This is a genomic window from Sphingobacterium prati (genome assembly GCF_013167215.1).
In the GTDB taxonomy this organism is placed as follows: Bacteria; Bacteroidota; Bacteroidia; order Sphingobacteriales; family Sphingobacteriaceae; genus Sphingobacterium; species Sphingobacterium prati.
In genome coordinates this window covers 915043-961627 of the sequence record NZ_JABJWY010000038.1, presented here as the reverse complement: position 1 = coordinate 961627, position 46585 = coordinate 915043, and the positions used below count along the sequence as shown (strand labels likewise).

At 39.7% G+C, this 46585-nt stretch carries 37 protein-coding genes (1 of these 37 cut by a window edge); 13 read left to right on the top strand and 24 right to left on the bottom strand.

Annotated features, from left to right (window positions below; genetic code table 11):
• Positions 1–228: 228 nt before the first annotated feature.
• The 5 genes from HPC41_RS23170 to spt are packed head-to-tail and all read right to left on the bottom strand — an operon-like array spanning position 229 to position 4652.
• Complete coding sequence (locus HPC41_RS23170) at positions 229–624, bottom strand: GtrA family protein (RefSeq protein ID WP_172396440.1); 396 nt, start codon at positions 622–624, stop codon at positions 229–231.
• A gap of 2 nt (positions 625–626) precedes the next feature.
• Positions 627–1319: a CDP-alcohol phosphatidyltransferase family protein gene (locus HPC41_RS23165; RefSeq protein ID WP_172396439.1), complete on the bottom strand. Its 693-nt coding sequence runs from the start codon at positions 1317–1319 to the stop codon at positions 627–629.
• 9 nt (positions 1320–1328) lie between these two features.
• Positions 1329–2321, bottom strand: coding sequence for an NAD-dependent epimerase/dehydratase family protein (locus HPC41_RS23160; RefSeq protein WP_172396438.1), 993 nt, complete (start codon positions 2319–2321; stop codon positions 1329–1331).
• On the bottom strand, positions 2318–3439 hold the full coding sequence (locus tag HPC41_RS23155) for a hypothetical protein (protein ID WP_172396437.1): 1122 nt from the start codon (positions 3437–3439) through the stop codon (positions 2318–2320). Before HPC41_RS23155 ends, HPC41_RS23160 begins: the two co-directional genes overlap by 4 nt.
• A gap of 13 nt (positions 3440–3452) precedes the next feature.
• Complete coding sequence (spt, locus tag HPC41_RS23150; protein ID WP_172396436.1) at positions 3453–4652, bottom strand: serine palmitoyltransferase; 1200 nt, start codon at positions 4650–4652, stop codon at positions 3453–3455.
• Positions 4653–5063: 411 nt separating this feature from the next.
• On the opposite strand from spt, the gene smpB reads away from it, so the two are divergent.
• Positions 5064–5519 (top strand): SsrA-binding protein SmpB, encoded by a 456-nt coding sequence (smpB, locus tag HPC41_RS23145; protein ID WP_172396435.1) that lies wholly within the window; start codon positions 5064–5066, stop codon positions 5517–5519.
• A gap of 5 nt (positions 5520–5524) precedes the next feature.
• Here the strand turns inward: smpB and HPC41_RS23140 are convergent, their stop codons facing one another.
• Positions 5525–6427: an AraC family transcriptional regulator gene (locus tag HPC41_RS23140; protein WP_172396434.1), complete on the bottom strand. Its 903-nt coding sequence runs from the start codon at positions 6425–6427 to the stop codon at positions 5525–5527.
• Between the two features lie 272 nt (positions 6428–6699).
• On the opposite strand from HPC41_RS23140, the gene HPC41_RS23135 reads away from it, so the two are divergent.
• Together HPC41_RS23135 and HPC41_RS23130 are read left to right on the top strand one after the other, a co-directional pair.
• Positions 6700–8202 carry an aldehyde dehydrogenase family protein gene (locus tag HPC41_RS23135; protein ID WP_172396433.1) on the top strand — a complete coding sequence of 501 codons (1503 nt, stop codon included), beginning with the start codon at positions 6700–6702 and terminating at the stop codon, positions 8200–8202.
• Positions 8203–8204: 2 nt separating this feature from the next.
• Positions 8205–8579, top strand: a complete 375-nt coding sequence (locus HPC41_RS23130; RefSeq protein WP_172396432.1) for a DUF779 domain-containing protein — start codon at positions 8205–8207, stop codon at positions 8577–8579.
• 86 nt (positions 8580–8665) lie between these two features.
• Here HPC41_RS23130 and HPC41_RS23125 read toward each other — a convergent pair whose 3' ends face one another.
• From HPC41_RS23125 to HPC41_RS23105, 5 genes are all read right to left on the bottom strand, one after another.
• Positions 8666–9067 (bottom strand): acyl-CoA thioesterase, encoded by a 402-nt coding sequence (locus HPC41_RS23125; RefSeq protein ID WP_172396431.1) that lies wholly within the window; start codon positions 9065–9067, stop codon positions 8666–8668.
• A gap of 68 nt (positions 9068–9135) precedes the next feature.
• On the bottom strand, positions 9136–10980 hold the full coding sequence (locus tag HPC41_RS23120) for a MutS-related protein (protein ID WP_246250981.1): 1845 nt from the start codon (positions 10978–10980) through the stop codon (positions 9136–9138).
• A 44-nt stretch (positions 10981–11024) separates the two neighbouring features.
• Positions 11025–11681 carry a protein-L-isoaspartate(D-aspartate) O-methyltransferase gene (locus HPC41_RS23115; protein WP_172396430.1) on the bottom strand — a complete coding sequence of 219 codons (657 nt, stop codon included), beginning with the start codon at positions 11679–11681 and terminating at the stop codon, positions 11025–11027.
• A gap of 220 nt (positions 11682–11901) precedes the next feature.
• The gene (priA, locus tag HPC41_RS23110; protein WP_172396429.1) at positions 11902–14385 is read right to left on the bottom strand and encodes a replication restart helicase PriA; all 2484 of its coding nucleotides are present in this window, start codon (positions 14383–14385) and stop codon (positions 11902–11904) included.
• Positions 14386–14534: 149 nt separating this feature from the next.
• Positions 14535–14924: a DUF423 domain-containing protein gene (locus tag HPC41_RS23105; RefSeq protein ID WP_172396428.1), complete on the bottom strand. Its 390-nt coding sequence runs from the start codon at positions 14922–14924 to the stop codon at positions 14535–14537.
• A gap of 271 nt (positions 14925–15195) precedes the next feature.
• Here HPC41_RS23105 and HPC41_RS23100 point away from each other — a divergent pair, with 271 nt between their 5' ends.
• The 5 genes from HPC41_RS23100 to HPC41_RS23080 all read left to right on the top strand — a co-directional run bounded on the left by HPC41_RS23100 (position 15196) and on the right by HPC41_RS23080 (position 22043).
• On the top strand, positions 15196–17835 hold the full coding sequence (locus HPC41_RS23100; protein WP_172396427.1) for a hypothetical protein: 2640 nt from the start codon (positions 15196–15198) through the stop codon (positions 17833–17835).
• Between the two features lie 117 nt (positions 17836–17952).
• A complete protein-coding gene (locus tag HPC41_RS23095; protein WP_172396478.1) occupies positions 17953–18963 on the top strand; it encodes a DHH family phosphoesterase in 1011 nt (336 codons plus the stop codon).
• Positions 18964–18986: 23 nt separating this feature from the next.
• Positions 18987–19991, top strand: coding sequence for an FKBP-type peptidyl-prolyl cis-trans isomerase (locus tag HPC41_RS23090; RefSeq protein ID WP_172396426.1), 1005 nt, complete (start codon positions 18987–18989; stop codon positions 19989–19991).
• A 251-nt stretch (positions 19992–20242) separates the two neighbouring features.
• Positions 20243–21010, top strand: coding sequence for a TatD family hydrolase (locus tag HPC41_RS23085; RefSeq protein WP_172396425.1), 768 nt, complete (start codon positions 20243–20245; stop codon positions 21008–21010).
• Positions 21011–21023: 13 nt separating this feature from the next.
• A complete protein-coding gene (locus HPC41_RS23080; protein ID WP_172396424.1) occupies positions 21024–22043 on the top strand; it encodes an asparaginase in 1020 nt (339 codons plus the stop codon).
• A 119-nt stretch (positions 22044–22162) separates the two neighbouring features.
• Here the strand turns inward: HPC41_RS23080 and HPC41_RS23075 are convergent, their stop codons facing one another.
• The 11 genes from HPC41_RS23075 to HPC41_RS23025 form a co-directional block, all read right to left on the bottom strand.
• Positions 22163–23470, bottom strand: a complete 1308-nt coding sequence (locus HPC41_RS23075; protein ID WP_172396423.1) for a bifunctional folylpolyglutamate synthase/dihydrofolate synthase — start codon at positions 23468–23470, stop codon at positions 22163–22165.
• A gap of 11 nt (positions 23471–23481) precedes the next feature.
• On the bottom strand, positions 23482–24309 hold the full coding sequence (locus HPC41_RS23070) for an energy transducer TonB (RefSeq protein WP_172396422.1): 828 nt from the start codon (positions 24307–24309) through the stop codon (positions 23482–23484).
• Positions 24310–24367: 58 nt separating this feature from the next.
• Complete coding sequence (locus tag HPC41_RS23065) at positions 24368–24778, bottom strand: ExbD/TolR family protein (protein WP_172396421.1); 411 nt, start codon at positions 24776–24778, stop codon at positions 24368–24370.
• Positions 24778–25485, bottom strand: a complete 708-nt coding sequence (locus HPC41_RS23060) for a MotA/TolQ/ExbB proton channel family protein (protein ID WP_172396420.1) — start codon at positions 25483–25485, stop codon at positions 24778–24780. The genes HPC41_RS23065 and HPC41_RS23060 overlap by 1 nt, the downstream gene beginning before the upstream one ends.
• Before the next feature lie 25 nt (positions 25486–25510).
• The gene (locus HPC41_RS23055; RefSeq protein ID WP_172396419.1) at positions 25511–26938 is read right to left on the bottom strand and encodes an HU domain-containing protein; all 1428 of its coding nucleotides are present in this window, start codon (positions 26936–26938) and stop codon (positions 25511–25513) included.
• 40 nt (positions 26939–26978) lie between these two features.
• Complete coding sequence (locus tag HPC41_RS23050) at positions 26979–28730, bottom strand: porin family protein (RefSeq protein WP_172396418.1); 1752 nt, start codon at positions 28728–28730, stop codon at positions 26979–26981.
• A 6-nt stretch (positions 28731–28736) separates the two neighbouring features.
• Positions 28737–31775 carry a tetratricopeptide repeat protein gene (locus HPC41_RS23045; RefSeq protein WP_172396417.1) on the bottom strand — a complete coding sequence of 1013 codons (3039 nt, stop codon included), beginning with the start codon at positions 31773–31775 and terminating at the stop codon, positions 28737–28739.
• A 380-nt stretch (positions 31776–32155) separates the two neighbouring features.
• Complete coding sequence (locus HPC41_RS23040) at positions 32156–33094, bottom strand: aspartate carbamoyltransferase catalytic subunit (RefSeq protein WP_172396416.1); 939 nt, start codon at positions 33092–33094, stop codon at positions 32156–32158.
• Positions 33095–33194: 100 nt separating this feature from the next.
• The gene (gene pyrR, locus HPC41_RS23035; RefSeq protein WP_172396415.1) at positions 33195–33758 is read right to left on the bottom strand and encodes a bifunctional pyr operon transcriptional regulator/uracil phosphoribosyltransferase PyrR; all 564 of its coding nucleotides are present in this window, start codon (positions 33756–33758) and stop codon (positions 33195–33197) included.
• A gap of 135 nt (positions 33759–33893) precedes the next feature.
• Positions 33894–35285, bottom strand: a complete 1392-nt coding sequence (locus HPC41_RS23030) for an APC family permease (protein ID WP_246250978.1) — start codon at positions 35283–35285, stop codon at positions 33894–33896.
• A 143-nt stretch (positions 35286–35428) separates the two neighbouring features.
• The gene (locus tag HPC41_RS23025) at positions 35429–38443 is read right to left on the bottom strand and encodes a glycosyltransferase family 117 protein (RefSeq protein ID WP_172396414.1); all 3015 of its coding nucleotides are present in this window, start codon (positions 38441–38443) and stop codon (positions 35429–35431) included.
• A gap of 803 nt (positions 38444–39246) precedes the next feature.
• Here HPC41_RS23025 and HPC41_RS23020 point away from each other — a divergent pair.
• The 3 genes from HPC41_RS23020 to pth all read left to right on the top strand — a co-directional run bounded on the left by HPC41_RS23020 (position 39247) and on the right by pth (position 41819).
• A complete protein-coding gene (locus HPC41_RS23020; protein ID WP_108635065.1) occupies positions 39247–40203 on the top strand; it encodes a ribose-phosphate pyrophosphokinase in 957 nt (318 codons plus the stop codon).
• A gap of 287 nt (positions 40204–40490) precedes the next feature.
• On the top strand, positions 40491–41087 hold the full coding sequence (locus HPC41_RS23015; protein WP_121120480.1) for a 50S ribosomal protein L25: 597 nt from the start codon (positions 40491–40493) through the stop codon (positions 41085–41087).
• A 168-nt stretch (positions 41088–41255) separates the two neighbouring features.
• Positions 41256–41819: an aminoacyl-tRNA hydrolase gene (gene pth, locus HPC41_RS23010; protein WP_172396413.1), complete on the top strand. Its 564-nt coding sequence runs from the start codon at positions 41256–41258 to the stop codon at positions 41817–41819.
• Positions 41820–41867: 48 nt separating this feature from the next.
• On the opposite strand, the gene HPC41_RS23005 is transcribed toward pth, so the two are convergent.
• Both HPC41_RS23005 and HPC41_RS23000 read right to left on the bottom strand, forming a co-directional pair.
• Positions 41868–43952, bottom strand: coding sequence for a M56 family metallopeptidase (locus HPC41_RS23005; RefSeq protein ID WP_172396412.1), 2085 nt, complete (start codon positions 43950–43952; stop codon positions 41868–41870).
• Between the two features lie 4 nt (positions 43953–43956).
• Positions 43957–44319 (bottom strand): BlaI/MecI/CopY family transcriptional regulator, encoded by a 363-nt coding sequence (locus HPC41_RS23000; protein ID WP_172396411.1) that lies wholly within the window; start codon positions 44317–44319, stop codon positions 43957–43959.
• A 347-nt stretch (positions 44320–44666) separates the two neighbouring features.
• Between HPC41_RS23000 and HPC41_RS22995 the strand changes: the two genes are divergently transcribed.
• Positions 44667–46037, top strand: a complete 1371-nt coding sequence (locus tag HPC41_RS22995; protein WP_172396410.1) for a hypothetical protein — start codon at positions 44667–44669, stop codon at positions 46035–46037.
• Positions 46038–46042: 5 nt separating this feature from the next.
• On the top strand, positions 46043–46585 hold the 5' portion of the coding sequence (locus tag HPC41_RS22990; RefSeq protein WP_172396409.1) for an SPFH domain-containing protein. Its footprint extends 465 nt past the window's final position; 543 of the gene's 1008 nt are visible here — the first part of the coding sequence; it begins with the start codon at positions 46043–46045; its stop codon lies off the right edge, out of view.

Here is a 46585-nt window from a genome sequence, read left to right as displayed (position 1 = left end):
GTTAATATATAGATGAAATTCTAAAAAGTGGTTCTTGGAAACTGGCATCGTAACAAGTAGGGCAAACGTTTTCCAAATAATTTGTAGCAAGCAGGGATAGAACCCTATTAGCTACGGCTTTTGATTCTGAAATTCTAAAATATAAAAAAATGTGCATGGTGGCTCTGAAAAAGTAATAGAAAAAAATTTACGGGGTAAAGCAGAGCCGTTCAATTGATATATCGCAAATTATCTCTCTTCGGTTCTAAAAACCCAAAAGCGTTGAAGCGTATAATTAAACCCTAAAGAGACAAGTAACTCGACAAGTAGCTTCGAAAACAAAAAATTAACATGATAAACATCCACCAAAAAGTGTATACCAGTAGATTTAAGCAGAATACTGCCGCTGACAACAATCACAAACTTCCATAACTGGCTACCAACAGAATTTTGAGTGCTGCCAAAAGACCAATACCGATTGATCAGAAAATTTACAACAGCGCCAAGGCTCCCGCTGATTGCATTGGAGAAAGGCGCGCTAATATGTAACAGTTTATAACAGGCAGAATATACACCAAAATCAAACAATCCGCCCAGAAAGGCGGACAGTTGTGCTTTTAGAAAAGTAACAATCTTTGAAGACATACTTACCCAGCTTCTTCTTGTTGTTTTTTCAATTTATCTTCCTTATCCTTCGCATCCCCCAATTTTAACAACAGACGTGTATCGTTTGCATTAATGATAAAAAGCAACAAGCAAATCACAAATACACACCAATTAATGGAACCGGGCATAAATACCTCCAATAACATCACCAGCGAAATAATCACACGAATTTCTGTTGGGCCCAATATACCAGCATCTATGGTGTATTTATCTGTAATTCTATACCGAAGCTGAGATATAATCATCGCCCATCCATATAAGGAGACCAACGTAAAGCCGAGATATTTAAAATCACCTGTCGTATAAAGGACATATCCCAATCCGATAAATACTGTACTAATCCAATCCATTACAATATCTAGTGCAAATCCATACCAACGACGTGATTTATTCCTATAAAACGCAATACGTCCATCCAATGAATCACCAAACCATTGTACAAAAAAACCAGGAATACCCAACAGTAAATAATGGATATCGACATATTCTGCTAGTAGAAAGCTCCCTAAAACCATCAGGGATCCAAAAAAACCGATCGCTGTAAGGCCATCAGAAGTAATCCAATTCGGAACCCGCGGCACTAGGTATGTAATCAACTTTTGTTCGGGTTCACTTAGGATATTCGTTCTTTTCCGATCTTGAAAAAGCTTTTTATTTATTTTAAACTCACTCATTATCTGTGATTATAACCATTTATTTTCTTTATACCAAGCCAATGCCTCCATTAAGCCCGCTCTCAAATTATATTTAGGTTGGTATTGTATCTGGCTTTGCGCCAATGAAATATCACAGCCCCAATTTTCTGCTGTAAGTTCATTCAATCGCTCTGGGTATAGTACAGGTATTGTTTTTGAATTTTTATATAGACGTTCAAAGATTACCGCCACTGCTTTCACAATTCCCAAGGGAATATGCATCCGGATCATTTTCTTCTGTGTGAACTCCCTGAAAATTTTGGCCATTTCATAACGATCATATATGTGCCCATCACTTAGATTATAGCTGTTTTTTCCGCCTTGATCAAAACGGCACGCATTCAAAATCGCTTGGACCAGGTCAGCCACATAAATAAAACTCAACTTTTGGGGCGATCTACCAACATAAGCATCCATTCCCCCGTTCATTGTCTTGAAAAGAATAAAAATATCTTTTTCTCTTGGACCATATACTGCGGTAGGCCTTAATATTGTTAATGGTTGATCATCAAAAGCCCGCAATGCGAGTTCCGCCTTCCTTTTGCTTCGACCATAGGTTGTCACTGGACAATAGGGATTACATTCCTTAATTAAATCCGAATGATAAGACACAGGACCTATGGCCGCCAAGCTACTAACAAAAACAAATCTACTGATTGGATTTTTCAGAGAAAAACAAGCGGACGCCAAATTCTTAGTATAGTCAACATTGACCTTTTCTAAATCTTCCTCACGCTTGGCACGCGTCATTGCTGCCGCATGTACGACGTAGGTATAATTTTCAGCCTCCAGCAACGCTTTGATAGACGCTTCATTAGTAAAATCAGGATAAACAAATTTATCCACAACAGAACGAATCTCCGAAACATCACTCGACTTCCTTACAGCAGCATGCACTTCCATCCCTGCTTCCTTAGCTGCTCTTGTCAAATGATAGCCTACAAAACCACTCGCTCCAGTGACCAATATTTTCTCTATCATAATGATTTTTGATACAAACGATAACGTTTGTACAATTCTCCATTCATTTGTTCAATAGCATGATTCATCATATAATTATGATCCAACATCCATGAACATTCAGCCCCCTTTATATTGGAACCTTTCGATTCTTTAATAATTCGGCCATACAAACAAGCTTCAATACCAAGCTTGCGATAATCCTCCAATACACCCAACATCAACACCCGTAGCAAATTGATTTTTTTCTTTCCGAACAACAGCTTAAAAATACCCGTAGGAAGTAAACGACCTTTCTTCACTTTGATAAGAATTTGGTTGATATCGGGAATACCTAAGCCAAAACCAACAAGTTCACCATCTTTCTCTGCGACAATGGCAAAACGTGGATCAAGGATCATTTTTAGATCTTTAGCCGTATAATTAAATTCTTCCTCCGTCATTGGAACAAATCCAGAGTTTTTATCCCAAGCTCTATTATAGATATCCCGAACCTTCGCAGCTTCGTTTTTAAAATCCTTTACATTAAATTGGCGAAGTGTGATCCCAGACCTCTTTAAGCGTTCCTCCAACCGATCCAATAGCATCACAGATCGCTTATCAGCAGTCTGCTCCATCACCAAATATGCCCGAAGATCTACCTTATGCCCATAACCGGCATTGGTAATCAAATCTATGTAATAAGGAAAATTGTAAGGCATCATCGCCACAGGAGGCCTATCGAATCCATCGACTAAAAGCCCAACTGTGTCATTGGTCGATAAGTTGATCGGCCCAACAATAGTATTTCCACCTTTTGCTTTTACCCATTTCTCAACAGTTTCAAACAATGTATTTGCGACCTCTTGATCGTCAATACAATCAAAAAAGCCCCATTGCCCTTCATTGACATGATTAAATGCATTATGATTGTTGTTCCAAATCGCGCAGATTCGGCCCACTATTTTTTCATCACGATAAGCTAGAAAAGGTTGTGCTTGAGAATGTTTATAGAAAGGATGCTTATTAGGAGAAAGCAGGTCTTCTTGTTCAAGAAATAAGGCTGGTACATAATTAGGATTTCCCGCATAGAGACTATGAGGGAAATCTATAAACAACCGTCTTTGTTTCTTTGTTTCAACGGGTACAATCTGAATCATATACGATTAGATTTTATATTAATGTTTCAACTTCAGCTTGTTTGAATACTTTAACCATCTTTTCGATTGCCTCGTCAATTTGGTCATAAGTATGTGTCGCCATCAATGAAAAACGAATTAGAGACTCCTCAGCAGGAACTGCCGGAGAAACAACTGGGTTAACAAATACGCCATCATCTTGCAGCATTTTAGTTACCCAGAAGGTTTTTTCATTGCTACGAATAAATATTGGCAAAATAGGACTTTCCGTAGCACCCAAATCAAAGCCATGATCTAATAATTGTGCTTTGGCATAATCGGTATTTTTCCATAGTTTTTCAATATGTTCTGGTTCATTCTGAATGATCTCCAATGCTTTCAATGTAGAAGCCACAGATGCTGGCGTCATCGAAGCGCTAAACATTACTGAACGTGCATTGTGTTTCAGAAAATCAATAACATCAGCATCACCTGCTACGAATCCACCTAAAGAAGCTAATGACTTACTGAACGTACCCATGATTAAATCTACATCGCTATTAAGGCCAAAATGTGATGCTGTACCAGCGCCCTTGTGCCCAATAACCCCCAAACTATGTGCATCATCCACCATTACAGCAGCATCAAACTCATTAGCAATTGCCGTAAGCTCCGGTAAGTTAACAATATCACCTTCCATACTAAAGATACCGTCTGTGCAAATTAGCTTCGCGCTTTCTTCTGGCAATCTAGCTAATTTGGCACGTAAATCTTCCATATTGTTGTGCGCGTATTTGATGACTTTTGCAAACGACAAACGACTTCCATCAATAATAGATGCATGATCACGCTCATCCAGCAAAATATAATCATTACGCCCCATCAGACAGGACAATGGTCCAAGATTTGATTGAAATCCGGTACTAAAAAGAATTGCAGCCTCTTTACCTACATAAGCAGATAATTTTTCTTCCAGTTCTACGTGAATATCCAACGTACCGTTTAAGAAACGCGATCCAGCACATCCAGTACCATACTTCTCCAAAGCATCTTGCGCTGCTTTTATAATACGTATATCAGTCGTTAACCCTAAATAAGAGTTAGAACCAAACATCAATACACGTCTACCATCGATTTTTACCTCGGTATCTTGCTTTGATTGAATCGGTCTAAAATAGGCATATAAGCCTTTAGCTTTTAACTCCTCTACAATCTTAAATTGCGATATTTTTTCGCCTAACTTTCCTTTACTCATGCGATAAAAAGGTATTTCTAAAACTATTTCTAACTTTTAGATGTTATTGTAACAAACAAAATTCTCGAATTGGACTTTTATATAAAAAACTCTGTCTTCGAATAAAAATCTGCTCTATCCACAATGTAAGTTGAAATTCTACGTTGTATATATTCACAATAATTCCAAAAAACGTTGCAAACATACGAAAACATAATCTGACTTTCACTTAAATTTAGTCATATTTTTAACACATCGCCCAAAACAGTTAATTTTATTTTAATACTCCGCTAACATCCTCCCCACACAATTCTACTATAAAATAAGACAATTTTAATAATTATATTTGCGAACTTTAAATTATCCTATAATTAGTTACATTTAGGTTCATTGCAATAGCAATGGTATAGACTTACTAATATACAACAATATATGGCTTTATCTTCAGATATCAATATAAAAAATAAAAAAGCTTCGTTTGAGTATCATCTACTAGACAAATACGTCGCCGGAATCCGGCTTTTAGGGACTGAAATAAAATCAATACGCGAGGGAAAAGCAAATATTAATGATAGTTTCTGCAGTTTCTTTGACGATGGACTTTACATTCGTAACATGCATATTGCGGAATATTCCATGGGTTCATTTTACAACCATGAAGCAAAACGCGACCGCCAGCTTCTGCTGACAAAGAGAGAATTGAAAAAACTAAAAGAAAAGGGCGAAGAGCGCGGGTTTACGATCGTTCCTTTGCGTATATTTATCAGTACTCGTGGTTTTGCAAAAGTTGAAATCGCTTTGGCACAGGGTAAAAAAGATTTCGATAAGCGCGAAAATATAAAGGAAAGGGATGTCAAACGCGAACTAGACCGCGTCATGAAATTTTAACTTTGCTATTGCGCCAGGACAAATGCTCCTGGCGTAACACCTACCCTATTTTTAAACAACCGAACAAAATAATTGACGTCATTGAACCCCGCGCCAAAGCAAGATTCCTTGACATTACGGGTTAAGAGTAACAACTGTTTTGCTTTATGTATACGCTGTTGTATCACATATTCCATTGGGCTTAGCCCCAATTCACGATTAAACATCCGAGTCAAACTTGCTTTGCTCATGTGAGCGGTCTTCTCAAGTAAATCTATGGATATTTTCTCGGTGATATTTCTACGAATAAACTCTTGTAGATGTATAAGCACTTTATTAGACGACTTCCCCACCTTCAATGCCATCAGCGATTGTGACTGCAACAATCGAATTGTAAGTTCCTTAAATGTCAAATCTGCCAAAGCATCTTTAAATGCATCCTCACTTATAATTATTTGAAATAATTTATTAACCAGTTCGGCCAGTTCGCTGGAATTGTAAAGATGAAAAAGCTCGGGATCAATATGCCAGCGGTCCAATTGTCCCTTTGGATAAAATTCATTTAAATAATCCAACACAGCATCTATCTTATCCTTGTGGATGGTTAAAGCTGTACACTGCGTAGGCTGTTCCCAAGTAGCTTCCGGAAAATCAATATGCATATCAACCATGGGCGGTAACACGATCATCTGTCCAGGTAGATAATCGAATGCTTTTATTTGTTCCAGATGCATAACTTTCTTTCCCTGAATCATATTGATCATCACTAAATCATCAAAACGCAAAGGCACATATTCAGAAACACGATAGGTTTCGAATATATTCAATTCTAGGCTATCCAATGTAAAAGCACGCCGGTTTTCTACCAACGTACTGAGTTCCCGTCCTTGAGAAAATGGTAATCTATGAATCAGTGTCCTATCCCTCATATTACATCAACTAATTATCCATTGGATATCAATCAAACTTAGATAAATTGCAGGTAAAAAGCAATTTATCGGCCTCTCCTCAGCCATTGCAAGTTTTATTGTTAAGGAAATATAACAAAAAAAAATCAAGTATTGTTTAGGATATCCTTCTATAATAATCCTATGCTTTATTGCAACAATGATACTATGCTTTGCTTCAATAATGCTACGGTATTGAATAATTACCGGCTAACTTTGATAAAAAGGGAGTAAAAATAACTAATATAAATCATATGAGCACAATTAAAAGACCATCGTTCAAGGAACGATATGACAATTACATTGGTGGTAAATTTGTAGCCCCAATCCGAGGAAAATATTTCGACAACATCTCGCCCGTAGATGGTAAAGTATATACACAGGTGGCCCATTCAACAAAAGAGGATCTAGATTTAGCCGTTGATACTGCGTCTAAGGCCTTTGAGACTTGGGGCAAGACATCCGCAACTGAACGGAGTATTATGCTCAACAAGATCGCCGACCGCATCGAGGCTAATCTGGAATATATTGCCGCAGTAGAAACGATAGATAACGGAAAAGCAGTACGCGAAACATTAAATGCTGATATCCCTCTCGCTATTGATCATTTTAGATACTTTGCAGGCGTAATCCGTGCGGAAGAGGGATCTATAACTGAACTGGACAGCAACACTGTTTCCTTGATTGTACACGAACCGATCGGCGTTATCGCCCAAATCATTCCCTGGAACTTCCCGATTCTAATGGCTGTCTGGAAGCTAGCTCCAGCTCTGGCTGCTGGTAATACAGTTGTTTTAAAGCCTGCAGAAAGCACACCGACATCCATCCTGATTCTGATGGAAATTATTGGTGACCTCATACCCGCTGGTGTGGTAAATATTGTCAACGGTTTCGGTTCCGAACTAGGCAGAGCCTTGATAACGAATCCTAAAGTCGCGAAGGCAGCCTTTACAGGATCCACCGCCACGGGTCGATTAGTCATGCAATACGCCACAGAAAATATCATACCCGTAACACTTGAATTGGGCGGCAAATCCCCAAACTTATTCTTCAGTTCTGTCATGGACGCTGATGATGCATTTCTAGACAAAGCGATCGAAGGAGCTGTTTTATTCGCCCTTAATCAAGGTGAAATATGCACCTGCCCGTCGCGGTTATTAGTGCAGGAGGACATCTACGATAAGTTTATTGCCCGAGTTATCGATCGGGTCAATCAGATCAAAGTTGGTGACCCACTGGATCCAACAACAATGATGGGAGCCCAAGCTTCCAAAATACAAAAGGACAAAATTATGTCTTATATTACACTGGGCAAACAAGAAGGAGCTGAAGTGTTAACTGGCGGAGACGAAAATAATGTAGGCGCAGGCTTTGAAGAAGGTTATTATATCAAACCAACGCTATTCAAGGGAAATAATAAAATGCGTATCTTTCAGGAAGAGATTTTTGGACCTGTCTTGGCGGTTACAACATTCAAAGATGAACAGGAAGCTATTGCTATCGCCAACGATACGATGTATGGTCTCGGAGCCGGTGTATGGACCAGAGATGCACATCAGCTTTATCAGGTTCCACGTGCCATTCAGGCCGGCCGCGTATGGGTCAATCAATATCACTCTTACCCAGCAGGCGCTCCATTTGGAGGCTACAAACAATCAGGAATTGGCAGAGAAAATCACAAGATGATGCTTGCCCATTATCGTCAGGCAAAAAATATGTTAATTTCATACAGCAAGGAGAAACTAGGGTTCTTTTAACGATGGTCAACAGAATAGATAGTACGGACAAAGCTAAGGATCTCATTCATACCCTTGAAGCACAACACGGTGCATTGATGTTTTATCAGGCAGGGGGCTGCTGTGAAGGTACCCAGCCCCAATGTTTTGAAAAAGGGGGATATTTTCCCCGGATGAATGACGCCATGATTGGATTGGTTGAAGGATATGAGTTTTGGGTAGACCGAGATTTGTTTGAGTATTGGAAACATGCCCATTTCACCCTTGATGTATTGGAGGGATTTGGACCAGGTGGTTTTTCTTTGGAAACACCATTAGGCAAAACCTTTAAAGTACACTATCGGCTCTTTACCGAAGAAGAATTAAAAGAACTTAGTCCGATCAAACGAAGTGAATAAATACAAAAACGGGTGGTTTACACCATCCGTTTTTCTAAACCTTTGCCATCACGGACAAAAGTCGCCCCGCCCATACAATAGGCAGGCTATTCGATATCTAAACCTTCTAAAACAGGGATCGGCTGTTTATTTTCATCCAAAGCAACAAAGGTAAAAACACCTTCTATAGCGAGTTCACGTCCTTCATTATACATATGCTCCAAGAATATTTCAACTTTCACTTTGAGACTGGTACGCCCGACATTCTGGACACGTGCAATAGCCTCAATAATACTTCCAGAAGGAATTGCTTTGTTAAAATCAATACGGTCAGTGGATACAGTCACTAAAGTTTTCCGGCAGAATCTCGTTGCCGCCATGAAAGACACTTCATCCATAATGGACATCGCCTTACCGCCGAATAAGGTATCGTGATGATTGGTCAAAAACGGGAATACGGTTGTACATACATGCGTTTCCGATAAATCAATACGTTCTTGTAAAGTCATTTATTGTTTATTTTTGTGAATTTAAGAGACCACAAATGTAAGGCTATCCAAATACTGTAAAGTCATTTTTATCCAATATTTTCTTCAATATCCACGCCTATCCCCTTCAGTAACAAGGAAGCATTGAAGATCTTACACTCTCCAGTCTTCAATTTGTAATCAAACAGCATTTGCCCTTCATTCACCTGAATATCAAAATGATAATTTTTGATCGCTCCGGAAAACTCCTGTTCCAAGCTGGACAGCTGCAAATCATGCGTAGCTACCATCCCTTTGCCATCCAAGCGGACTAATTGTTTGATAATTGCACGAGATCCCAAATACTTATCCACCGAATTTGTTCCACGTAACATTTCATCAATCAGAAAAAAACTATCTATATGGGAGGCCACTGTATCCAATATAAATTTCATCCGGTTGAGCTCCGCCTTAAATGTAGATGTACTTTCGTTCAAATTATCTTTGATGCGCATGTAAGATATTAGCTTATAGACCGGTAGCCGAAATGAAACAGCAGCAACACTTGCTCCTGCATAGGCAAGAATTGCGTTAATTCCAATTGTTCGCAAGAACGTACTTTTTCCCGCCATATTGGATCCGGTCACCAATGCGACCCGATGATCCCTACTTGTATAATCATTAGCGACAACTTGTTCATTCGGAATAAGCGGATGATAAATGCCCGCTGCATCAATCTTGTCTTCATTTGGGTTGTCTAAAATGACAGGGTAGACGTAATTTGGATGATTTCTTTTCCAAATAGCAAGGCTATTCACAGTTTCAACCTTTGCCAAAGTATCAAAAGAATTTAAAATCTCATGTTGATACCTGTTCTTCCAATCAACGATAGCCAGTACCTGTCTAAAATCCCACAGCAAAAAGAGGTTTAGAAATAGTCCAACAAATACATTATTACGTGCATCCAGATTATTGATCAGTGCGGCGAGTTTTTTAAAAGCTTTTGAAATAGGTTCAGCATGATTCCCTTGCTTTAATTCGTTCGCCATTTCCTGTAGAGAGGCGGATTTCCACGCATGGCTTTCAATAGCCTGTATGGCATCCGCATAGGATCCCAGTATTCCACCTATCTTGTCTATTCTTGAGGAGAATAAACTTACACTACCTGCTTTGGCAAAAGCCCAAAGCACATGGAACAGCCCCAATATGGTGGCGACAGCAGTAAATTTGGGAATAAAAAAGCTCCCAACAAGCGCCACCGCAAATAAAGCCGGACCAACCTTGACATACATGCGCATGAAACCATTTCCAAAGTTAAAATTCCGGTCTTGAAAATAATTGGACAAAAACGCTTTAATATCCAGTTTATGATTTAGGTTTGCCAGCAGTTTTGCCTGAAAATCCCATATCCATTCAGATTCATTTTCCAATTCTTTCGATGCTTCCTGATTGCGCCGGATCTGTTCCTTGTCCAGAGGAGCACTTAACCAAGATGCCAGTAGATCAATACCCTGTTTTGTCGTCGAGCGGTTCAATTGAGCAAATAAAGAATGGGAGCCAAATACGTCCATATCCGAACTATAAGGATGGTTGCCATCTTCAAATTGCTCTCCATGGGCATACATATTCGTTTTCCCTTCTGCTATGGTCTGTTCGTTGGAAATCACCTTTAAATAGGCTTCAAAATAATTTTTCTGAAGTTCCAGTTGACTTTGCCGGCGCACTAAATAAGCAAAAAAGAATAGCAAGGCAAAGAAACAAAAGAAGACCAAGGGTAGACTTTCCAACTGAAAAGTATAAAACAACAGCGCTCCACCCCCAAGAATGACGATTAGCCGACTTAAACTCAAGGCATTAACCTGCTTATTTAATTTTAAGAGCGTTGACGCAATTTCTTGATGCTTTTGCGCATATAATGTAGCGATTGAATTCATTCCTAAATATTTATTTTCCATCAAGCAAAAGGTTTTCATGTTCTATTTTGAATAAGTTCCTTCAGCTACCAGGCCTGATCACCTACCAAAGGAACAAAACGAAATGTATCTAACTCAATTCGATCAAAATCATTTTCTCCCACACGAATTATTGTTACCATCTTCTGAGACTTCTCGTCCCCTACCGGAATTACGAAAATCCCCCCCACTTTCAACTGTTTAAGCATGATTTCTGGTACAAAAGGAGCTCCTGCAGTGACGATAATTTTATCGTAAGGAGCATGTTCTGCAATCCCCTTAGAGCCATCTCCCAAAAAGAAATTAGCCTTATATCCCATATAAGGTAATACCTGAATTGTCCGTTGGTACAGGTTTTCTTGGCGTTCTATTGTATACACTTCAGCACCAAGTTCAAGTAAAATACATGTTTGGTAACCGGATCCAGTCCCTATTTCCAGTACCTTATCCCCCCTTTTCACGTGGAGCAATTCCGATTGATAAGCAACCGTATAGGGTTGGGAGATCGTCTGTCCATCGCCGATTGGAAAAGCAATATCCCGGTAAGCCTGATTCCAAAAGGTTTCATCAAAGAAAAAATGACGTGGCACCTTCCCAATGGCTTCCAGTACTTTCTGGTCTTCAATGCCTCTTCCTTTTAGGTGCTCGACCAATTTCTTGCGTGCACCTCTTTCCCGATAATTATCAATAAACTTATACGCCATGATGTTTCAAATTTACTTTTAAAAAGGGATATTTGACCGAACTATTCACAAATCACTTAACTTCAAGCCAATACATGAAAGACATACCAATTACATAACTGAACATTTCCCCAATAAAATCATAACTGCAAAATAATTAACAAGTTAAAACATATCATTTCATAATCTCAGCGCGGGACGCCAATTTACGATACCAGACAAAATTTACATAAATGCACAATTAATAAGGGTCGACGTCTACCTGAACACGAACCCCGCTATTTGTTTTATCAAGTTCAAAATCCAATAACACCGACCGGATCAATTCCTTTACCTTCGCAATACTGATATTTGTGCGTTCAATCTTGAGTGTAATGGTCTGAATAAAATTATTCCGTACGCGGGACACCAATGGTGGCTCAGGCCCCAATACCCTTGCCCCTAATTGCTGGCGCAATGCCGAAGCAAAACGATTGGCGGAATCGTGGCATTTTTGAAAATCAGTATGCTTAATATCAATACGAATAAGGCGGTAAAAAGGAGGGTAAAGGTAATTCTTGCGCTCTGTGATTTCCGTCATAAACATCCCCTCATAATCATTGTTAACAACCTGTTCCAGAACCCTGTGCTTTGTTGTATAACTTTGAATAATTACTCTTCCGCCAGCTTCCCGCCGACCTGCCCGTCCTGCGACTTGGGAAAACAGGGAAAAAGAACGTTCATAAGCGCGAAAATCAGGAAAATTAATAATTGTATCCGCGTTGACAACACCAATCAAGCTGACACGTCCAAAATCCAGCCCTTTGGCCACCATTTGCGTACCAATCAGCACATCAAACTCATGTTCATCAAAAGCTGTAATAATCTTGTCAAATCCATACTTCCCTTTTGTGGAATCCAGGTCTAACCGACCAATGCGAATCGCAGGCATAAGCAGTTCCAATTCCTCTTCCACCCGTTCTGTCCCGAAGCCTTTACTTTCGATGTGAGGCATACCACAGGCCGGGCACACCCGAATTGGGGGTTCAACATGCCCACAGTAATGGCAATGCATCATATTAGAGCTTTTGTGATACGTTAAGCTGACGTCGCAATTCACGCATTTAGCAACAAAACCACAGGTATTACATTGGATCATGGTGGTGTGTCCACGCCTATTCTGAAACAGGATAACTTGTTCCTTGTTCTTAACGGCTTCTTCAATGGCTTTTAACAGCGTTCCCGAAAAATATGAAAACATATTTTCCTTTCGCCCTTCTTCTGGAATATTGACGAGTTCGACACTGGGCAATTGCGCGTTACCATAGCGTTCCAACAGCTGTACAAACCCGTACTTTTTTGCTTTGGCGTTATAATAACTTTCCAACGATGGTGTTGCGGAACCCAATAATACCTTTGTCTGATGCAAAAAGCCAAGATAAATCGCAGTATCACGAGCATGGTAACGGGGCGCTGGATCGAATTGCTTGTATGAACTTTCGTGCTCTTCATCAACAATGATAATTCCCAGATCCTGAAAAGGAAGGAATACGGAGGACCGGGCGCCGATAACAACATGAAACTCATTTTTCATCACTTTATGCCATACTTCAGCCCGTTCGTTATCATTGAACTTAGAGTGATAAACCCCCAGCTTATCGCCAAAATGCAGCTTTAATCGAGCTGTAATCTGCGCTGTCAGTGCAATCTCCGGCAAAAGGTATAAAGCTGATTTTCCCTCCGCTATAGCCTGTTCTATAAGTCTTATATAAATCTGAGTTTTCCCTGAAGCAGTCACTCCATGTAAAAGTGTTACTTCCTTCTCTTCAAAAGATGCATTAATTTCGTCAAAAACTCGCTGTTGGTTTTCGTTGAATTGAAAGTTAGCATCCAATTCTACATCTTCTCCCTGAAACCGCGATACGACTTTTTCTTTTATTTCAAATACACCTTTGTCAATCAATGCTGTGATGGCGCCATTGCCACAGCCCGAAGCTTCCGCCAACATGGCACGTGTAATCTCTTCAGTCTTCTTAACAAGCTGCATAAATGCCAACACCGCATCTTGCTGTTTTGGCGCACGATTAAGACTATCAAGTAGTTCACGCTTCGCATCTTCATGTTTAAAGTCCGGTGCAAAACGTAGAAATGCCTTTGTTTTAGGTTTATATCTTTCTGTTATTTCCTCTGAGATCAGGACAATCCCTTTGTCAAACAATTGTTTTAATATTGGAAAGACCGTTTTCTGTCCCAGTAACTTCACAATATCATTCACCTTAAGCTCTCCTGCTACTTCCAGCGCCTCAATTATCATAAATTCTTTATCAGAGAGTGTCGAACGATCGAATTCTGTTGTCATAGAAGAGACCACCTTCGTTTCACTTGCTAATTTTAATGCCGCTGGAAGTGCGGCTTGCATGACTTCCCCCAAACTACACATATAATAGTCAGCTAGCCAATCCCACAACTTAAATTGCGCTAAATTGACGATAGGTCTGTCATCAATGATATCCAAGATATATTTCGCCTCATACTGCAGTGGGGCTTCTTTGCTTATCGATTTCACGACAGCCGAATAAATTTTGTTTCGTCCAAATTGCACAATGACCCGCACCCCCACCTGTATCCGGTCATTCCAATCAACTGGAATCCGGTAAGTATATGTTCGTGCCAAGGCTAGCGGTAGAACCACATCAATAAACAAGGTATCTCTTTCACTAAAAATCGAAGATTGTGGATTGGACATAATTTCTTATTATGGGATAAAAATACAAAAAAAGAGAAAGAAAGAACAGCGCAGCCATCCATCTAAAAGAAAGCCCTCCCGGGCTTTCAGTCCCGGGAAGGCTCTTTATTAATCAAGCTTGCGCGCTTTATTTATTTCGAATAATAGGATTACGACTTATTTTTCAGCGCGGCTACAAATAAGGCGATCCAACCAATAATCAAGGACAAACCTCCCAAAGGAGTAATAGGCCCCAAAATAGCTGGATTTCCGAAACCGGTTATCTCCCGGATACTAAGCACATATAATGATCCCGAAAAAAAGCAAATACCAACGATAAAAGCGATAAAAGAAACTTTGATCGAATAGGTTTTTGCCCGCGAAAAAGTAGATAAAAATAACAACGCAAAAGTATGATAGAAATGATACTGATTTGCAGTTTTCCAAGTTTCGATATGATATGCACTTACCTTTCCTTCTAGGCCGTGGGCACCAAAGGCTCCTAATATTACAGCTAATGCTCCCAACAACGAAGCGGCTAAAATGATTTTCTTATTCATTAGATTAAAGTGAATGCTGAAAACGTGTTTCTCGGATAAATGTATTAAAAACAGAGCAAAATAAGGAATATTTTGTTAAATTTATATTACAAAGCGCTATAATCGGGATGAATTTATAGCGCTTCCCGCATATTTTTATTAGGTTTGTTTTTACATAGGGAACCGTCATCAGCTTAATACAGATGATTACCCATTACCATCAAGATACAAATCGAAAGAAACGCGCTCATTTATACCATTTAAAGATGAGCACCCATAAATATTTATTCTGATGAAAAAAACAATAGTCATCACTATTCTACTATTCATAGCCGTCATTGCGGCAACGATTTATCTTTTCGGAGATTTTAACAAAAACAACAAACAGGATTCCAAGGCTTTACAATACTTACCTGAAAACACGCTCGCCATCGCATCTTTTGCCAATGACGAGACCGTAGATACGATATTTAACGGCTATGAGCCATTCAAAGCCATTCTGGGACAAGGAAATTTTAGCAACCTCGAACGATTAAAAGCCGAATTGTTACAAAGCGAACAACTCGACCCTTTCGTCGCTGGGCAACAGATATTGTTGTCCTTTCACCAGGAAAAAGATCAGCTAACAGCACTTTATAGTATACAAATCGGCCAAAGTCTGGACAATAGCTCGCTGGCTACCCTTATCGGGCAGATGGGAAATAATTACAAAGTTCAGCCTTTTGATACATTGGGTCAACGATTCTATGGCCTCAATAAAGGAGTAAAAGACAGTACACTCTATTGTACCTATTCCCATGAGATTATTTTTGCCAGCTATTCAAAACAGGTCCTTGCACAAATCTTCGATAAGAATATAAAAAAAATCAACGCCAAACAGATTGAATTCTTTGTCAATCATAACAATAAAAATACACCGCTCAGTTTATATTTTTTCAATGAGCAAGTAGCACAAGTTGCACGGATATTGATGAAATCAAAATTTGGCACTTACCTCAATTTAATTGACTCCCTGAAAGGACAAAGCTCCTGGAATATGAACTTCAAACAGGATGCCCTGATCTTTAAAGGGGAAACAGATCTTACCGGAAGCAAGAACAGTTATCTTCAGTTATTTGCCAATCAAACCGCCCAGGTGCAGGCGCTAGGAAACTATTTACCAAAAAACGCTGCATCATATATTGATTTTAGCATTTCAGATGCATCTAGTTTTCATTCAGGCTTAAAAGAGCTATTGATCAAGCAAAACGAATACGATCGTGTGAACAAAAGCATTAAGAATTTTGAAGATGATACTAAAGTATCATTTGACAGTGTTATCACGCCTATTTTTAATGATGAATTTGCATTGGCTGAATTGGACAATCAAGATGTCCTTGGCTTGATCAGCCTATCGGATTCCAGTCTATTTGCAAATAATTTTAAGAAATTCAGTTCATCTGTCGGTGACTCAATCTACCAATTTAAATATGCTAACTTATTGTATGCCGCATTTGGAGAACCGTTCAAAGGCTTCACAAAGCCTTATTTTACCATCGTTGACAATATCATGGTCGTCGCTAGCAGGACAGGAATTCTACGGGATTATCGTGAATCGTTCCGGGAAAAGCAGTTCTTATCGGGAACTTCTGTTTTCAAGAATCATGCAGCTTTACAAAATAGCCGTAGCAATGTCACCTTTTATTTGGAGCCCAAAGCCGGTAAAAGCAATATTTTGGATAACCTAAAATCCGATTATGCGAAGAATTTTAAAGATGAGGAGCAATTTGGTTTCCAAAATTTTTATTCATGGTCTTACCAATTAAGCGGCAATCAGGGGACATTTGCTTCCAGCTTATATGGGCTTTATAAAAGTGATACACGCTTGGGTGGAAAGCCAGAGTGGACTGTCCAGCTTGAAAACCGAATCATCAATAAACCGTGGGTTTTGGATCAGGATGGTAAAAACAAATTCATCATGATCCAGGAACAGGACCATACCGTACATGCTTTTTCGCCTGATGGAAAAGAGCTTTGGCAGAATCTATTCCAAGGCGAGATCTTGGGTGAACCAGTTCAATTACAAGATCTCAGTATCATCATTGTCACCAAAAGCCGGTTGTACCGGATTATGCCTGACGGAAAAAATGTGAATGGATTTTCGGTCGAGTTACCTTATAGTGCAAGCTATGGCGCTACCGTAACCAACTTCAATAAAGAACAACGTATCTATATTCCAGCCACGGATCGCATTTTGGCTTTCACTTTAGATGGCAAGAAAGTGGAAGGAATGGAGAATAATACTGTTGATAGCCGTATTCTTTTTGACCTCAAAACAACTACTTTGGTGCAGACCAATTATCTAATCGCGGGTACTAGTACCGCTTCTGTTTATTTTTTCAATGAAAACGGTAAGATCATTCGCAAACAGACCCTGGATACAGATGGCGAAAGTGTGAAGAACCCCATTGGATTAGTAGCCGCTTCGGATGAAAAAAATTCATTTGTTTATGTTGCCGATAATAAAGGCAGTGTTTTTAAGGTTCCATTTGAAGGTGAAGCGAAAAAAATAAAATTAGGAAGTTGGGGCAAAGACGCGTTCTTTAATTTCGAAGATATTAGTGGTGGCGCAGATAGAGATTTTGTCATTTTAGCCAACAATAAATTGAATGCCTATAGTGCTAGAGATTCCTCTTCTTATTTTGAATATAAATTCATTGAAGAAACCAGTAATAGACCATTATTCTTTAAACGTATCGGAAAGTCCGATGTGTTGGGCGTTGGTACTGACAATCGCATGATTTATGTCTTTGGATCGGATGGTTTGGTACAAGAAGGATTCCCAATAGAAGGCTTTTCAAAGTTCTATTATGGACGGATTAACTACGGCGACAATGCCAATTATTTGATTTGTATGAAAAAGGATTTTAAGGTTTATGTATACAAATTTTAAGAAGCTGAAAACCAATTTTTTAAATCAAAAACAAAACAGAATAAGATGCGAAAGATCTTTATAAAAAATTTGTCTAATCTAAATTTTTTATAGTAGGTTTGCAGACTTAATATGACTATGCTAAAATCGGAAGAATTAAAAGAATTATTGGCTGAACCAAAGCGTATTGTGATCACCACACATTACAAACCAGATGGAGATGCATTGGGTTCGTCGTTGGGATTATATTTTTGGTTGATCGCAAAGGGACATCAGGTTAATCTAATTGTACCATCAGATTTTCCGGCATTTTTAGACTGGCTACCGGGTTTAGAAAATGTACAAATTTACACGCAGGACACCAACCTTCATAATCAACAGATCGACTCGGCCGATTTAATATTCTGCCTGGACTTCAATGGTCTGTCCCGTATCCATGAGATGGGAGAGCCGATTCGCCAGGCCAAGGGGATTAAATGCATGATTGATCATCATCTGGATCCAGAAGGATTTGAAGATTATGCCTTTTGGGATCCATCTGCGGCAGCAACTGCACAACTAATCTATCGTTTTCTAGTGAGTGAGATGCATGATGAAGATAGTATCAGTGCCGAGATGGCAACTTGTCTTTATACAGGTATTATGACCGATACAGGTTCCTTCCGTTTTCGCTCCACCACCTCCGAAATACACCGTATCATTGCGACCCTGATTGATTGTGGCGCACAAAACTGGGCGATCCATGAAGAAATATACAATAGCTCTTCGGAGAGCCGTCTAAAATTTCTGGGCTTTTGCCTACTCAATCGTCTTGAAGTTATTCATGAGTACAATACGGCTGTCATTCATGTCACCAAAGAAGACCTCAATCAATTTCAGGTCATCACTGGGGATACAGAAGGCTTGGTCAATTACGCACTTTCCATTAAAGGAATTCGATTAGCAGCGTTAATTATTGACAGAAATGAACAAATTAAACTATCTTTGCGATCGATTGGAGAAGTTCCCTGTAATGAAATTTGTAAATTGTATTTCAACGGGGGCGGTCATCTCAATGCTTCGGGCGGAAATTCGAAAGATAGTCTGAATGTTGTGATTGCAAAATTCAAATCGGTTTTACCAAATTATAAAGAAATATTAACAAAATAAGATATCGTAACATACATTAGAAAATGAAGAAAGCAATTCTATTTTTCGCGGCTGCCGGTCTTTTGATGACGTCATGCCAAAAATTCAAAAAGGCTGAAGGTGGTCTTGAGTATAAAATCGTAGATGATAATGCAAAAGAGAAAGCAGTATCAGGCGATTTACTAGCAATCGACATTGTACAATCAACAGATAGAGATTCTGTCATGAGCAGCACTTACGAAATGGGAATTCCTCAGATCGTTCAATTATATCCAGATAGTATCATCGCAAAAAATCCTGGTGATCCAACGGGCTTATTCAAATATGTTGGTGAAGGCGATAGCTTGGTATTCAAAATCAATTTGGATTCCATGGCCGCAAAAACACATCAACCAAAACCTGAATTTGCTGACAAATTCTTAGTGTTCTCGATCAAAGTCAAAAAACACTTCAAAAAAGGAAAATTAACAGATCAACAATTGGGTGAGCAAGTTCAAAAATACTTTGAAGGGGAATTGAACAAGCATAAAGCAGCTGAACCAGCTAAACTTGAAAAATATATCAAGGACAAAAACCTGAAAACAACAAAAACAGCTTCAGGTCTTCAATATGTAATCACTAAACCCGGAACAGGAGCAAATGCTAAAGTAGGTGATTCCCTTCATGTAAATTATGTAGGTTCATTGACTACAGGACTTGTATTTGACACCAACCTTCCAGATGTTGCTAAGAAAGAGAAAATCTTTATGCCACAACGTCCTTACGAAGCATTGAAATTCCAATTGGGTGTTGACGGTGTTATCCCAGGATGGACTGAAGCATTCCAGTTGTTCAACAAAGGTACTAAAGCAACTTTAGTTATTCCTTCTTCTTTGGCTTATGGAGACCGTCCATCAGGTAAAATTCCTCCTTATGCACCATTGGTGTTTGAAGTTGAGGTATTGGATATCAAACCAGGTAAAGTTCCAGCTCCAGCGGCTACGGCTCCAGGCACTGCTGCTCCAACAGCAACAGCCCCTGCTGCAAAAGCTCCGGTAGCTAAAAAATAAATTGATAAAAATATCAACAAAAAAGAGAGCTGTTTCGCACCATGAAATGGCTCTCTTTTTGTTATATACCTCTCCTGCTTCTCCCTATAGGTAGGCAACAATAACGAACCTCCTATTTAATTTTCATTTTCTTAATTAATAAGTTATCTTTGCAGATCGAATTATAAATTTGGCAATTTAGCAAGCATCTTTATTCGATAATAATAAAAGAATTTTTACCCTAACCCGCTTTTGCCTCCACGCAGAGAACTATGTTGCTTACTGATACACATACACACATTTATTACCATGCAGGTTCAAATAAGTTGCAAGAACATTTACAACGCTGTTTAGACAATCATATCGAACGTCTTTTTTTGCCAAACGTGAATAGTGCTTCCATCAAACCTGTATTTGATACCGTTGCAGCTTATCCAGCCCATTGTTTTCCTATGCTAGGTTTACATCCCTGTGATGTTAAGGAAAACTATGTGGATGAATTAAATACCATCCGAAAGAGTTTGGAGAACAACCAAGTCTATGCCATAGGTGAAATCGGATTGGATCTTTATTGGGATAAAAGTACGCTAAACATCCAAAAAGATGCTTTTCGAACACAGGTAAAATGGGCAAAGGAGCTTAATTTACCGATAGATATTCATTGCCGCGAAGCCTTTACAGAATTGTTCGAATTATTGGAGGAGCTTAAGGATGATAAGCTATTTGGCATTCTCCATTGTTTCACAGGCACCTTGGAGCAAGCTCAACAGGCAATTGACTTAGGCTTTGCATTGGGAATTGGTGGCGTTGTCACCTTTAAAAAAGCAGGATTGGACAACGTTGTCAAACAAATCGATTTAAAACATATTGTGTTGGAAACCGATGCTCCTTACCTCGCTCCTGTCCCCTATCGTGGCAAAGAAAATGAAAGTAGTTATTTGATCCATATTGCCCAACAAGTAGCCGACCTACACGCGATTCCTATTGAGCAGGTGGCAGAAATTACAACAGCAAACTCAAAACGTATTTTTGGTATATAATCTATAGAATCCCATGCACAATATCTTTATCATCTACACCGGTGGAACCATAGGAATGGTCAAAGACGAAACGGGTACTTTTGTCCCCTTCGACTTCGAGCTGATCAAGCGTAATCTTCCTGATTTAAGCCGTCTGGATTATAAACTGACCGTACACTCTTTCGAACCAATCATCGACTCTTCCAACATGAAACCAGAGATCTGGATTGAAATGGCCCAGATCATCAAAGATAATTATGCGAACTACGATGGATTTGTCATTCTGCATGGTTCGGATACGATGGCATTTACGGCTTCGGTATTAAGTTTTATGCTGGAAGGGCTCCAAAAGCCAGTAATACTTTCTGGCTCACAATTGCCTATTGGAGAAATCCGTACTGATGCACGCGAAAATATGATGACAGCATTAGAAATTGCTTCTGCAAAACAGGATGGTGTTTCCATTATTCAGGAAGTATGCATCCTCTTTGACAATAAGCTATTCCGGGGAAATCGTTCATTTAAGTATAATTCAGCTAAGTTTGAAGCATTTAGATCACCAAACTATCCCGTATTGGTTGAAGCCGGTATCCATCTTAAATACAATACAGACGCCTTATTGAATAATATTGACAAAGAATTTATCCTACATACCAAGCTAGATAACCGTGTTGCCGTATTAAAGCTCTTTCCGGGAATATCTGCACAGACGATTAAATCTGTTCTTGATTCCGATGTGCGATCCATTGTAATGGAGACATTTGGATCGGGAAACACCACCACAGATAGCTGGTTTCTGGACCTATTGAAAGGTGCAATAGATCAGGGTAAAAATATCCTCAATATTTCGCAATGTAAGGTCGGTTCGGTTGAATTGGGAAGATACGAAACTTCACAAGGTCTGAAAGCCATTGGCGTACTCAACGGATACGACCTTACTTTTGAAGCTGCTGTCACCAAACTCATGTATCTTCAGGGTGAACTCGAAGATCAAAACGAAGTTGCTTACTGGATAGAAAAAGATATTCGTGGTGAACTGACCGTTAACGATTAGAAAAAGTACTAAAAGATAGGTATAAAGATTAAGGAAAAGGATCATGGACTGCGCAGAATAAGCTTAAGCTTACATACCTGACATCTTTGATCCTTATTCTTTACACCTTGCTCTTTATGCTAAAGCTTCTTATCTATTTCCGCCAGGACTTCAGCTACAACAAAATTACTCCCACCTACAAAAATCAAATCTCCTTTCTTATAAGCTGCTTTTGCGGCTGCAAATGCTTTCTGTACCGAAGCAAATTCTTCACCATACAAATCAAAGGTCACTGCCTCCTGACGCAGTAGATCCGCAGGCATTGCTCTCGGCATATCTGGTGCAGAAAAGTAATAAACTGCATCCTTGGGCAGATAAGGTAACATATGTGAAAGATCCTTATCCCGCATCGCTCCAATGACAAAGTGCAGCTTGTCATAGCGCGTGGCATTCAGGTTTTTTATGACCTCATGAATGCCGTCTTCATTATGTCCAGTGTCGCAGATCACAAACGGGTCTTTGGATAACTGTTGCCACCGCCCCTGAATACCCGTGGTAGATTGAACCTTCTTCAAGGCTTCATGCACATGAAGTGGGCTGATCTCAAATCCTTGCTTACGCAATTCGTCCACCGTCAAAAGAACACCAGCAAGATTCTTTACCTGATAGGAACCCTTTAGATCAAGCTGATAATGATCTACGGTTCCATGGCCATCGATCGCTTCAATGTTGAGGAAATCTTGATCAACTCCCAATGCCTTTGTTTGGTACACCTGAGACGCAAACTGAATAGGAGCAGCTTCAGCATGAGCCTTATCCAAAAATACAGCTGCCGTTTCGACAGCATACTCAGAAATTACAACAGGTATATTTTCTTTGATAATACCAGCTTTTTCGCTAGCGATCTCTCCCAGGGTATTTCCCAAGAGATTCATGTGGTCAAAACCGATATTGGTAATAACAGAAAGGACAGGCTGGATGATATTGGTGCTGTCCAATCGTCCACCAAGGCCAACTTCAATCACAGCAATATCAACTTTGCGTCTTTCAAAATAATCAAAAGCCATCGCTACTGTAATTTCGAAAAAAGAAGGTTGTACGTCCTCGATTAATTCCTTGTGCGTTTGAACAAAATCCGTCACAAATTGCTTTTCGCACATGGCGCCATTCACACGAATACGCTCTCTGAAATCCAGTAGATGCGGAGAAGTATAGAGGCCGGTTTTATAGCCTGCTTCCGCCAATATTGCCGCCAGCATATGAGAAGTAGATCCCTTACCATTTGTACCGGCGATATGTAAGGTTTTAAACTTTTGCTGCGGGTTGTCCAGCGCATTGCAAAGTCTGATGGTATTGTCAAGGTCTTTTTTGAAGGCTGAGGCACCATCCCTTGTAAACATAGGCAATCGAGTATATAGATACTCGATTGCCTCCTTATAAGCATTCATCTGAATGATTTTTATCTTAATCTAAAATTGAATACAATCCGCCCTGTTTGGGAATCAGGCGCATTAGGCAGCTGATTTAACCGTGCGCCCCGGACAGCACGTTCACATTTTTCCAACAATGTTGGATCCGTGATTGTAGTACCTTTTACTCCCGCTCGCGCATAGGTAATCACGCCTTGTTTATTCACTCTGAATTCCACGGCAACCTTTCCCGCTTGTTGACCATTGTCGTCAATGCTTGGGCGCTGGGTAAAACTACGGTTTTCAATAGACAACATCATGTTACCATTACCAGATCCACCCTCACCGTAATTGCTCGCCAAGGGATCGCCCAACTTAGAACCTTGGTTTCCCGGTGTCGTGCCAGTACCATCGCCAGCACCCTTGCCGTTATTTTTATTGCCTTTGAAAAGAGCTTTCGCGTTTGCCTGTGGTGCCACTTCTTTTGTCTGCTTAGTTGTTTCGGGAGCCTTTGACACAACTTTCTTTTCCGTTTTTGTGACCGCTGGAGCCTCTTCCATATCTTGCGTTGCAACTGCTTTTTCGGCAACTTGCTGCGTTGGTGTAGGTGTTGGAGTCTCCACAGGATCTATCCGATCCGGCCGCTCATTATTCGCGTTAGGATCAATAGAGGGTTCTTCTACGCTCATGTAATCGTCGCCCATCCCCTCTGGAGAAGTTCCATAGTTTACAATCATACCGCCCATACCATACTCATCCGGTTCCTGTGCCTTAAACACTACAAAGAAACCAATCAAAAGCAGTGATGCCATGACCAATGTAGATATTCCCAAAGCCTTAGGGAAATTATTTTCTTCATGTTGAAGGTGATATCGCATTGTATAAATCTCCTATATTAACATATGAGCAATAAACTTCAAAAAAGTTTAACTACTCCTATTTATCTTTTTTGGGCTCTGTCGCCAATACCACTTTCACTTTGAGACGATTAGCTACATCCATGACCGAAATTACATTCTGAATAGGGACTGTACTATCGACATAAAGCATAATAGTCAACTCTTCGCCACTGGACATCTGCGATTGGATTGCTGCTTCCAAGCCTTCTATGGGAACTGGATTTTTATCGATGAAATAGCCCAACTCCTTTGTAATAGAAACTGTAATTGTCTTTTTTGCGACAGATTGCTCCCCTGCACTTGATTTTGGCAGCAATAGCTTAACCACTTGCGGATTCGAAACTGCCGAGGCCAGCAGGAAAAACAACATCAAGAAAAACATGATGTCGTTTAACGCTGAAGTATGTACTTCGGCAGATGGTTTATTTTTTCTACTTCGTAAGTTCATTATCTTCCTGGTTCATCCAATAAATCAATAAATTCTACTGCATCGGTTTCCATACGTAAAATCAATCGTTCAACCATCATATTTAAGATATGATAGCCTAAATAAGCCAAGATACCAACAGCAAGTCCTGACGCTGAAGACACCATTTTCACATATAGACCACCGGATACGGATGCAATATCAATACCACCCGCCAATTCTACATCATGGAAAATCTTGATTACCCCAAAGATTGTACCAACGAAACCAAGCATTGGAGCGATACCCGCGATAATTCCCAACACATTGATGTTTTTCTCTAATTTGGCAACTTCTAATTTACCCACATTTTCGATGGCACCTTCAATATCTTTGATCGGTCTGCCGACGCGTAATAATCCCTTTTGCAACATTCGTCCCAAAGCTGAATTACTGGAGCGACAAACTGCCAATGCAGAGTCTAAATTTCCCGATAAAACATTTGCTTTCACCTGTGACATCAAACTATTATCGTATTTCGCTGCCCTGCGGATAGTCAGATAGCGTTCAAAGAAGATAACCAATCCGATAAAGAACAGTAAAAGGATTGGAATCATAATCCATCCTCCTTTGATCATCATATCGATCAAACTCATGTTTTCTGTACTAGCAGCAGCAGGTAATGGTTGTTGCGCAGCTTGATTAAACGTATCCACAGCAGCCCTTGCTGTATCTTGCACTAATGACATAATTATTAATAGTTTTATATAGTTTCTATAATGTTTCTACCCACGCACCTTGAATTTTCTTTTCCACAGATTTTTGAGCGAGATCCGCCTCCTCTTTTGTCATGTAGGTATTCAAGATGACTTTTTTTCTATTCCTTTTATACTTTCCTTCCACTGCACGTGCTGTTTTATAACCCAGTTGACGAAGGCGTTTTGCTTCCTCCTCTGCCTGAACCATTGTCCGAGCCGAACCGATAACAACCTGATATTTTGGCTGTGCAACAGGTATGGATTCTTTGATGACGGGATCCGCTTGCAAAACGGGAGCTTTCTTAGCCGTTACTGTATTCTTGCCCGCGACTGCTGTACCGTTTAACGAATCTGTAGTGGTTTTTGCTAGCGAATCGACGTTTTTTAAACTATCCGCCGCAAGTGCATTGGACGCTGTATCACTGATCGGTGGGTTGTTTTTCTGAACGATTGTGTCGCCCGCAGGTTTTAATGCAGGCTGCACTCCTCCAAACAGTGAATTTTTCAATCCTGGATTCGTATATAACACCCCTACAGCTATCATGACCAGTACAATGGCTGCTGTTATCCAATACCAGATTGCATTCGAATTACGCGCTTCCTCCGCATCGATATCAGGAACATAAGTAGAGTTTGCTGTTGCAATAGCACCTACTTCCTTTTGTGAAGGAAATTGTTGTTCATCAGGTACTGGGTTATCAACCGTATTATCTACAACAGGCACTGCCACGGCATCCGATAGTCCGGTATCTGCGGAATTGACCTCCTCCTCAGTTCCGGGCGCCGTAGACTCAACGATCGATTCAAGAGCAGGTTCAATGGCAGGAAGCGGATCTTCATTGTCTAAAGCGACAGGCTCATGTTCTTCGTGTTCAGCTTCTACTTCAGATTCAGCATCCACATCCTCTTCAACATCGGGAACGGCTTCAACCTCGACAAAAGGTTCCGCCTCATTGCTCACTTCAACGGATGATTCCGCTGTCATGGATTCAGCAGGCTCAGCAAGTGCGTGTTCGTCCTCCCGTACTGGGATAACCGTTTCAATTTCGGGTCCAACAAGGTTGGCAACAGGCTGAAAATTAAAACCCGATAGATCCAAAGGTTTAAATACCAAACTAGAGCCATAGCTAATCAACAGACCAAGGTCATCCAGCTTCACCTGCCCAAATTGTCCTAAGTCATTCCGTAATACTTCGACTGTATCGTCAAGAATTTGTTGTGCCTGCCCCAAACTCAGGTTTTCCTGTTGTTGGATATAATGCACCATATTGAATCCCTGCTCCGCAGAATAGTCTAACTCGACGTAGGAAATGGGCGGCAAAAACACATTGTTCTGTTTATCAAATTGAGCCGGAGAATGAATTCTTTTGAACACACCTATCCCGGGCACGTATACTTCCGCATAGCGTCTTAATAAACTATTGATGTTTTTGCCTAGATTCATTGTTCTATGATTTAAAATGCAAATTTATAATCTTAATTCGTTAAAAAGAATAATTAAGACCACCAATTACATTGAATCCCAATCTTGGATAATACATGTAACGCTCATATTCCTTTCCAAAGATATTATTTGCTTTAACAAAAACACCAAATTGTTTTTTAATCCGGTATTCAGCACCAGCATTTAAATCTGCAAAAGAAGCAATGGTCACCTTATGGCCACTATCTGTTATGCGATTACCATCGGTATTGTAATCGTAAACATAGGCATAGGTATTTCCTTGGCTAGAAAGCTCTGCATCAACAAAGAATTTATCTGAGATATTGAAACGCGCGTTGGCTTGCAACCTAAATTTCGGTAAACCCCAGGCCTCTTCCTCATCACTCAGATTATAGTCATCAATAAATACTTTACCACCTAGATTAACCAATTGTGATAAGCGTACGTTGATCTCCCCTTCCAGTCCCATATGCTTGGCTTTGTTGATCTGACCATCATATACCACATCAAAAGCCCAAGGAATATACCCATCCTGACCATTGCCAAATGCACTATTTTTAAACAAAGGAAGTCCTTCGATCTGTTTGTAAAATACCTTTACTTTATAACCAAATGTCGCACCTGCATTACCTTTTAAACCACCATATACATTCAATTTTTCGATGGAATTGGCGATCCTCACATTTGGTGCCAGATAAGGGTTTTCTTTTGCAAAGTTTCGGAATGAAGCTTGTCTCACATTACCATTAACACCGGCAAATAATGAGATGTATTCCGGAGCCAAAGAAAAATCAGCTTCCACTGACGGGAAAACATTGAAACGAGACTCATCGCCAAATTCAGAAGTCAGGTTGGCACCCAACGTGACATTATAATTATCACCTTTAAATCGGATATACGGATTGATCAGAAACATATTGTTCTTTACATTTGCCGTATCATTTTCGTTTTTGACATCGTTCATGGTCACGCTCAGGTTAGCGCCCACATTGAAAGCGCTCATGCGCTTGTTCAAATATCCAGACAAAGCGAAAGAGTTTTCTTTTGCTTTGTAGGCATCCTTAAACAAGTAACCATCTACTTTTGCAGAGTAGCTCAACGCTTGCTCATTCTTCGGGTCAACGTTACTTGCCAGCTCACCGTTTAGATAGATATCAGTAAATGTTTGTTTGTCCGGTGAGGTATTCAATAAAGTAGTGCCGGGTTGATCAAAGGTTTGACCGTAGAAGTTTGTACCGTATCTATTGTAGCCGATTGTACCTTTTACAGTCACGGCATCCAACACGCGGCGTCCAAAAATACCGACGTCCTGCGTACTGAATTTCTGTCCTTCAATATTACCTTTTTGGCTCAAATGTTTTGCGAATAAACCAAAACGTGTATTTTCAAACTGTTCAGACGCTAAGTACGCTTCCCCTAAGATTGAGTTATAATTACCTATACCAAATTTAACATAGTTGCTGCTTTGTTCAAAAGGTTGTGCAAATGGTATTTCCTGCACATTCAATTGTTTAAGACCAGTATTGATATCCAATTTTTTATCAATAATATTCCCATAGCTCAATTTGGGCTGATATTCCCGTTTGTTAGTCATATCAGGACTACGACGGATCTTAACAGCATCTGCAAGAATTGGCTTGTAATCACGAACAACATCAAAAGAATCAATAGTGACCGGTTTTTCAGGATCATTCTTCTTGCCTGTTTCTTGTGCAAAAGAATTCAATCCCACGCCCATCAAAAGCGCTGCTAAGGTATATTTCTTCACATTTCTATTTTGCAACTTCTTCATTGTATCCTATTTCTTTTTGTTGTTCAATTTATTTAGACGCTCTTTTGCAGCAGGCAAAACATCATCTTTCGCATCGTAGTTGTCCACTATTGATTCCAATGTCGCTTTCGCCTGGAATGTATCTCCTTTACCTGCATAGGCATCAGCCATCGTGATGAAGCTCTTTGCTACCCAATATTCGTAAGAAGAGAAATTGTCAGACAGGTCCATTGCCGTTTTGATACAGGCATCGTATTGTTTGTTTTCTAATTGAAGGACCGCAACATTGTATTTCGCTTCTGCGCCGAATACGGTACGGCTCTTCAATGCCGCCAAGCTGAACTCTTTCATCGCCTCCGTTTTCTTGTTCTGCTTCACGTAACACTTACCAGCATATAAAAATGCATTCGCGATCTCTTCTTCAGAAGATTTCTCATAGTTTTTCACCGCGTTCGTATAGTTTAACGCTTCTTTATAATCGCCGATTTCATAATAAGAAACCATTAGATTATTGATTGCAAATCCGTAGTTAGACTTATATTCAGAAGTGAGCTCCAGTTTTTTCAACAACTGGGTTGCTTCATTATATTTCTTTTGTTTCAAATACAGATTTGATACTGAAATCAATGTACGCTCCGTATAAGGTGATGTCCAGTCATTCAAGATAATGTTGTAATCGTGTAATGCGTCTTCTGTATTACCCAAAGCAGCATTACTTTCCGCACGCACAAAACGTGCATATTTTTCTTGATTTGGTTTGGGAAATTTGTCAAAATATGCATTTACAGCTTCTACAGCGCCTTGATAATTCCCGCGGGAGAACAAGGTTGTTGCTGTTGAGAATGTACGTGAATCTTGTTCCGATTTTGAAAGATCACCTAAATTGGTTCCTGTAGCATAACGGATATATCCGGTTGCATCACCTTTATCCAGGTAAATATTCTCAATGGAACGCATAGCTTGTTTGGCTTCATCGGTAGAAGCATATTGATCAACGACACGTTGGAACGTTGCCAAAGCTGCATCATTGTTGTCCTGGTTATATTGAACCAACCCGATTGTTACTAAAGCACGTGGCACATAACTGCTTCGGGGATATTTCTCCACCATGGATTGAAGTCCCGAAATCGCTTGATCGCTTTCGCCCATCAAGAATCGTGTATATGGAATTTCAAACGCAATATCATCCGCATAGTTCGAACTCGGGAACTGAGCGATTACAGCATTCAATGTCGAAATCTTACCATTATTATCCCCTTGTAATCCTTGAATAATACCACGTTGGAATAACGCATAATCTTGACTCGGCGCTTTGGAAGAGATTAGCTTATTATATTCCGTCAGTGCTCTGCCATAGTTTTTAGAAGAAAAATACGAGTCACCCAAACGTGCAATTGCATCGTTACGGGTATTGATCTCTAAGCCTTTTGAACCACCTGTGGCCAAGAAACGTTCAAAGTAATTTGCTGCTGTATTATAGTTTCCATTACGAAAAGCTGCGTAAGCCAAGGCATAATTTGCATAGCCATACACATCTGTTTTGCTCGCACCAGGCAGACGTAAAAATTTATTAAAATTCGTAACAGCTTCGCCATATTTACGCACCTCATACATGGCCTCCGCTTTCCAATAAGTAGAAAGAGCGTAGATTTCTTCGTCGTAACGGTGCTGTTCGGAACGAATAAATAAAGAAATTGCATTTTCAAAGGCACGTTCGTTATAATACTCGAGGCCTCTGTAATAAGTTACTTTCTGATAAGCTGCATTCGCCTCCTTTCCCCTTTTCGGAATAGACTCCAAAATATCGACCGCATCGCGGTAGTTTTTAGTGCTCAACAGTACTTCTGCCAATAAGGTTTTTGCTTCTTCCTGGCGTTTTGATTTTGGATAGGTTTTTAAATATTCCTGTGTAGAGGCCAAGGCCACCTGATGGAACTCCAACTCATAGGAAAGCTTTGCATAGTTGAATAGCCCCTCTTCTTTCATAGCCGGATCGAAATCCAGTTTCGAAGCTCTGAAGAATGCATTACGTGCAGATTGTTTATTTCCTTTTTTCAAGAAACTATCCCCCAAGGTAATCATGGCCGATTGATAATAAGCGTCAGGCTCCGTCATTTTCTCCAACTCCGTGATCGCCTTATCGTAATCCTTTAGCTTGTAGGCGATATAACCGATCTGATAGCTATCTTGATTATTTTGTGTCTTGCCTTGGTCTTGTGCCTGGAATTTGTCGTAATATTCTTTTGATGTGTTCAGATCCCCTTTAATAAAATAAGTTGCGGCGATAATACGAAACATTTCGGTTTCATTTTCCTGTTTAGTACGTGATAAGATAGGTAAGGCATAGTCCAACACATCATCGTAACGTTTATCTAGAAAATAAAGGGCTGTAATATAGTAAGGATAACTGTTTTCAAACTGCTTTGAGCCATTCAAACGCTCAAATTCATTTAAAGCTGTCTTATACTCCGCGTCTAAATAACATAAATAGGCATAGTAGTAGATTGACGCCTCTTGAAATTCAGTTTTTTGATCTTTCAATCCCTCAAATAATGGCTTTGCTGTTTTATAATCTTTCGTCATAAAAGAAGCATAACCCAATTTAAAACGGTATTCTACATTCTCTTTACCGGCGAGGTTTTTACTATCAATCTTTGTAAACCATTCAATCGCTTTAACATAATCCTTTTTGGCATAATACGATTTACCAATCTGAAAGTATGCAGCCTTGGAATTGGCGCTAACAGGGAAATCTTTGATATATTTTAGGAAGCGATTTTCAGCATTGGACTCGCCCAATTCCAAGGCGCAAACAGCTTGATAATACCGTACATTTTCCTTTAATAAAGATAGCTCCTCCGTCTCATCCAATTGTAGGTTGGATTTTGTCCGCAAAGCTTCAACGCGATCAAATTGTGCGGATGCAGAGCTGAATTTTCCGCGTTCATACAATTCCATCCCGGTTTTGTAAGCCTTATTGATTTGTTGCCATTCTGTCTGTTGCGCTAATGCTGGCGTCGCCATAACGGTTAGTGCAACTCCCACCTGGTAAATCTTCTTATACATAATATGTGAAACCTTAATATGTTATTTATCTGCAAATGTAATCGAATCTCCCTTCAAACCGAGATAAATTTGCCTTGAAACACAAACTTAACGGCTCTTCCGCTGCGATTAGCCGCTTCAAGATAAGCCAAAATTTATTGAAAATCAATTCAAATCTTCCCGATTTTTGGAAGATAGTTTTATTCATTTTACTAAATTATACTTTAATTGAGCTATTTTACACAAAAGTTATTAACATCTGTGAGTAACCCGCTATTATAACGGAAATTTTGCACAAAAAATATGCCCGACCAAAAATAAAGTCAGGCATAATATTGTTGATTAACGAATCTTTCAACTTTGTTTCCAGCGCCTAAACTGTTCTCCAATTGAAATTTCAATTAGCTTCGTTGTCCAGCCAATAGATACAATACTGCCATACGAACAGCAACTCCATTTTCAACCTGATCCAGGATAATGGAGTGTTCGCTATCCGCTACATCCGAAGTGATTTCCACCCCACGGTTGATCGGCCCAGGGTGCATAATGGTAATCGGTTTTTCCAGGGAATCCAAGATTTGTTTATTTAACCCATATAACATGGAGTATTCTCTCAAAGAAGGAAAATAAGCAATATCCTGACGTTCCAATTGAATACGCAACATATTTGCTACATCGCACCAATTTAACGCTTTTCTCAGATCATGTTCTACTTTCACACCCAAAGAAGTAATATGCTTTGGAATTAATGTTGTAGGCCCACAGACCATCACCTCTGCGCCTTGTTTTTGAAGGCATAAAATATTGGATAAAGCAACGCGAGAATGTGTTATATCACCAATAATAGCCACTTTGCGTCCAGCTACATCACCAAAGCGCTCGCGGATAGAGAAAGAGTCCAACAGCGCTTGCGTAGGATGTTCATGTGCTCCGTCGCCAGCATTTACAATTTGCGCATCGACATGTTTACTTAAGAACACGCCTGCTCCCGCGTAGGGATGTCGCATCACAATCATATCCACCTTCATCGCAAGGATATTGTTGACGGTATCAATCAGAGTCTCTCCCTTACTCACTGAAGAAGAAGAAGCCGCAAAATTGACAATATCTGCAGATAGTCTTTTCTCGGCAAGTTCAAAAGAAAGCCGCGTACGTGTTGAATTCTCAAAAAACACATTGGCGATGGTGATATCCCTTAGAGAAGGCACCTTTTTGATCGGTCGATTTAATACCTCTTTGAAATTACTCGCTGTATCCAGAATCAATTGGATATCTTGTTCATTTAGATCTTTGATTCCCAACAAATGGCGAGTACTTAATTGTTCTACTGCAGCTGACATTTTATAGTATATTCAAGTATTTACTAATCATTTTTTAATTGAAGTGTTCCTCCCCAAGGGTCTATAGAACCTTCCGTTATTTCTTTACCGAACCGGATTTCTAATCATTACCCAAAGATTTTTTCTCCGTGACCAAGATAATGCTATCCTGATCGTCAGATTCTTTCCAGTTCACAATGACTTTTTGTGAATCTATAGAATCAACCTGTATTCCAATATAATCGGGTTGAATCGGAATCTGTCTGGAGAATCGACGATCGACCAAAACAAGCAATTCAATGCTTCTTGCTCTTCCAAAAGCCTGTACAGCATCCATGGCAGCCCGAATGGTACGTCCTGTCCACAAGACATCATCAATAAAAATAACGTCTTTACCTTCTACAATAAAATTGATATTTGTACTATTTGCTAACAACGGACCTGCATTACCTTTTGTACGGAAATCGTCCCGATAAAATGTAATATCCAGATCGCCGACCAAGATCGGTTTTTCGATCATGCGTTCAAGTTCTTTGACGATACGTCTAGCTAAGAAAGTTCCTCTTGGTTGGATACCGATGACGACAGCATTTGAAAAATCACCGTGATTCTCAATCAATTGACGACATAGTCTTTGAATGGTGATTTGAAATTTTGGTCCGTCTAATAAAATCGACTGTTTCATTATGGGAATGTTTGAGCAAAGCTACACTTTTTTTAACAAAAACTATCGCTCGTTTCCCAATTAATTTCAACATTTCAATTCATTTCCAGCATTAACTCTGAGACCAATAACTTCTAAAACAACAGCATATTTATCCTAATCACCCTTCTTATTGCCCCGTGCAAAAAAATACACAGGCAGCCCTAGCAATACCAGTATAAAACCTGGCCAGGTATACTGTGGTTTATAGATAATTAAAAGTACGCAAAACACACTACCAATGAGGAGATAGATAATCGGTGTAATGGGAAATAGAAAGGTTCGATAAGAACGTTCCAGTTCAGGTTTTCGGACACGTTGAATAATAACCCCTAGTACAGTGATCATATAAAATATGACAATAACGAAAGAGATCATATCCAACAGATTGCCATACTGACCACTTAAACAGAGCAAGGAAGCCCAAATCCCCTGTAACCATAATGAGCGGGCCGGTACATCATATTTATTGTTGGGAATAGCTTGCTTTAAGAATAAACCATCTTTGGCCATGGTCTGAAAAACCCGTGCTCCAGACAGCGCAAGACCATTGACACAGCCAAATGTTGATATCATCACCAAGATGGCCATCGCTATTGTACCGGTATGTCCCAACATCTTTTCAGCAGCAGCAATTGCGACCCGGTCATTTGTAGCAAAGGCGATCTCTTCCCTACTTAAAGCAGAAAGATAGATGTAGTTACAACAAATGTATAAAAGCATAACGAGGCTGGTTCCGATGACGAGCGCCCGCACCACGTTACGCTGTGGATTCACAATCTCGCCTGACACAAAGGTCACGTTTTCCCAGGCAACACTACTAAAGACAGAGCCAACCATAGCTGCGGCCAATGCCCCCATTAAAGCACCACCGGAAATCCCCATCCAGCCCTCACCTTTCAGATTCTGAAAAGCATCCCAGCTGTAAGCCATATTTTCCGAAAAATGATTTTCTTTGATTAAAAACAGTCCACCAACGATTAATAGAACCAATGCAATAATTTTTGCAGAGGTAAAAAAAGACTGCACAGACTTACCGCTCTTGATCCCGCGCGTATTGATATAGGTTAGCAAGAGAATCACGCCCATCGCCAGTATCTGTATCCAGGTAATCTTAAACTCACCGCGTTGAAAAATTGGTGCCGCATCGTTCAATTGCGGGATCAAATAGGCGGTAAACTTACCGAAGGCAACCGCAACAGCCGCTATCGTACCCGTCTGGATAACGGTAAATAAGCTCCAGCCATACAAAAAACCAATTGGTTTACCGAACACTTCGGTGAGATAAGTGTATTGTCCACCAGCTTTGGGATACATCGAAGATAGCTCGCCGTAACAAATAGCTGCCGCAACAGTCGCTACAGCAGTCAGTATCCATACAATTGCCAACCAGTATCCTGAGCCCAGTTGCCGCATCATATCGCTCGACACAATAAAGATTCCACTTCCGATCATCGAGCCCATGACCAGCATAATCGCATCCCACAATTTCAGTTGACGTTTCATCATAAGGTTGGTTTTATGCCGTTAAGCTAAGAAAAAATAATTAAAAAAGAGCTGCCCTCAGCGACATCCAATTCAAAAGTTATTTTTTCGTTGGATATGTACAACCGAGGGCAGCTCCTTATCATTAAAAATGATGTTGTGAATGATTATTCTACACCATATTGTTGCTTATACGATTTTTCCAGTTCAGTTACCTGTTGTAGCAATTGTTTTTCCGAAGTGGAAGCCAATATGCTCTTATATGCGCCCAAAGCCCTTAAAGCCGTACCAATATTCGAATATTCAAGCTCAGCTTTTGTTTGTGCGATATCCTGATACCAACGCATATTTTGCGTCATAAATTTCAGGTTGCGGTTCACGATCTCATTCGCACGCTTGTTTTCGCCGGTTTCGTATAATACATTGATAATTGGAATATAACCCAGAATATCACGCATCAAGTACACACGTTTTGGCATCTTCTCATAAGTCTCAACAGCCACTTTACGCGCTTCATCTTTATGACCTTCCATCATTAACTGCGTAGCCGTACCCCCCATCACCGTATTGGTAATCATGGTGATCATGCGATAGGATTCAGGATCTAAATACGAAGCATTTGCCATATTACCCCATTGGTATTTGGTAGTAATATCTTTAAAGGCTGACTGCGTATCCACCAAGGTACCTTCGGATCCTGCAGGAGTAGCAATAGGCATTAAACGTAAAGCAAACCCCTCCTGTACCAGATATTTATCCAGCCCAAGGTAGTTGTCATTTGGAACGGTCGCAGCAAAATAAATCGGACGCTTCCAGTTATTGTTCAACAGGACGTTTAGGATCGACAGCTCGGCTCTAGATACGTAGTTTCGATTATACGTCCAGGTCATTGTATCTACAATTGATTCCTGCCATGCTTTTGGAACGACATTATTTTTCAATACAGCATCCTTGTTTACTGGAAGGCTAAAATTTTTGGTCGGTAAAAAATTCTCAAATTTACCACCACGCAATTCCAGCTTATTTTTTTGGTCATCAGACAATAAGATCTGCATCACCAAATCAAGATCTACGTGACCGGGCACTTTCATATCTTGATAATAAAGCACCTCACGGACACCTTTTTTGAACTTTTCGTCATCAATACTGATTGGTAATCCATCCGCTTGATTAACTTTTTGTTTCATCTGACGCATATACCAGTCAGAACTCAACAAACTCAAGTTTACCACCCGTACATCAGGACGATAGTTTTCAACCTCCTGCACATACCACAATGGATAAGTATCGTTATCACCATAGGTAAACAAGATTGCATTCGGTGCACAGGATGCCAGGTAGTTTTTGGCTAAATCACGCGCTGTTGTTTTCTCGGAACGATCATGATCATCCCAGTTCTGGAATCCTAGTAATACAGGAGCGCCCAACAAGCAGGCTGCTGTAGCGATACCTGCGGCCATCTTACCATCCACCTTTTTACTTAAATAATCCGCAATGGCAAATACCCCCAAACCGATCCATATTGCAAATGCGTAGAATGAACCCGCATAAGCATAATCACGCTCACGTGGCTGCAATGGGCTTTGATTCAAGTATAAGACAATTGCTAGACCTGTAAAAAAGAACAGTAACCCTACGATTCCAGCATCACGCTGTCTTTTACCAAAGTGCCAAAATGCACCGATCAAACCAATGATCAAAGGCAAGAAATAATATTTATTATTTGAAGGATCAGTTTTCAATGAGTCTGGAATGGTATTTTGTCCACCCACATGCATCTGATCAACAGGTTTAGCACCGGAGATCCAGTTCCCTTCCGTAAAAGATCCCTGTCCTTGCTGATCATTCTGGCGGCCGGCAAAATTCCAAAGGAAATAACGGCCGTACATATGTCCGATCTGATAGCTAAAGAAGAATTTCACGTTATCACCGAATGTAGGCGATTGTCCTTCTGGGATCTTTAAGTAATCACGATAATAATCGATATGACCTTGATCTCTTGAACTATAAACACGCGGGAAAAACATCGTCTTATCGTATTTATAATCCATACCATTTTCTACTTTCGTGTATTTGTCCTTATCTTTTCTATACGTATAAGTAGGCTCAGCATCTACGACCTGCGCATCAAATGTCGGTCCGTTCAGAAGCGGCTCACTTGCGTACTGCTCACGACCCAAATAACTTACAAAAGAAAAGGCATTATCCGGATCACTATTATTTAAGGTCGGGTTCGCTTTGGCGCGTACCATGATCATCGCAAAGGAGCTATAACCAAAGATGATAAATGCTGTGCTGATCAAAATCAGGTTCAGCATCGGTTTTGCTTTTTTGATGGAATACCAGATACCATAGACAAAAAGAGCAATCAACAAAATGAAAAACAGATTGAAGCCAGTACCAAAACCCATTCCCAAGCTATTCACAAAGAATAAATCAAAATAAGCGGCAGCTTTTACCGTGTATTGGATAATACCCCATAAAATCAGTGCCAGCACAACGACACCGATTAGAAAGGCTTTTGTCGCTCCTGAAGAAGTCACTGTTTTGGATCGTTTAAAGTAGATCACCAAGGCGATGGCCGGAATCACCAAAAGATTCAGTAAGTGCACCCCAATGGAAAGTCCCATCACATAGGCGATAAAGATCAACCAACGGTCAGCACCAGCCTCGTCAGCATGATTTTCCCATTTTAAGATCCCCCAAAATACAACAGCCGTACAAAGCGAAGACATGGCATATACTTCGGATTCAACCGCAGAAAACCAAAATGTATCTGTAAAAGCGTAAGCCAATGCTCCGACGATACCTGATCCAAATATCTTGATCAAGTCTGTTGAATTGTATGACTCACCGACGCTTTTTGCAACGACTTTCTTAGCCAGGGCTGTAATCGTCCAGAACAAAAATAAAATAGTCAGACCACTACATACAGCAGAACCCACATTCATCCAGAAAGCGATTCGTGTCACATCACCTCCAGCAAGATTCGAGAAAATGTTTTGAATCATTAAGAATAAAGGTGCCCCTGGCTGGTGCACAATTTGAAGTTTAAAGGCCGAGGCGATGAACTCGCCACAGTCCCACCAACTCGTCGATCGTTCGGCAGTCATGACATATGCTACTGTTGCAATGAGCGCACATATCCATCCTAAAAGATTGTTGATTTTAGTATAGTTCATAAAATGATAACTGTAAAAGTATTATAATACGGCTCGAAAATAAGGATAAGTTAATAAGAAATGAACTTTATTCTGATTTTTTAACACATATTAATTGAAAAAATTTCATTGCCTGATCCAATATTGGCAGTAAAGAAAGCAGTACAAAGGTAAGAATGAACCTATCTAGTGCCATACCTATTAGTAAAATGAAGCAAGTGTGCGATAAATTTTAGGGCAAAACAAAAATTATTTCTTTGAAAATCAAGCTCAATGCACTTTACGGTACATTTTTATTTGCAGAAATAAGAATAGTCCGTATATTTGCATCATCAAATGTGAACGACATCATCACGATAACGAACACAATTGACTTGTTTGTCCGATAGTATAAGGGTAGTACGACAGTTTTTGGTTCTGTTTGTCTTGGTTCGAATCCAGGTCGGACAACAAACAATAGAAAAGGCTTGCAATCGCAAGCCTTTTCTGCGTTATATGCAAGGCTTATTTATTTATAAAAGGGTTTAGATTTTTTTTAATTTGAATTTTGATTTTTAAAACAAATCTCTATCTTTGCGTCGTCAAAAAGAAAAAGACGGAAACGTTGATTTTTTGAGAGACATTGTCCGATAGTATAAGGGTAGTACGACAGTTTTTGGTTCTGTTTGTCTTGGTTCGAATCCAGGTCGGACAACTTTTAAAGTTAAGAGTATATGGATTGTGCAAACAATCCATTTTTTTTAATGTTTAACTTTAAAAAATATTAGGGAATAAAAATATTGAATAAACGACAATACAATAACCCAACATAAATATACAAAACCATGCCTTTGCAATTCAACACGGTTAAACTATTTGCAGGTTCTGGCACTACAGAACTGGCTGAAAAAATCGCGCAATCTTACGGGAAACCTCTAGGAGACAAAACATTATCGCGTTTTAGCGACGGTGAGATTCAACCATTCTACAACGAATCTGTACGTGGAGCCGATGTATTTATCATCCAATCTACCAACCAACCTACCGACAATCTTTTTGAATTATTGTTGATGACAGATGCTGCAAAGAGAGCCTCAGCGCACTACATTACAGCGGTTGTCCCCTATTTCGGTTTCGCAAGACAAGATCGAAAAGACAAACCAAGAGTTGCCATTGGCGCAAAAATGATTGCCAATCTGTTGACAGCAGCTGGGATTCACCGCATCATGACAATGGATTTACATGCTGCACAAATCCAAGGTTTCTTCGATATTCCTGTTGATCACCTCGATGGCTCCATTATTTTTGTTCCCTACATCAAATCCCTAAAACTCCCTAACTTGACAATTGCATCACCTGATATGGGTGGGTCATACAGAGCGCGTACTTTTGCTAAATTCTTCAATGCAGAAGTTATCATCTGTGACAAACGCCGTAAACGTGCAAATGAAATTGAGTCAATGTCTATCATTGGTGATGTAACGGATCAGGATGTTGTATTAATAGACGATATCTGTGATACAGCCGGTACACTTTCGAAAGCTGCGGCTTTGATCATGGAAAATGGCGCGAGATCCGTAAGAGCGGTGTGTACACACGCGGTATTATCGGGCAAAGCTTATGAAACAATTGAAAATTCAGTATTGTCAGAAATGATTGTAACAGATACCATTCAATTGGATCCGGAAAAAGCAAAGCAATCCACAAAAATTAAAGTATTGTCTACAGCTGATCTGTTTGCAAAAGCAATCACAAGCGTAAATCAACATACCTCCATTTCTGATTTATTCGACGTCGAATAGTATATAGTATTTAGATATTAGTATTGAGACTCTGGTATGATAAGCCTTCGGCTGAAATACCAGAGTCTTTTTTAGTATAAAGATATTTTACCACCTATGCCTTCACAGATTATTCTTCCTTAAAACAGGTATTCAAGCACAACTGTGGTTATATTCAACAGGTCTCCTTCAAGTCTGCAACCAGGAAAATAGCATAACACATCTTAGCCCCTCAATATCAGTAGTTTTTTTTGATAATACCAAAATTTAAATTATCTTTGCACCTCAAAATTTATAAAAATTAAAAGATGAAATCAATTGCTATTAGCGGTTCTGTAAGACAGAACGTAGGGAAAAGAGATGCAAAAGAATTGCGTTACCAAGGTTTAGTACCAGCAGTACTTTACGGAGGCAAAGAACAAACTGCTCTTTCTGTATCCGCAGCTGATTTGAAACCAGTTCTTTACACTGCTGACGTTATTATCGTAGAATTAAACGTTGACGGTCAAACAAAAAGAGCTATCGTTCAAGACGCACAATTCCACCCATTGACAGACCTAGTTACTCACGTTGACTTTTTAGAATTATTTGATGACAAAGAAGTGTCATTGAATATTCCTATCAAATTAACAGGAACATCTCCAGGTGTTAAAATGGGGGGTAAATTAGTTCAAAAATTACGCAATTTACGCGTAAAAGCATTACCTGCTAACTTGCCACAAGAAATTGAAGTACCAATGGAATCTTTAGAAGTTGGTAAATCATACCGTGTAGCTCAAGTTCAATTGGACAACGCAAAAGTATTGAACAACGCTGACGATACAATCGTATCCGTTATCATGTCCCGTGCATTGCGTCAAGCTGAACAAGAAGCAGCTAAAGCAGCTAAAGGTGGTAAAAAATAATCTGAACAAGATTATTCATTAAATTAATTTGCTCTTTAATGGCAATGAAGCTATCATGAGCAGCTATTCATCCATTCGTTGAGCTTATTTGAGCTCATGATGGTTCTATACTACAGAAAGCACCGAAATTCGGTGCTTTTTTGTTTATTAAATTTTTATTTTTACGTCATGAATTATCTTATCGTTGGATTGGGAAATATCGGTAGTGAATATGCCGATACACGGCACAATATTGGTTTCATGGTTGCCGACGAGCTCGTTAAACAAGCTGGCGCTAGTTTCTCTCTGTTGAAATTAGCCTATTATAGCGAATTTAGACAAAGAGGGCATAATGTAACCGTCATTAAGCCGACTACGTATATGAACCTCAGTGGTAAAGCAGTCAATTATTATATGCAGCAATGTAAAGTGCCGATTCAGAATGTCTTAGTGATCGTGGATGACCTGGCGATTCCCTTCGGTTCGTTGCGTATGAAACCCAAGGGAAGCAGCGCCGGACACAATGGACTTAAATCCATTGAGCAGCTTTGCGGCGGACAGGTATACCCACGTCTACGCTTTGGTATTGGCGATAACTATCCCAAAGGCAGACAGGTGGACTATGTCCTTGGCCCTTTTGACAAAGATGAACAAGCAGAACTTCCGGCATTGATAGACCATTCCGTTAAGATGATCCAAAGTTTTGTCAATATTGGGATCGAACTGACGATGACCAATCTGAATACAAAATAAAAGGGACTGCAGTCCCTTTTATTTTATTCCATCAAAATATTCTGGTTATTACCTTTTACCCTTCATCGCTTCAGCACGGTTTCGTTCATTAACAAGTTCGGTCTTGATTATTTTCTTTATCTTTCCATCCAGTGGCTCCCCATCTCCCTTCCCGGCATTCAATTCCCCCGCTTTTTTCTTTGTCGTTATGAGAATAACACCATTCGACCCCGCTGTACCATAAAGAGTCGTTGCACTTTGATTTTTAAGAACTTCGATGGACGCAATATCTTCGGATTTCAGATCATTGCGGTCTTTAGACTGCACTTGACCATCAACAACAAACAATGGTTTTTCTTTTCCCGATAGACCACGGATCCGGACGCCATTGATATTCCCTGGTTCTCCCTCTACTTTGGCGTATGTTGCCGTTTGTGCTACAAATTTCGCAGTTTTCCCTGGATTATCGTTTTGGGCAGCTTTTCCCTCAAAGGTTATTGTTTTAGGATCATTTCCCTTATCATCCTTTTTATACCCCCCTACCGTAATAACCCGCTCATCTGGATTATTTTCTGATTTGAGTTTGTGAGATGCTTTATCCACTTTATCCGGGTTTTCTCTTGCCCATTTTTTTGTGATTACCTCAATGACGCCATTTTTCCCCTCTTCACCATATTTTGTCCGAGCCGGGCCATCCTTAATAACGTGAATACGCTCAATATTGTTCGGATCCATATCTTTTATATCCTCCGAACTTATTCGCGTACCATCCACCACATACAGAATATTAGCAGGATACTTGACCACTGCGGTCTTTGCTTTACCGACGGAGTCCTGTCTGGCAAAGATGCCCGTCACCTTTCCCTGAAGTTTGCCCGTATTATTTCCCCTTTTGGTAGTGACCAACACGACACCATTTTTACCCTTATCACCATATACGGTTGTAGCAGCTTTATCTTTTAATACTGATATTGATTCAATCTGCTCCGGAGCAATTGCATCTAGTTCCTTTTTATCAATAACTTCCCCATCCAATACAAACAGCGGATTGTCAATCGGATCAGAAGCACCTCTGATTTTCAAAGCACCAATCTGACCGCTCAATACAGTAGTCCCATTTGATCGCCGGCTTGTATCTATCTTAACCGTATCCGTACCGAAGGCCTCATTGCGTACTTTTCCTGCTTCACCGAGCATCTTAACCGATAGTGGATCACCACCTTGTTGTGCACCTGCAGCTAATTTCAAAAGGGTAGTTTCATTTGCCTTTTCAACGACACCTTCGATATTCCCTTCCGCTTTGCTTACGGTAAATGCAGCTCCTGTTAGTAAAAATACAGGCAAAAGGAACGCATATTTACTCAGTTCTATCTTGGATGACCTCTTCTTATTCATCATCATAATTCGACGTTTTAATAGTTTAAAATTAAATTGATTGCTCAACCCTATTGAAGCACCCTTTTTGGACACATTCAATAGGCTATATTGGTACGTCTGTTTGTCAATTCCTTTATTGAGCACCCGTTGATCAGTCAGGAACTCTAAATTTTGGCGAATGGCCCTGCGCATGAACCAGACGAAAGGATTGTACCAACAGCACACCAATATGATTTCAAACAATAAAATATCCAAGCTGTGAAGGCCTTTCACATGAATATCCTCATGCTTAAAAATATCTTTCAGTTCAGCATCCACATGCTGCCCCTTATTCACATAAATTTTATTCAAGAACGAAAATGGCACAATAGGAATAAACACATTCCGAAAAAAATACGTTTTCCATCGGTCCGCTGTCGAATGCAGGTGAATCCTTAACAAACTCGAGAGTTGAAATAGAAATTTCAGCAATAACACGACTGCACCTAAAATAAAAACCATCTCCAACAGACCGCCCACTGTTAGCCGCTCCTGTACATCCTGCTCTCCCATATAAAATGAAATCTGTTCACCGACTGCGCCCATATCCAATCCTTGATTTACAAACAGTGATTTTAAATCCAGAAACGGGTATATAAAAGCAAATAGGCCACCTATTAAAAAATAGGCCCTATTCAGTGAATAGAACGTTAGTCCCCTCAACAGTCCGACATAACCCAAGTAGATTATACTCAACAGCAGATTTACTTGTATGATATAGGTCAGCAGGTTTTCCATCGCATTAAGATTTGTTATTTTTAATCATCTCCATGATCTCCTTTAGTTCGCCCTCGGTAAGCTTCTCCTCCTTTACGAAAAATGAAACCATCTCTTTATAAGAATTTTTGAAATAATCACCTACAAAGGAATTCATAAACTTCGCCTTATAATCCTGCTCACTAACCATAGGTTCGTAACGTTTCGCGTTGGCGTAACGGACAGCTTTCACAAAGTCCTTGCGCTCCAGATTCTTTACCGTTGATGCCAAAGTTGTGTAAGGCATTTTTTCACCTTTTATATTATCCAGAATTTCCTTAATAAAACCTCCATTTAGGCTCCAGATAGATTGCATTGCCTGCTCTTCTTGCGCTGTTAACTTTTCCATGTATTAATCTTTCTTTACTAATCTTTCACTAATCTACGAATAATTCGTAAATACCAAAAATTATTTTACACTTATATCATGAGATCAACTTACAGATCGTATAAAACCATTATTTTCTGTAACATAACAATATGCAGCATTTTTAGACGCATTTAAAATCATCTGCTGCGAATATGAGTTGACTGGCCGAAAATTTGTTATACCCTATTTTTTATTTTAACTTTCCAGCAAAATATAATTTTCTATCATTGCCCAGATCCAGATATAGGCGGGTTAAAAAAATGCGATCTGCGGACGGTACGAACAAATTAAATAGGAGTAATTCAAAACAAATACAACAACAATAAATGGCTAAAAGTATCAAAGCGATCAAATGTCCTCATTGCGGCAGTATAAAAGTCAGTACAATCCGACCTGATTACTATAAATGTGACAGTTGTGGAACTGAGTTTTTTTTAGATAGTGACGACATCAACATCAATCACAATTACAATTATCCGCGCAACAACCCAGAGCAGTATAAAGCTGTACGGATTGTATTATTTGCTGTTGTGGGCTTTATTGCGCTCATGTTCATTATTGGTGTATTGAGTTCTATATTCTCTAAAAAATCAGAACCGAATTATTCGACTTATCGTTCGTCCAATACTGCAGACAAAAAAGAAGAAGCCGAACCGCTGGAGTGGAATTATGCAAGCAATATTTTATTTCTGGACAAAGATAATTCTCCACACGTCGTCGTCGTGGGCAATGTCGGAACTCCCAGGAAGCGATTTGACGAAGGCAAAGACAATAAAGTATATATCGGATTATTTGACCCCAAAACTGGAAAAAAGGAATGGGTAAAGCAGCTGATGGAAACTCCCGCGGAGTTATCAAGTAGCGATGTTAAATTACAGGTATTTGAAGACCAAAACCTTTACATCATCATCAAATCCAAGTACATCTATCAATTGGACAGAAATAGCCTAACCTACAAAAGTGTCCTTGAAAATTATGTTAAGGATGCACCGTCACTCAGCACCGGTATTGCTAAAGTAGAATTCAAATACGAAGATTATGGCTCTGCCTATCAAATTATCAATAATGAAGGACAAAACCTAGCTTATTATCCGCTAATTAACAAATCAATTCCTGACAAACAGCTCTACGATGAAAGGAGAAAAAAACTCCCTAATCCAACGACAAAAACGGAATTCACTTTTTCAAGTAAATCCAGCTCATATCCAGAAGAAAAAATTCAGTTAATTCAATACACTTATTACTATCAATATGGCTTCCCCAAAGATAGCCCCCGCTTTTCCTGGGATAAAGATTTTGGTGGATCAGGTATTTTTACCGACCGCGATCCCTACAAAAAGGTACTGATCAATCCATGGCAAATTAAGGGAGCCCGTCTGATTAGTTTTAAAGACTTTACTCCAGGTAGGCTCTATTTTCAGCCTATCGTGGTTGCTCAGCATGACAAAACGCTCCTGATTGCCTACAAACCAACACCAGCGGAAGATGATCCGCTACAGATCCAGCTATTGGATATATCGACCGGTGCGATACAGAAAACAATCACCACAGACCTTAAATCCATTTATGGGAATGGCTGTCTACTCAAAGATGGTTTTATTGTCAAAGGGTCAAGCGACTATTACTATTTTGATAATAGCGGAAAACAAATCAACAAGTTCGAAGGGTATAACCCCAAATTCGATACATTAAATTAAACATTATGGGACTATTCAATCTTTTTAACAACCAATTATCCGAGGTCATTGAGTGGAAAAATCAAGACCCTCGTGTATTATGGTATAAATTTCCTTCCGAAAGGAATGAAATTAAGAATTCCAGCAAACTTATCCTCGCTCCTGGGCAGGGCTGTATCCTTGTCTATGAGGGGAAAGGTGAAAGCCTGCTCATAGAGTCAGGTACCTATAATTTAAAAACGGATAATCACCCTTTCTTTACAACCCTGGCAAGGTTGAGACAAAATTTCGAGTCTGAACACAAGCTGTATATTTACTTCTTTCGTACTGCAGCTATTGTCAATCAATCTTGGGGAACAGGAAATCCAATAAAATACATTGACCCACAATATAATCTTCCGGTTGAAATAGGCTTGAATGGTACTTTCTCTTACATCATTAAAGAACCAGTACATTTCTATAAAAACATCGTTGCCAATCAAAACACAGTCAGCACAGCGGCGATTCAGGATGTTATCAACAATCGGATTCCGCAACAGATTGTCGCGCAGATTGCCCAGAAGAAATTG

Excerpts from the sequence above, each read along its gene's own strand:
- priA (WP_172396429.1), bottom strand. The coding sequence starts at position 14,385 with ATGTCCAATCCACAATCTTCGATTTTTAGTGAAAGAGATACCTTGTTT.
- HPC41_RS23055 (WP_172396419.1), bottom strand. The coding sequence starts at position 26,938 with ATGAATCTAGGCAAAAACATCAATAGTTTATTAAGACGCTATGCGGAA.
- HPC41_RS23115 (WP_172396430.1), bottom strand. The coding sequence starts at position 11,681 with ATGGCGTATAAGTTTATTGATAATTATCGGGAAAGAGGTGCACGCAAG.
- HPC41_RS23015 (WP_121120480.1), top strand. The coding sequence starts at position 40,491 with ATGAAATCAATTGCTATTAGCGGTTCTGTAAGACAGAACGTAGGGAAA.
- HPC41_RS23155 (WP_172396437.1), bottom strand. The coding sequence starts at position 3,439 with ATGATTCAGATTGTACCCGTTGAAACAAAGAAACAAAGACGGTTGTTT.
- HPC41_RS23050 (WP_172396418.1), bottom strand. The coding sequence starts at position 28,730 with ATGAAGAAGTTGCAAAATAGAAATGTGAAGAAATATACCTTAGCAGCG.
- HPC41_RS23170 (WP_172396440.1), bottom strand. The coding sequence starts at position 624 with ATGTCTTCAAAGATTGTTACTTTTCTAAAAGCACAACTGTCCGCCTTT.
- smpB (WP_172396435.1), top strand. The coding sequence starts at position 5,064 with ATGGCTTTATCTTCAGATATCAATATAAAAAATAAAAAAGCTTCGTTT.
- pth (WP_172396413.1), top strand. The coding sequence starts at position 41,256 with ATGAATTATCTTATCGTTGGATTGGGAAATATCGGTAGTGAATATGCC.
- HPC41_RS23025 (WP_172396414.1), bottom strand. The coding sequence starts at position 38,443 with ATGAACTATACTAAAATCAACAATCTTTTAGGATGGATATGTGCGCTC.
- HPC41_RS23080 (WP_172396424.1), top strand. The coding sequence starts at position 21,024 with ATGCACAATATCTTTATCATCTACACCGGTGGAACCATAGGAATGGTC.
- HPC41_RS23065 (WP_172396421.1), bottom strand. The coding sequence starts at position 24,778 with ATGAACTTACGAAGTAGAAAAAATAAACCATCTGCCGAAGTACATACT.
- HPC41_RS23020 (WP_108635065.1), top strand. The coding sequence starts at position 39,247 with ATGCCTTTGCAATTCAACACGGTTAAACTATTTGCAGGTTCTGGCACT.
- HPC41_RS23060 (WP_172396420.1), bottom strand. The coding sequence starts at position 25,485 with ATGTCATTAGTGCAAGATACAGCAAGGGCTGCTGTGGATACGTTTAAT.
- HPC41_RS23120 (WP_246250981.1), bottom strand. The coding sequence starts at position 10,980 with ATGGAAAATAAATATTTAGGAATGAATTCAATCGCTACATTATATGCG.
- HPC41_RS23005 (WP_172396412.1), bottom strand. The coding sequence starts at position 43,952 with ATGGAAAACCTGCTGACCTATATCATACAAGTAAATCTGCTGTTGAGT.
- spt (WP_172396436.1), bottom strand. The coding sequence starts at position 4,652 with ATGAGTAAAGGAAAGTTAGGCGAAAAAATATCGCAATTTAAGATTGTA.
- HPC41_RS23100 (WP_172396427.1), top strand. The coding sequence starts at position 15,196 with ATGAAAAAAACAATAGTCATCACTATTCTACTATTCATAGCCGTCATT.
- HPC41_RS22995 (WP_172396410.1), top strand. The coding sequence starts at position 44,667 with ATGGCTAAAAGTATCAAAGCGATCAAATGTCCTCATTGCGGCAGTATA.
- HPC41_RS23000 (WP_172396411.1), bottom strand. The coding sequence starts at position 44,319 with ATGGAAAAGTTAACAGCGCAAGAAGAGCAGGCAATGCAATCTATCTGG.
- HPC41_RS23045 (WP_172396417.1), bottom strand. The coding sequence starts at position 31,775 with ATGTATAAGAAGATTTACCAGGTGGGAGTTGCACTAACCGTTATGGCG.
- HPC41_RS23130 (WP_172396432.1), top strand. The coding sequence starts at position 8,205 with ATGGTCAACAGAATAGATAGTACGGACAAAGCTAAGGATCTCATTCAT.
- HPC41_RS23125 (WP_172396431.1), bottom strand. The coding sequence starts at position 9,067 with ATGACTTTACAAGAACGTATTGATTTATCGGAAACGCATGTATGTACA.
- HPC41_RS23070 (WP_172396422.1), bottom strand. The coding sequence starts at position 24,309 with ATGCGATATCACCTTCAACATGAAGAAAATAATTTCCCTAAGGCTTTG.
- HPC41_RS23090 (WP_172396426.1), top strand. The coding sequence starts at position 18,987 with ATGAAGAAAGCAATTCTATTTTTCGCGGCTGCCGGTCTTTTGATGACG.
- HPC41_RS23095 (WP_172396478.1), top strand. The coding sequence starts at position 17,953 with ATGCTAAAATCGGAAGAATTAAAAGAATTATTGGCTGAACCAAAGCGT.
- HPC41_RS23140 (WP_172396434.1), bottom strand. The coding sequence starts at position 6,427 with ATGAGGGATAGGACACTGATTCATAGATTACCATTTTCTCAAGGACGG.
- HPC41_RS23040 (WP_172396416.1), bottom strand. The coding sequence starts at position 33,094 with ATGTCAGCTGCAGTAGAACAATTAAGTACTCGCCATTTGTTGGGAATC.
- HPC41_RS23075 (WP_172396423.1), bottom strand. The coding sequence starts at position 23,470 with ATGAATGCTTATAAGGAGGCAATCGAGTATCTATATACTCGATTGCCT.
- HPC41_RS23085 (WP_172396425.1), top strand. The coding sequence starts at position 20,243 with ATGTTGCTTACTGATACACATACACACATTTATTACCATGCAGGTTCA.
- HPC41_RS23105 (WP_172396428.1), bottom strand. The coding sequence starts at position 14,924 with ATGAATAAGAAAATCATTTTAGCCGCTTCGTTGTTGGGAGCATTAGCT.
- HPC41_RS23160 (WP_172396438.1), bottom strand. The coding sequence starts at position 2,321 with ATGATAGAGAAAATATTGGTCACTGGAGCGAGTGGTTTTGTAGGCTAT.
- HPC41_RS23030 (WP_246250978.1), bottom strand. The coding sequence starts at position 35,285 with ATGATGAAACGTCAACTGAAATTGTGGGATGCGATTATGCTGGTCATG.
- pyrR (WP_172396415.1), bottom strand. The coding sequence starts at position 33,758 with ATGAAACAGTCGATTTTATTAGACGGACCAAAATTTCAAATCACCATT.
- HPC41_RS23165 (WP_172396439.1), bottom strand. The coding sequence starts at position 1,319 with ATGAGTGAGTTTAAAATAAATAAAAAGCTTTTTCAAGATCGGAAAAGA.
- HPC41_RS23135 (WP_172396433.1), top strand. The coding sequence starts at position 6,700 with ATGAGCACAATTAAAAGACCATCGTTCAAGGAACGATATGACAATTAC.